This is a genomic window from Nocardioides cremeus (assembly GCF_030518195.1).
Lineage (GTDB): Bacteria > Actinomycetota > Actinomycetes > Propionibacteriales > Nocardioidaceae > Nocardioides > Nocardioides cremeus.
Genome location: NZ_JAULSC010000005.1, coordinates 1 through 56512, shown reverse-complemented (window position 1 = coordinate 56512; position 56512 = coordinate 1). Strand labels below are relative to the sequence as shown.

Genomic DNA, 56512 nt, shown 5'->3' with positions numbered 1-56512 from the left:
CCGCGGTGCTGCTGGTCGACGCCGCGCAGGGCATCGAGGCCCAGACGCTGGCCAACCTCTACCTGGCGATGGGCGCCGACCTGCACATCATCCCGGTGCTCAACAAGATCGACCTGCCCAGCGCGAACCCCGACAAGTACGCCGCCGAGCTCGCCGGCCTGGTGGGCTGCGAGCCCGAGGACGTGCTGCGCGTCAGCGCCAAGACCGGCTTCGGCGTCGAGGCGCTGCTCAACGAGATCGTCAAGCAGACCCCGCCGCCGGTCGGTGCGGCCGACAAGCCGGCCCGCGCGCTGATCTTCGACTCCGTCTACGACACCTACCGCGGTGTCATCACCTACGTGCGCGTCATCGACGGCTCGCTCAACCACCGCGACCGCATCAAGATGATGTCGACGGGCGCCACCCACGAGATGCTCGAGGTGGGCGTGATCAGCCCCGAGCAGGTCAAGGCCGGCGAGCTGGGTGTGGGCGAGGTCGGCTACCTGATCACCGGCGTGAAGGACGTGCGCCAGTCGCGTGTAGGTGACACCGTCACCACCCAGCACAACGGCGCCACCGAGATGCTCGGCGGCTACAAGCACCCCAACCCGATGGTCTACGCGGGGCTCTACCCGATCGACGGCGACCGCTTCGGCGACCTGCGTGAGGCGCTCGAGAAGCTGCAGCTCAACGATGCCGCGCTCACCTACGAGCCGGAGACCTCCGGGGCGCTCGGGTTCGGCTTCCGCATCGGCTTCCTGGGCCTGCTGCACATGGAGATCACCCGCGACCGGCTCGAGCGCGAGTTCGACCTCGACCTGATCTCCACCGCGCCCAACGTGGTCTACGACGTGCTCATGGAGGACGGCTCCGAGGTCGTCGTCACCAACCCGAGCGAGTTCCCCGAGGGCAAGATCGACGAGGTCCGGGAGCCGGTCGTCAAGGCGACGATCCTCAGCCCGAGCGACCACATCGGCGTCATCATGGAGCTGTGCCAGGCCAAGCGCGGCACGTTGGAGGGCATGGACTACCTCTCCGAGGACCGGGTCGAGATGCGCTACACCCTGCCGATGGGCGAGATCGTCTTCGACTTCTTCGACCAGCTGAAGTCGAAGACCAAGGGCTACGCCTCGCTGGACTACCAGCGCTCGGGCGAGCAGGCCGCCGACCTGGTCAAGGTCGACATCCTGCTGCAGGGCGAGCCGGTCGACGCGTTCTCGGCGATCGTGCACCGCGACGGCGCCTACTCCTACGGCGTGATGATGGCCGGCAAGCTCAAGGACCTGATCCCGCGCCAGCAGTTCGAGGTGCCGATCCAGGCCGCCATCGGCGCCCGGGTGATCGCCCGCGAGAACATCCGCGCGATCCGCAAGGACGTGCTGGCCAAGTGCTACGGCGGCGACATCAGCCGCAAGCGCAAGCTGCTGGAGAAGCAGAAGGAGGGCAAGAAGCGGATGAAGATGGTCGGCCGCGTCGAGGTCCCCCAGGAGGCCTTCGTGGCCGCGCTCTCCAACGCGCCCGCCCCGGAGAAGACCAAGAAGTAGGTCGTCGTGGCCGCGCTGCCCCGGCTGCCCGACCCCGTGCTGGCCTTCGCCGAGCGGGGGCCGGCGTGGGCGGCGTACGTCGACGCGCTGCCGGGCCGCCTCGGCGACCTGGTCGAGGAGTGGTCGCTGCGTGCGGGCACCGAGCTCTGGTGGGGCGAGACCGCGGTGGTGCTGCCGGTGCGCGACCCCGACGGGTCCGCGGCGGTGCTCAAGGTGGCCTTCCCCGACGAGGAGACCGGGCACGAGGCGCTGGCCCTGCAGCACTGGGCCGGGCACGGCGCGGTCCGGCTGCGTCGCGCCGACCCGCGGCGCCGTGCGCTGCTGCTCGACCGGCTCGAGCGCACCGACCTGGGCGGTGGCTGGGACGTGGCCGACTGCGAGCAGGTCGCGGCGCTCTACCCGCTGCTGCACGTCGCGGCGCCACCACGCCTGCGCCGGCTCAGCGAGTACGTCGGCCGCCAGGTCGAGCCGCTGCGGGCGCTGCCGCCCCAGGCGCCGCTGCCGCGCCGGATGGTGGAGCAGTGCCTCTCGCTCATCAGTGACCTGGCCGGTGACGAGCGCTGCGACGGGGTGCTGGTGCACGGCGACCTGCACTACGCGAACGTGCTGGCCACCGGCCCGGACCTGGCGCAGTGGGTGGCGATCGACCCCAAGCCGCTCAGCGGCGACCCGCACTGGGAGCCGGCTCCGCTGCTGTGGAACCGGTGGGACGACCTGGCCGGCGACGTGCGGGGCGGTGTCCGGCGCCGCTTCCACGCCGTCGTCGACGCCGCCGGGCTCGACGAGGACCGCGCGGTGGCCTGGACCGTCGTGCGCCAGGTCCTGGGCGTGCTGTGGGTGGTGCAGGACGCGGTGGCCAGCGGGTCGCGGCTGGGGCCCGCCGAGCGCGACCACGTGACCCGGCTGGTCAGCGTGGCCAAGGCCGTGCAGGAGTGAGGCGGGGGGCGTCGTCCCGCTTCGGGTGAACGGGTGTAACGGCGGATTCTGCGGGTAGGCTGACCGGGACCGTCGGGCCCGCCACCGGGCGGGCCCACAGCTAGGGGGGCCAGTGACGGACGACACCGACAGCGTGCGCGAAGGCGCGGAGGCCGGCGCCTCGAGCGCGGGGGAGCAGACCACACGGTTGCGTGCCGAGCTCGCTGCTCGCCGCGAGGCCTCCGAGATCGTGGCCGAGGCGAACCGGATCAGTGAGCAGGCGGCCGCCGAGGCCGAGTCGATGGTCGCCGAGGCCGAGACGCTCGCCTCGTCGCTCGTGCAGGAGGCCCGTCAGCGCGCCGAGGCGACGCTGGCCCAGGCTCGAGCCGAGGCGCTCGACCTGACCAACCAGGCCGCGGCCGAGGCCGGCGAGCTGCGCGCCCGCGTCGAGCGGCTGCTCGCCGACATCGGAGGCAGCCTGGGTGACCTGGGCTCGCTGCTCTCCGGCGCGCACTCCACCGTGCAGCGCGTGCAGAGGACCGCCGAGAGCCTGGCCGACGCCGGGGCCGACCTCGTGGACTCCGACCGGCCGGTCGCCGCGCCCGTCGCGGCGGCGGTCAGCGAGCCGGAGCCGGAGGCCGCGCCCGAGGCGGTGGAGGTCGTCGAGGCTGAGCCCGAGCAGGACCGCGAGCCGGTGCCGGCCCCCGACGAGGAGGTCGTGGTCGAGTCGCGCGAGTCGTTGTACGCCGTCACGGCGCTGCACGGCGCCGACGTCCGCCACACCGCCGGCGACGGAGGCGGCAGCGACGTACGGGCTCGGGGCGCGCAGGCTGCTGACGAGCCGGCCAAGGACGACCTCGAGGAGGCCCCGGCGGACCCGAGGCCCCTGGGCTGGCTCTTCCGCGGCCACTGAGCGGCAGGGCCGGGCCCCGGCTCAGGGGCAGGTCGGCTGCGGGGCGTTGTCGAGCCGGTCGACCGTGACGGTGTCGACGGCGGTGCCCACCGGCACCCGCTGGAAGAGCTCCATCCGGATGCGGCGCTCCTCGCCGGCCTCGAAGCAGCTCCAACGGCCGGTCACGACCGCGATCAGCTTGCCCGCGCGCCCGCGCAGCACCGCCTGGACCAGGGCGCGGGGCACGTCCTGGTCGCCGGTCTCGACACGGGCGGTGACCACGGTGCGGTCCGGGCCCAGCATCGTGTCCTGCGGCAGCGCGGCCGCCACCGGCTCGGCGGCCTCCGAGCCCGCCTTGGCCCACGAGATCTCGGTGAAGGACAGCTCGACGTCGTCGATCCGCTCGGCGTCGGGGCCCACGGCGAAGTAGAGGCCGAACTCCTCGCCGGGCTCGAGGTCGAGGACCGTGCAGCAGGCGCTCTCGCCGGCCATCGTGTCGGTGTCCCAGACCCCGACGAGCACCCCGTCGGCGTCGACGCCCTGCAGCGCGACCGTCGCGGTGCGCAGCACCCGCGAGTCGTCGTTGCGCACCATCACCGACACGAGGCCGTCGTTGACGGCCCACTCGGCGGTCTCGAGCACGGGCGCCATCTCGATCGACGCGCTGTCGGCGCGGGTGGACCCGTCGACCTGGGCGCGGATGGTGCTGCACCCGGAGGTGAGGAGGCCGGTCAGCACCAGGGCGCAGGCCCCCACGACGAGCTTGTGCACACGACCCCCTGGTGACACCACGTCGATGCCGCCGAGAGCGCGGCACCTGCCGAGAGTATGACCGTACAGGTGTGAACCGAAACCGTCTGGGTAACAATGAAGTCGTGCAGTGCCCGTCGGGGCCGCACGACGACCACCGGGGGGTGTCAGATGACGGCGTCGACGCGTGCGCGCACGAGCCCGCCGCCGGTGACCCCCCACGACCCCGCCGGCAGCACCGCGCGCGGCGCGCTGTGGCTGGCCACCAACGGCATCGTGGTCAAGGCGGCGCACACGGTGGTGCTGCTGACCCTGGCCGCCCTGCTCACTCCCTCGGCCCTGGGCCTGGTGGCGCTGGGCAGCCTGGTGGCCAACGTGGCGGCCATCCTCGGCACCCTCGGCACCGCCAACGCGCTGGTGCACCTCGATGGCAGCACGCAGCGCGTCGAGCGGGCAGCCCGCACCGCGCTGAGCCTGGGACTGGTGACCAGCAGCGCGCTCGCCGCACTGCTGTGGGTCACCGCTCCGCTCCTGGCCTCCAGCCTGCGCGCCGACGACGGGGGGGCAGCGGTGATCCGCGGACTGACCGTCGTGCTGCCGTGCCTGGCCGTCGCGGGTGTCACCACCGAGCTGCTGCGCCGGCGCCTGGCCTTCGCGCGTCGCATCGTCCCCGACACGGTCTCGGCGGTGGTCGGCGCCGCGGTGGCGATCGCCCTGGTGACCCAGGGCGTCGGCGTGATGGCGCTGGTCGCGGGCCAGGTCACCCAGGCGGTGCTGATGATGCTGCTGGCCTGGGTCGTGCACCGTCCGGTGCTGCCCGGCTGGGACGGCGCCGACGCGCGGGCGCTGGTCTCCTTCGGTGCCCCGTTCTCGGGCGCCCACCTGCTCGAGGTGGTCCAGCTCAACCTCGACTACCTGCTCGTGGCGCGGGTGCTGGGTGCGCTGGCGCTGGGCCACTACTCGCTGTCCTACCGCATCGCCAACATGCCCTACCTGATGGTGGCCGTGGTGGTCACCGGTGCCGCGTTCCCCTACCTGTGCCGCGCGCGCGGCGGGGACCGGGCGCGGGCCGCCGAGGTCGCCCTGGCGGTGACCTTCTCGCTGATGCTGCCCGCCTGCCTGCTGCTGGTGCTGCTGGCCGACGACCTGGTGCTGCTGGGCGCCGAGTGGGCGCCGGCGACGCCGGTGCTCGCCCTGCTCGCCGGCTATGCGCTGCTGCTCGCGCTGCTGCAGGTGTGCCTGACCGTGCTCAACGCCGCCGGCCGCCCCGGGGTGGCCATGGCGGTGCGGCTGGGTCACCTGGTGGTCCTCGGCGTGACCCTGCTGTTCGTGGTCGAGCGCGGCATCGTCGCGGTGGCGCTGGTCCAGGTCGCGGTCGTGGCCGCCGTGGCGGTGCCGGCGCTCGCGCTGGCCCGCCGGGCCGTGCCCGGCACCTCCGCGGCCCGGCTGCGCGCCGACGTCCGCCCCGCGCTGGTCGCCTCGGCCGCGATGGCGCTCGCCGTGCTCGGGCTGCGCGCGCTCGACCCGGTCGCCGGCGGGGGAGTGGCGGCGCTCGCGGCCACCACCCTGGTGGCCGTGCTCGTCTTCCTGGTCGTGATGCGCGCCGTCGGCGCCGACGCCTGGCGCGCCGTCCTCGGGCTCCTGCGCCGACGAGAGGTCCTGGCATGAGCGGCACCGACGCCGGGGTCACCACCGAGCCCGGGACGGCCGGGGAGCCCGAGCGCCCCCCGGCGGAGGCGACGGTGGGCGCGACGCGCCAGTGGCCCCTCGTGCTGGTGCCGGCGCTGCTCGCCGTGGTCGGTGGGGCCGCGGTCGGCCTGGCGCCCGAGCTCGTCGGCCCCCTCCTCGTGGCCGGCCTGGCGCTGGTGGTGATGCTGACCCGTCTCGAGGTCGCCCTGGGCCTCGTGGTGGCCGCCTCGCTCTTCGAGGACTACCTGGCCGTGCTCGATCCGCGTGCGACCAAGGTGCTCGCGGCGCTGGCGGTCGGGTCGTGGCTCGTGCGCCGCAGCCGCGGGCGGCTGCACAGCGGGCCGCGCACCAAGGCGCTGGCCGCGGCCGGAGTGCTCGCTGTGGCCCTGCTGGCGTCCACCGCCGTCAACGGGGTGCCCGACGGCGGGGCGGTGCTGGTGCGCTGGGCCGGGTTCCTGGCGCTGCTGGTGGTGCTGGTCGACACGATGCGCGCGGGCCGCCTGGCCCCGATGACGCTGGCCCGGGTCTACGTGGGCGCCTCCGCGCTCGCCGCGCTGGCCGGCATCGTCTCCTACACGCTGGGTCTCGACCGGTTCACCGACGGCCTCGACCGGCGCGTGGCTGGCCCGATCGGCGACCCCAACGACCTCGCCTTCTTCCTGCTCGCGGCGCTCCCGCTCTCGCTGGCGGTGCGGCGCCCCGGCTGGCGCCCGGGGGTCTACGACGTCGCCACGGTGCTGATCACCCTCGCCCTGCTGGGCACCTTCTCGCGCGGGGCCCTGGTCGGCCTCGTGGTGATGCTGGTGGTCGCCGTCGTCGCCCGCCAGGTCAGCCTCCAGCAGCTGATGGGCGTCCTGGGGTCGCTGCTGGTGCTCACCGCCCTGGTCGTGGGGCTCTTCCCCGACCTCGTCGGCGAGAGCCTGACCGCCAAGGACGCGGTGGCCGACCGCAACGTGGCCGAGAGGCTGCAGCTGTGGGAGGCCGCCGGTGCAATGGCCCTCGACGCCCCGCTGCTGGGCCAGGGACCCGGCTCCTTCGGGGCCGAGCACGAGCGCTGGCTCGATCAGCTGCCCGTCAGCGCCACCAACGACCTCGACGTGGCCCACCACACCTACCTCGAGGTCGCGGCCGAGCTGGGCCTGCTGGGCCTGGCCGGCTTCGTGGGGCTGCTGGTCGCCGGGCTGCGCGGGGCGTGGCGGGCCTGGCGCCGGGACGGCTCGGCCCTGGCCTCGGCCGTCCTCGCCGCCCTGGTCGGCACCATGACGGCGGCCTGCTTCCTCAGCGAGCAGTTCTTCCTGCCCCTGTGGCTCCTCGTGGCGCTGGGTGCCGTGCTGCTCGTCGACGAGCCGCCCGACCCGGAACCGGAGGACTGAGAGGTGGGTGCCCCGGGCGCGCCCCGCCGGGTCGTCCAGGTGCTCACCCAGCAGCACGGCGGCCCTGTCGACCACGCCGTCGACGTCGCCGTCGGGCTCGCGGGCCGTGGCGTCGACTCCCACGTCGTGGGCCCGACGGGGCCCGGCACCGCCCGCGCCGAGCGTGCGGGGGTGGTGTGGCACCCGGTGGCGGCCACCTCGAAGCGGGACCTGCCCGGCCTGGTTCGCCTGGCCGGGCAGCTGCGCCGGCTGCGCCCCGACGTGCTGCACCTGCAGGACCGGCGCGCCGGCTGGGTGGGTCGTGCCCTCGCCCCCGCGCTGCGGGGCACCCGCGTGGTCTACACGCTGCACGGGGTGCCCGACGCCCTGAGCGACCTGGTGGACGGCAACCGCCGTGCCGCGGACCGCCGCCGTCGCGACCGCTTGTACTACCTGCACGGCGAGCGCTGGATCACCCGGTGGAGCGGCGCCGAGGTCGTCTCGCCCAGCGCGGCGGTGGCGACGTACGCCGTCGAGCACGTGGGGCTGGCCCCCGCGCGGGTGCACGTGGTGCCCAACGGCGTCGACCACCTGCGCTTCCGCCCGGGCGACCGCGGCCCGGCCCGTCCCGGTGAGCTGGTGGTGGCGTGGATCGGGTCGCTCGAGCCCGTCAAGGGCCTCGACGTGCTGGTCGACGCACTGGCAGGCGTCGAGGGCGTCAGGGTGCTGCTGGCCGGCGACGGGCCGTCGCGCGACGTGCTGGTGGCGAGGCTGGACGCCGCCGGGCTGGCGGACCGGGTCGAGCTCCTCGGTCGTGTGGCGCGGCCCGAGGAGGTCCTCGGGCGCGCGGACGCCCTGCTGCTGACCTCGTTGGCCGAGAGCTGTCCGATGGTGCTCCTGCAGGCGATGGCGGCGGGCCTGCCCGCGCTGGCCACCGCGGTCGGCGGCGTGCCCGAGGTGCTGCGCGAAGGTCGTGAGGGCCTCCTGGTGCCCGCCGGCGACGCGGCGCGGGTGGCGGCGGCGCTGTGCGTCCTGCGCGACGACCCGGTGCGTCGGCGCGCGATGGGCGACGCGGCCAGGGAGCGCGTGCTCGCGGCGTACACGCTTGAGCACTGCCTCGACCGGCTGGGCGCGCTCTACGACCTGGAGGTGCCGTGCGCCTGCTGATGTCGATCGCCGAGATGGGCTCGGGCGGGGCGGAGACGCTGGTGGCCGACCTCGCGGCCGCCCTGGTCGTCGACGGCCACCGGGTGTGCGTGGCCAGCGACGAGGGCTGGCGGGCAGGCGGGCTGGCGGCGGCAGGCATCGAGCACCTGCGGGTGCCGATGCGGGTGCCGGGCACGCGACGCCTGGCCGCGGCCAGCGCCCGGGTGGCGCGCTGGAGCGTGCGGGGGCGGCCCGACCTGGTGCACGCCCACAACGTGCGGGCCACCCTCACCGGGCGCCTGGGCACCCTGGCCACCGGCCGGCCTCCGGTGCTGAGCACCGTGCACGGGCTGGCGCCCGGCGACTACGCCCCCGCGGTGCGGGTGCTGGAGCGCTGGTCCGACCTGGTGGTGGCCGTCTCCGACTCGGTGGCCGCCGACCTGGTGCTGCACGGCCTACCCCAGGAGCGGGTCCGGGTGGTGCCCAACGCGGTGCCGGTGCCGGTGCTGGCCTCGCGCGCCGCGGCACGGCTCTCCCTCGGCCTGGCCCGCGACGAGCAGGTAGCGCTGTGCGTGGCCCGCCTGGTGCCGCCCAAGCGGCAGGACCTCCTGGTCGGTGCCTGGGCCCGGCGGGCGAGCGGCACGCTGCTGGTCGTCGGCGACGGGCCCGAGCGCGAGCGCCTCGACCGCCTGATCGGCCGGCTCGGCCTGCGCGGCCGGGTGCGGCTGCTGGGCACGCGCAGCGACGTGCCGGCCCTGCTGGCCGCCAGCGACGTGGCCGTGGTGGCCAGCGACCGCGAGGGCCTGTCGATGGCGGCGCTCGAGAGCCTCGCCGCGGGCGTGCCCCTGGTGGCCAGCCGCGTCGGCGGACTGGTCGAGCTGGCCGGTGCGGCCGAGCTGGTCGAGCCCGGTGAGGTCGAGGCCCTGCACGACGGCCTGTCCGCGGTCCTCGACGACCCCCACCACGCCCAGCGGCTGGTCGCGCGGGGCCGCGAGCTGGTCGCGCAGCGCTACTCCGTGGATGCGATGCGCGCCGACTACCTCGGGCTGTACGCCGAGCTGGGCGTCGGGGATGAGATCGGCGGCGCAGCGCCTCGGTGCACGTTTGGACACTGGGTCGATGGGTAGGAGACACGAAGGACTGGGCCGGCTCCAGGACCCGGGTCGTCCACCTCACACCGGTCGGCGCGGGACCTCCGGGCATGCTGGTCGTTGAAGGTCCAACTGCAGTGCTTCTGGGGGGAAGAGAAAAAATGGAGATGCGTGAGCTCGGCGGTGCCCTGTGGAGGCAACGCCTGCTGGTCCTGCTGGTGACCGTCCTCGTCGGAGCGGCCGTGGCCGCCGGTGTGGCCGTGGCGCCCAAGACCTACACCGCTCGCGCCGAGGTGGCCGCGGCCGCCGCCGGAGGCAGCACCGTCGAGGACCTCGACGCCCTGCGCGGCACCCTGGCCGAGAACGCGAACTCCACCGACATCGTCACCGAGGTGCAGGCCCAGCTCGACGTGCAGCGCACGACCGACGAGCTGCGCCGCGCCATCGACGCGCGCTGGGTCGAGGGCACGGTGCTGATCGAGGTCGAGGCCGACGACCGTGACCCGCAGGTCGCCGCCGACATCGCCAACCTGGTCTCCGCCGCGCTGCCGCTCAACGACCCCAGCGAGGGCGCCTTCCGGTTCTCGCCCAGCGACCCGGCCCGGGCGCCGGTGACCTTCTCCAGCCCCAACCTGCTGCTGGCGATCGGCGTGGGCGCGCTGCTCGCCCTGGTGCTGGCCGTCTCGGCGGCGCTGGTGCGCGACCGCCGCACCTACACCGTCTCGAGCGCCGCCACCGTCGAGGAGATCATCGACCTGCCGGTGCTGGCCCACATCCAGCCTCCGCGCGAGCCGGGCCTGCTGGCGATGTACGCCGGCACGCCCGACGCCGACGTCTTCCGTCGCCTGCGCGTCTCGATGGAGGTCGAGGCCAGCGGCGACCCCGCCGGCATGGTCGTCGTCACCGGGGTCACCGACGGCGACCTCAACGCCTGGATCGCGGCCAACCTGGCGATCTCGCTGGCCGGCGTGGGGCGCACGACCCTGCTGGTCGACGCCCGGATGGGCGCCGGCGCCAACCGGCCCACCCAGCTCGAGCCCCAGACCGCCGGCCTCTACGAGGTGCTGCGCGGCGCACCGCTGTCCTCGGCCCTCAACGCCGGCCCGGTCGAGGGGCTGGAGGTGGTCTCGTCGGGGCGCTGGGGCGCCGAGTCGCACGGCCGGCTGCTGGAGACCAGCTTCGCCGGTGCGGCGCAGGAGATGCGCGAGCAGTTCGACGTGGTCGTGGTGATCGCCAACTCGATCACGATGAACGACGACGCGGCGATCATGGGCAGCCAGGGCGCCGTGCTGCTCGCCGTGACCGAGGGTGAGCTGCGCCCGCCCGAGCTGACCAAGGTGCACTACCGCCTGGTCGCCTCGGGATCCCGTCTGCTGGGAGCCGTCCTCGTCGGGCGGAGCAAGGACAAGTGGGCGGCCTGAGCCGCCGCCAGCGGGCCCCGCACCCGGGCCGGCCACGCGTCCTGCACACCTCGGTGCCCACCAGCGAGGGGACCGCGGGCGTGCTGCTGACCTACGTCCGCGACCAGGTGGAGCGTGGCTGGAGCGTCACCGTGGCCTGTCCCTCCGAGGGGTGGCTGGGCTACTCAGCGCGCGAGCTCGGGGCCGAGGTGCGCTGGTTCGACGCGGCGCGCGAGCCCGGGCCCTCGGTCGTCGAGGAGGTCGGTCGCTACGCCCGCCTGGTCGCCGACGTCGAGCCCGACCTGGTGCACCTGCACAGCTCGAAGGCGGGCCTGTTCGGCCGGATGGCGGTGCGCAGCCAGGTGCCGACGATCTTCCAGCCGCACGGCTGGTCCTTCCTGGCCGGCAGCGGCCCGAAGGCGGTGCTGGCCGCCCGCTGGGAGCGCTTCGCCGCCCGGTGGACCGACCACCTGATCTGCGTCAGCGACGGCGAGGCCGCTGTCGGGCGCGAGCGAGGCGTGCTGGCGCCGATCTCGGTGGTGCCCAACGGCGTCGACCTCGAGCGCTTCACCCTCACCGACGACGACGAGCGCCGCGACGCCCGCCGCGCGCTCGACCTCGTCGTCGACGCCCCGACCGTGGTCTGCATCGGCCGGCTCAGCGCCCAGAAGGGCCAGCAGGTGCTGCTGGAGGCCTGGTCGGCGGTGCGGCGCGCGTGTCCCGGTGCCCGGTTGGTGCTGGTGGGCAGCGGGCCAGACGAGCAGCTGCTGCGCGAGCAGGCCGCCGACCTCGAGGGCGTGCAGATGGTCGGGCCCCGCACCGACGTCCCGTCCTGGCTCAGCGCCGCCGACGTGGTGGTCTTCCCCTCGCAGTACGAGGGAGCCGCGCTGGCGCCGATGGAGGCGATGGCGGCCGGGCGCAGCGTGATCGCCTCGTGGATCGAGGGGATCGAGGAGAGCCTGCCCTACGAGTGCGGGGCGATGGTGCGCCCCGACCGGCCCGAGGACTTCGCCGAGGCGATCGTGCGCCGGCTCACCGAGCCCGGCCTGGCCGACGCCGAGGGGATGCGCGGCTGGCGGCACGTGCTGGCCACCCGCGACGCCGCCGAGGCCGCGCGGCGGGTCAGCCAGCTCGCGCTGAGTCTGGTGGAGTCCCGGCCTCCACGACGAGGTCCATGAGCTCCTCGTCGCGACGGGGCTCGCGGCGCGCGACCGTGCGCACCGTGCGCATCACGATCTTGACGTCGCCCCACAGCGACCAGTTGGTGATGTAGTAGTTGTCGGCGCGCGCCCGGTCGTCGATCGAGGTGTCGCCGCGCAGGTTGTTCACCTGCGCCCAGCCCGTCAGCCCGGTGCGCATCCGGTGCCGGTGGCGGTAGCCGGGGGTCTCCTCGGAGAACTGGGCCACGAAGTGCGGCCGCTCCGGGCGCGGGCCCACCAGGCTCATGTCGCCGCGCAGGATGTTCCACAGCTGGGGCAGCTCGTCGACGCCGGTGCGGCGGATGAAGCGGCCCACCGGGCCCAGGCGGTCGCTGGTGTCGATGTTCCAGGTGGTGTCGCCCTGGCGGGTGGAGGCGGCCATCGAGCGGAACTTCAGCAGCTCGAAGGTGCGCCCGTCGCGGCCCACGCGCGTCTGGCGGAAGATGATCGGCGAGCCGAGCTCGCGGCGCACGGCGACGGCGGTGCCGATGAGCACCGGCGCGAGCAGCACCAGGGCCAGCGCCGAGACCACGATGTCGAGGGAGCGCTTGACCAGCATCGACCCCGGCCGCACCGCCCAGCGGCGCAGGCGCACCAGGCTGACGTCGCTGACCACCTCGATGCGGCGCGCCCGGTCGAGACCCATCACCTCGTAGAAGCGCGGCACCACGAAGACCTGGTACTGCATCTGCTGGCAGTGCCGCACCAGGGCGATCGTCTGGTCGTCGGTGCGCGCGCCCCACGCGAAGACCACGTCGTTGACGTTGAGGTCGCGCATCACCCGGGGCAGGGCGCGCAGGTCGCCGAGCAGCGGCGCCGGCAGGTAGCGGGGGTCGGCGTCGTCGTCGACGAAGCCCACCGGCTGCAGGCCGGTCGCCGGGTCGGCGAGCAGGGCGCCCGCGAGCCGGGTGCCGATGTCGTCGGCACCGACGATGACCACCCGGTGCATCAGGAGGCCACGGCGCCGGCCGGTGCGCACCACGGCGTAGGCCACCACCCGGCCGGTGACCAGGATGGCGGCCAGGGCCGCGGTGAAGACGGCGGCGCGGGCCAGGGCGTCGCTGCGCGGGGCCGCCGGGTCGAGACCGAGGCCGAGGACCAGCAGGCCCGCGGTGAGCGTGGTGACCAGGAGCGCGGGCAGGTCCTCGAGGACCGACAGCACCAGGCGCGACTGGTAGAGACCCAGGCTCCGGGCGACCAGCGCGAGGCCCAGGGCGGCGGTGCCCAGGGCCACCGGCCACAGGCCGCGGTCGACGAGGAGCCCGGTGGCCAGCACGGCCACGAGGTCGGTGAGCACGAGCAGGGGTCCGATGCCGGACAGGCCGCTGCGCGCGTGGATCGACTGCTGCACTAGAACTACTACCCCCCAAGGCAGGCGACGCCGCCCCCCATGGAAGACGTCCCCGCTTCGGATTGTGCCCGAAAAGCAGAGGTCTACACGTGGTGCGTGAAATCGGTCCGCACCGCTGCGCACGAACGTCGGCGACCCGGCGGTCCGGACCAGTCCGTGGACTCCAGGTCGCGATCTGGTCACGACCTGCCCGGGGTCGCTACGCGCCAGTACGCAAAGTGATCTAGGTTACTGCCGTACTCGACCGCACCACCCGCCGCACAGCCAGGAGCGCCATGCCTGCCAACCACGACGCCAGCTTCGTCGACACGATGCCCGCGAACGTCGCCGTCCAGTTCTTCGACCGTGTCGCCAAGTCCTCGACCGCCGAGGCCTACCGCTTCCCGGTCGGCGAGACCTGGGAGTCCGTCACCTGGGCGGAGGCCGGCGACCGCGTCACCGCGCTCGCGGCCGGCCTGCTCTCCCTCGGCATCGAGACCGAGCAGCGCGTCGGGATCGTCTCGGGCACCCGCTACGAGTGGATCCTCGCCGACCTGGCCGTGATGTGCGCCGGAGCGGCGACCACGACGGTCTACCCGAGCACCAACGGCGAGGACACCTCCTACATCCTCAGCGACTCGGGCTCGCGGGTGGTCTTCGCCGAGGACGACGAGCAGCTGGAGAAGCTGCGTGCGCACCGCGACGAGCTGCCCGAGGTGATCAAGGTCGTCACCTTCGAGGGCACCACCGACGGCGACTGGGTCATCGACATGGACGCCCTGGCCGAGCTGGGCCGCGCCTACCTGGCCGAGCACCCGGGGATCGTCGAGGAGACCGCCCAGAAGATCCAGCCCGACCAGCTCGCCACGCTCATCTACACCTCCGGCACCACCGGCCGGCCCAAGGGCGTGCGCCTGGTGCACCGCTCGTGGGTCTTCGAGGGCGAGGCCATCCGCGTCCAGGACCTCCTGCACGAGGACGACCTGCAGTTCCTGTGGCTCCCGATGGCGCACTCCTTCGGCAAGGTGCTGCTCTCCTCGCAGCTGGCCTGCGGCTTCGCCACGGCCATCGACGGCCGGGTCGACAAGATCATCGAGAACCTCGCGGTCGTGAAGCCGACCTACATGGGCGCGGCCCCCCGCATCTTCGAGAAGGCCTACTCGCGCATCCACATGATGCAGGCGGCCGAGGGCGGGGCGAAGGAGAAGATCTTCACCAAGGCCTTCGAGGTCGGCGCCAAGGTCGACGAGCTCAAGCGCCAGGGCAAGTCGGTCCCGCTGCCGCTCAAGCTGCAGCACGGGCTCTTCGACAAGCTGGTCTTCAGCAAGGTCCGCGACCGCTTCGGCGGACGGGTGCGCTTCTTCATCTCCGGCTCCGCGGCGCTGAACTCCGAGATCGCACAGTGGTTCCACAGCGCCGGCATCCTCATCCTCGAGGGCTACGGCATGACCGAGAACGCCGCCGGCGCCACCGTGGGCCACCCCGACGAGTACCGGATGGGCACCGTCGGCAAGGCGCTGCCCGGCGCCGAGGTCCGCATCGGCGAGAACGACGAGGTGCAGCTGCGCGGCCCGCACGTCATGCAGGGCTACCACAACCTGCCGGAGGAGTCCGAGAAGACCTTCACCGAGGACGGCTGGCTGCGCACCGGCGACAAGGGCAGCCTCGACGCCGAGGGCTTCCTGACCATCACCGGCCGCATCAAGGACCTCTTCAAGACCTCCGGCGGCAAGTACATCGCCCCGTCGGCGATCGAGGCCAAGTTCAAGGCGCTGTGCCCCTACGTCAGCCAGTTCATGGTCTTCGGCAACGAGCGCAACTACGTCGTCGCGCTGGTCACCCTGGACCCCGACGCGATGGCGGGCTGGGCCGAGGAGAACGGCATGGCCGGCAAGGACTACACCGAGGTGGTGCGCTCCGAGCAGGTCCAGCAGATGATCGGCGGCTACGTCGAGCAGCTCAACGAGCGGCTCAACCGCTGGGAGACCATCAAGAAGTGGGACATCCTCGACCACGACCTGACCATCGAGTCGGGTGAGCTGACCCCCTCGATGAAGGTCAAGCGCAACGTGGTGGAGTCGAACAACAAGGAGAAGATCGCCAGCTTCTACAGCTGAGCGCGTCCCTCGACCAGGGCCCGCGCACCCCACACCCGGGGTGCGCGGGCCCTCGTCCGTCCGGGGCCTGGCACGCCGGGGCCGCACCGGGGTGGGGGAGGATGGGCCGATGCCCTCCACCCCGCTCGACGGCGAGCCCGTCCCCTCCGACGGATCCTTGCCCGAGGCCGCCCTCGCCGAGCTCGGCGAGCGGCCCTTCGGCCTCTACGTGCACGTGCCCTTCTGCACGGTGCGCTGCGGCTACTGCGACTTCAACACCTACACCGCCGAGGAGCTCGGCCCCGCCGGCGGCGCGCCCGGTGCCTCGCGGGCGACGTACGCCCAGGCGGCCGTGGCGGAGGTGCGCCGCGCCCGGCGGGTGCTCGGCGATCGCGACCTGCCGGTCTCGACCATCTTCTTCGGCGGCGGCACGCCCACGCTGCTCAGCCCCGAGGACCTCGGCTCGGTGGTCGCGGCCGCCGCGCAGGAGTTCGGCCTGGCCCCCGACGTCGAGGTCACCACCGAGTCGAACCCCGACTCGGTCGACGCCTCGTCGCTCGAGCGGCTGCGCGAGGTCGGCATCAACCGCGTCTCCTTCGGCATGCAGTCGCAGGTGCCGCACGTGCTCGAGGTCCTCGACCGCACCCACGACCCGCGCCGGGTGCCGGCGGTGGTCCAGTGGGCCCGCGCCGCCGGGATCGAGCAGGTCAGCCTCGACCTGATCTATGGCACGCCGGGGGAGTCCCGGGCCGACTGGGCCACCTCGGTCGAGGCTGCGGTGGCCTGCGAGCCCGACCACGTGTCGGCGTACTCCCTGATCGTCGAGGACGGCACCGCGCTGGCGCGACGGGTGCGCCGTGGCGAGCTGCCGATGCCCGACGAGGACGACCTGGCCGACAAGTACGCGCTGGCCGACGAGCGCCTCGTGGCCGCGGGGCTGGGCTGGTACGAGGTCTCGAACTGGTCCACCGACGCCGCGACGCGCTGCCGGCACAACCTGCTCTACTGGACCGGCGGCGACTGGTGGGGCGTGGGCCCAGGCGCGCACTCCCACGTGGGCGGCGTGCGGTGGTGGAACGTCAAGCACCCGGCGGCGTACGCCGACCGGATCGGTGCCGACCGCAGCCCCGCGCAGGCCCGCGAGGTGCTGGCCCCCGAGGACCGTCGCGTCGAGCGGGTGCTGCTCGAGCTGCGGCTGCGCGAGGGGCTCGACGTCGACGTGCTCGACGCCACCGGCCGGGCCGCGGTGCCCGGGCTGGTCGAGCGGGGGCTGCTGGCCGAGCGGGCCGGGCGGATCGCGCTCACGGAGCGGGCGCGGCTGCTCGCCGACGGCGTGGTCCGCGAGCTGGTCAGCTGACCATCCGGATCGTCAGCGGGTAGCCGTACTCGCCGCCGTCGGCCGAGCGCACCGAGCCGAGGATGGTGAAGACCAGCCAGAGCACGCCCACGACCGCGAGCAGCAGGAAGCCGACGAGCACCAGGACCAGCACGGCCGAGACCGTGGCGTAGATGAGCATGGAGAGCTGGAAGTTCAGCGACTCGACCGCCTGGCGGCGCACGTAGGGCGAGCTCGGCCCCTTGAGCAGCAGCACCAGCAGCGGGCCCAGGAAGGCCAGCGCCACGAACGCCGCCACCAGCGCCGACCAGTGCGCGGCCCCGCCCCAGGTGCGCTCGTCGGGGGTCAGGCCCGAGGGATGGGACGAGTACGGCGGCTGCGGCTGGCTCACGGGGTCTCCTCGGTCACGAAGTCGATCAGCTCCTCGACCCGGCCCAGCAGCGCGGGCTCGCAGTCGCCGAAGGAGTGCACCCGGCCCAGGATCTGCTTCCAGGCCCGGGCGATGTCGGCCTGGTCGCGGTGCGGCCAGCCCAGGTGCTGGCACACGCCCTTCTTCCACTCGATGCTGCGCGGGATCGTCGGCCACTCCTGCAGGCCCAGCCGGTCGGGCTTGACGGCCTGCCAGATGTCGACGAAGGGGTGCCCCACGATCAGCACGTGCTTGCCGACGGGCGAGCGCACGATCGCGTCGGCGATGCGGCTCTCCTTCGACCCACGCACCAGGTGGTCGACCAGCACCCCGACCCGGCGCCCGGGGCCGGGACGGAAGTCGCGCAGGTGGTCGGCCAGGTCGTCGACGCCGCCGAGGTACTCGACCGCGACGCCCTCGATGCGCAGGTCGTCGCCCCAGACCTTCTCCACCAGCTCGGCGTCGTGACGGCCCTCGACGAAGATCCGGCTGGCCCGCGCCACCCGGGCCTTGGCGTCGTGGACCGCGATCGAGCCCGACGCGGTGCGGGTCGGGCGGGCCGGCGCCGAGCGGACCACGGGGGCGGTGAGGATGACGGGGCGGCCCTCGAGCAGGAAGCCGGGGCCCAGCGGGAAGGTGCGTCGGCGGCGACGCCGGTCCTCGAGGGTCACGGTGTCGAGGTCGCGGTCGACCTGCACCACCTCGCCGCAGAAGTCGGTGGTGACCTCCTCGACCACCTCGCCCAGGGTCGCGGGCGCCTCGGTGGCCCGGCCGCGCTTCGGGGCGCGCCAGTCGCCGGACAGGACGTCGTGGCCGTATCGGTCGCTCACCTGCACGAGGCTAGGAGAGCGCACCGACCTCGCGCGGCGGGCGCGCCGGTGGCGACCCGCTCAGGGTGTCGGGCGCGTCACGCCCCGCTGTTGCCGTCGCCCTGGTTGTCGCCCTGGTCGCCGCCCTGGTCGTCGTCCTCGTCCTCGGGGTCGGGCATCTGCTCCGCGCGCTTGCCCTCCTCGCGCAGGTGCACGTCCTCACCCGTCTCCAGGCCCTCGGCCAGCGGGTTGTCCTCGGAGGCCACCAGGTCGGCGGGCAGCTGGTCGTCCCCGATCGAGCTGGGCCCCGCGTCGTGCTCGGTCCCGGGCTCGGGGGTCTTGTCGTTCTCGCTCATGAGGTGACGCTAGCCACCCCCGGCCGTCGCGGTCCTCACCCTCGCCCACCCGGCCCGGACTTCGCGCTGACCCGGCCCGAACCTCGCGCCGAGCCGGCCCGGACCGTCAGATCAGGGGGAGACGCTTCTGGCTGCGGGGCAGCTGCTCGTAGCCGCGGCGCACGGCCGTCTCGAGGTGGCGGGGATCCCAGGGCCACTCGCCGGTCGCGAGCGCCTCGTCGACGGGGACCCCGCGCCCGGCCAGGTCGCGGATGGTCTCGGCGACGATGCCGAGCTCGTTGCGTTGCACCTCGACGAAGTCGCGGTCCACCACCGCCCCGTGCCCGGGCACGACCGTGCTGGCGCCGGTGGTCAGGCCCAGCACGATGTCGAGCGAGAGCGGCCACTGCATCGGGAAGCTGTCGGCGCCCAGCGCGGGCGGGCCCGACTCCTCGACCAGGTCGCCGGCCAGCAGCACCTGGGCGTCGGGCACCAGCACCACCAGGTCGCCGGCGGTGTGCGCCGGGCCGGGGTGGACCAGCTCAAGGACCCGGTCGCCGAGGTCGAGCACGGTGGCCGAGGAGAAGGTGTGGTCGGGCAGCACCACCTCGGTGGCCAGCACCTCCTCGCGGCGCGGGTCGTCGGCGCCGCTCGCCCAGGTGGCGGCGGTGTCGGCGGGGCTCGTCGCGCTGAGCGATGCCACCGCGTCCTCGTGGGCGTGGATCGGCACCCCGGGATCGGCCTCGCGGAAGGCGATGTTGCCGAAGGCGTGGTCGAAGTGCGCGTGGGTGTTGACCACGGCCACGACCTCGCCGGCGCCCAGGCGGCGTACGTCGTCGAGCACGCGCCGCCCCGCGGCTGCGGAGCCGTGCGTGTCGACCACGACCAGCCCCCGGTCGCCGGCGACGACGCTGACGTTGACGTCGTACCACTCGTGCCGGGCCACCCACACCCGGTCGGCGACCTCGGAGAAGACCATGGTCTCACCCTAGGGGCGCGGCGATGCCCTCCCGCAGGAGCCTGCCCAGCTCGGCGGTGCTGGCCGCGCGGCGGGGGAAGCGCAGCCGCACCTGGTGGGCCCCGCCGGGGTCGACCCACTCGAGGCCGACCCCGCGCGCGTCGAGGTCGCGCAGCCGCACCGCGACCACGTCGTCGAGCGGGGTGCCGGTGGAGGCGGCCACGCTGCGGCGCAGGTCGAGGTGGTGGTGCTCCTCGAGGTGCTCCAGGCTGCGCTGCAGGTGGCCCCGGTTGAGCTGGTGGGCAGGGGAGAGGTAGTCGCCGAGCGGCAGCTGGTGGCGGTGGCCGGCCAGGGTGACCAGCGCCGCGGCCGGGTCGAGGGTCACCACGAGGTGCTCGTCGGCGCACGAGCCGCAGGTGGTCGTCTCGAGCGGGCCCAGCCTGCCAGCGAGCACCAGGGCGTCGCCCGCACCGCCGCGCACCGCGCTGCCCACCCGCAGCCGGGCCACCGAGCGCGCGGCGGCGGCCCGGGCCAGCGGCGACCCGACCTCGCAGGTCAGGGTCGGGCGACCGCCCGCCTCGCCGAGCACCGCGTCGTCGATCGCCAGCGGGAGCCGGTCGACCTCGAGGTCGGCAGCGGCAGGACAGGCCAGGATGCTGCGGGCCGCGGCGGCGACGGCGTACGACGCGGGGCCGGGGAGCGAGGAGAGGTCCATGCAGGTAAGGCAAGCCTAACCTTGCTCCGAGGTCAAGAGGTGAGCGGTCCGCGCGGGCCTTGTAGGATTGGCACTCCGTGGCGACGAGTGCCAACCTCGTCGTGCGCGAAGACGCCAGCCTGACCCGGGCTGGCCAGGCTGACGAGGTGGAGGAGGCGACGTGCAGGAGGACCGCAGGCTCGCCGTGCTCCGCGCCATCGTGGAGGACTACGTGCACACCGAGGAGCCCGTGGGCTCCAAGGCGCTCGTGGAGCGGCACGGGCTCGGCGTCTCGCCGGCCACGGTGCGCAACGACATGGCCGTGCTCGAGGACGAGGGCTACATCACCCAGCCGCACACCAGCGCCGGGCGGGTGCCCACCGACAAGGGCTACCGGATGTTCGTGGACCGGCTCACCACGGTGAAGCCGCTCAGCTCGGCCGAGAAGCGCGCGATCTCGAGCTTCCTCGACGGCGCCGTCGACCTCGACGACGTCGTGCAGCGCTCGGTGCGCCTGCTCTCGCAGCTGACCCGCCAGGTCGCGGTGGTGCAGTACCCCACGCTGTCGCGCTCCACGGTGCGCCACGTCGAGATCGTCGCCCTCGCCCCGCGCCGGCTGCTCGTGGTGCTGATCCTCAGCACCGGGCGGGTCGAGCAGCGGCTCGTCGAGCTGGCCACCGACCTCACCGACGACGCCCTGGCCGACCTGCGCCAGCAGGTGCTGCGCGCAGTGACCGGCCAGACCATCGCCGAGGCGATGACGGCGCTGCGGGCGCTGCCGCCGGCTGCCGCCGACCCGGCCCGCCCCGACGCGGCCACCGCCAGCGCCCCGGTGGTCGAGGTGCTGCTCGACGCCCTGAGCGACGACCGCTCCGACCACCGCATCGCGGTCGGCGGCGCCGCCAACCTCGCCCGCTACGGCGACTCCTTCGACTCGGCGGTGCGGCCCCTCCTCGAGGCCCTCGAGGAGCACGTCGTGCTGCTCAAGCTGCTCGGCGAGGCCGGCACCGGCGGGCTGGTGACCGTGCGGATCGGCGCCGAGGGGCCCTACGAGGAGCTCGCCTCGACCAGCGTCGTCTCCACCGGCTACGGCCCGCCCGACGAGTCGTTGGCCACGCTGGGCATCGTCGGTCCGACCCGCATGGACTACCCCGGCACGATGGCTGCGGTGCGAGCCGTGGCCCGCTACGTCTCCCGCATCCTCGACGAGGCCTGAGCGTCCTCGCCGCCCCCGCAGCACCAGCACCGCACCCACCCAGCACGCACCAGCACCCAGTCAAGACCTGTTAGGAACATGGTGAGCCAGGACCTCTACGACACCCTCGGCGTCTCGCAGGACGCCGACGCCGACGCCATCAAGAAGGCGTACCGCAAGCTCGCGCGCCAGTACCACCCCGACGTCAACCCCGACCCTGCCTCCAAGGAGAAGTTCGGGGAGGTCTCGCGGGCCTACGAGGTGCTCTCCGACCCGCAGAAGCGGGCGGCCTACGACCGCGGCGGCGACCCGTTCGGCGGTGCCGGGGCCGGTGGTTTCGGCCAGGGTGCCGGGTTTTCCTTCACCGACATCATGGATGCCTTCTTCGGAGGCAGCGGTCAGGGCGGTGGCCAGGGCCGTGGTCCGCGTCCGCGCGTACGCCGCGGCCAGGATGCGCTGATCCGCCTCGAGATCGACCTCGCCGAGGCCGCCTTCGGCGTCGCCCGCGAGATCAAGGTCGACACCGCGGTCAGCTGCACCACCTGCGGCGGCGACGGCGCCGCCCCGGGCAGCCACCCGGTGCCCTGCGAGACCTGTCGCGGGCAGGGCGAGGTCGCCCACGTGCAGCGCTCCTTCCTCGGCGAGATCCGCACGCTGCGCCCCTGCGCGGCCTGCCGCGGCTTCGGCACGGTCATCCCCGAGCCCTGCCGCGAGTGCTCCGGCGACGGGCGGGTGCGCTCGCGCCGCGCGCTGACGGTCAAGATCCCCGCGGGCGTCGACACCGGCACCCGCGTGCAGCTGGCCGAGGAGGGCGAGGTCGGTCCGGGCGGCGGGCCTGCCGGCGACCTCTACGTCGAGATCCACGTCGCACCCCACGACGTCTTCACCCGCCAGGGCAACGACCTGCACTGCACGGTCACCGTGCCGATGACCGCCGCCGCCCTGGGCACCACGCTGACGATCCCGACCCTCGAGGCCGACGTGGCCTCCGAGGACAGCGACCCCGAGCTCGAGACGTCCTTCGAGCTCGAGGTGCGCCCGGGGACCCAGTCGGGCATGGAGCAGGTGCTGCGCGGGCGCGGTGTCCCCGGCCTGCGGGGCGGTCGCGGCGACCTCGTCGTGACCGTGGCCGTCGAGACGCCCGGGCGCCTCGACGCCCGCCAGGAGGAGCTGCTACGCGAGCTCGCCGCCCTGCGCGGCGAGGAGGCCCCCGACGGGCAGGTCCGCCCGGGCGGCGCGAAGTCGGTCTTCGGCCGCCTGCGCGACGCCTTCAACGCGCACTGAGCCGTCGATGACGCTCCCCGTCCACCTCGTGCCGAGCCTGGAGTCGGCCACGGCCGGCTCCGCGGTCACCGTCGAGGGCGACGAGGCCCACCACGCCGTCGCCGTACGCCGCCTGCGCGTGGGCGAGCAGGTCGTGCTCACCGACGGCCGCGGCCGCTCGGTGGTGGGCGAGGTGACCTCGACCGGCAAGCGGGTCTTCGACGTCGAGGTCGTCAGCGCCGACCGGGTGCCTGAGCCGGCCCCGGCGCTGACGGTGGTGCAGGCGCTGCCCAAGGGCGACCGGGGCGAGCTGGCCGTCGAGGTGCTGACCGAGGTCGGGGTGGCCCGGGTCGTGCCGTGGGCGGCTTCGCGCTCGGTGGCGGTCTGGAAGGGCGAGCGGGCCGCCAAGTCGCTGGCCCGCTGGCGCTCCACGGCGCGCGAGGCGGCCAAGCAGGCCCGTCGGTCGTGGCACCCCGAGGTCGACGCGCTGGCCGGCACCGCTGAGGTGGCCGAGCTGCTGCGCGGCGCCGACCTGGCGGTGGTGCTGCACGAGGACGCGACCGAGCCGCTGTCGGGCGTCGACGTGCCGCCCAGCGGCCACGTCGTGGTCGTGGTGGGCCCCGAGGGCGGCGTCTCGCCCGACGAGCTGGCCGCGTTCACCCAGGCCGGTGCGCGCGTCGTACGCCTGGGCGAGGAGGTGCTGCGCACCTCGACCGCCGGGGTGGTGGCCTGCGCCGCGCTGCTGGCGCGCACCTCGCGCTGGTCCTGACGACCCGGTTCTCGGCCGGGGGCGGGCGGTCCTAGGGTGTGGGTGTCGTCGGTCACGTCGTGACGGGCGAGGCACCTGTCACCACGTCCTGGGAGGTCTGATGAGCGCGTCCACCGCCGTCGAGGAGGAGAAGCGCCGCGGCGCGTTCTCGTCGCGCCGGGTCTTCATCCTGGCCGCCATCGGCTCGGCCGTCGGACTGGGCAACATCTGGCGCTTCCCCTACGTCGCCTACGAGAACGGCGGCGGGGCCTTCGTCATCCCCTACCTGGTCGCGCTGCTGACCGCCGGCATCCCGTTCCTGCTGCTCGACTACGGCATCGGCCACAAGTTCCGCGGCTCGCCGCCGCTGTCGTTCGCGCGGATGCGCCGCGGCGCCGAGGGACTGGGGTGGTGGCAGGTCGGCATCTGCGCGGTCATCGCCATCTACTACGCCGCGGTGCTCGCGTGGGCGGTGCGCTACGCGTTCTTCTCCTTCACCAAGGCGTGGGGTGCCGATCCGGCCGGCTTCTTCATCGGTGAGTTCCTGCAGGTCAGCGATCCCGGTGTGACCGCCGAGCCGGTCGCCGGCGTGATGGTGCCGCTCGTGGTGATGTGGGCGCTGGTCATCGCGATGCTGGCCCTGGGCGTGCAGAAGGGCGTCGGTGCCACCGCGATGGTCTTCATCCCGGTGCTGGTGCTGAGCTTCGGCGCGCTGGTGGTCGTCTCGCTCTTCCTGCCCGGGGCCGGCAGCGGCCTCGACGCGCTGTTCACCCCCAGCTGGAGCGCGCTGGCAGAGCCCACGGTGTGGGCCGCGGCGTTCGGGCAGATCTTCTTCTCGCTGTCGATCGGCTTCGGCATCATGATCACCTACGCCTCCTACGTGCACCGCCACACCGACATGCCCGGCTCCGGGCTGGTCGTCGGCTTCTCCAACTCCGGCTTCGAGCTGCTGGCCGGCATCGGCGTCTTCGCCGCCCTCGGGTTCATGGCCCAGGACACCGGGCAACCGGTCGGCGAGGTCGCCGGCGGAGGAGGCGTCGGTCTCGCGTTCATCGCCTTCCCGGCGATCATCAACGAGGCCCCGGCCGGCGCGCTGATCGGTGTGCTCTTCTTCGTCTCGCTGGTGCTGGCCGGCATCACCTCGCTGATCTCCATCACCGAGGTGGTCATCTCCGCGGTGCGCGACAAGTTCGAGATCGGCCGGGTCGCAGCCACCCTGGTGGTGGCGCTGCCGATGGCCACCGTGAGCGTGCTCTTCCTGGGCACCACCAGCGGCCTGCACGTGCTCGACATCGTCGACCACTTCATCAACCAGTTCGGCATCCTGCTGGTCGCGGTGGTCTCGATGGTCGTCGTCGTGTGGGGCCTGCGGGCGCTGCCCCAGCTGGCCGCCCACCTCAACGACCACAGCTCGGTGCACGTCGGGCTGTGGTGGCGCGCGCTGATCGGGGTGGTGACACCGATCGCGCTGGGCTACGTGCTCGTCGACGCGTTCGTCACCGACGTGCAGACGCCGTACGGCGACCCCGAGGCGCCGTACCCGACCTGGATGCTGGCCGTCTTCGGCTGGGGGTCGGCGGGGGCCGTGGTCGTCATCGGCTTCGTGCTGGCGCGGCTGCGCTGGCGCTCGGCGACGGCGCTGGACGGCGCGACCTACGACACCGACGCGAGCAAGGAGGTGCAGCGATGAGCACGACGGCGATCGTGATGATGGTCGTGGCGATGCTGGTGATCTGGGGCGGGCTCGCCCTGGCGATCCTCAACCTCACCAGGTCGGCCGAGACCCCGACGTCCCGCGAGGTCCACCGCGACCTGTAGTCGCGGCGGCCCCGCGGCGGCGTACGGGCCCCGGCTCAGCCGACGCTGATGACCTTGGTGTCCTCGAACGGCCCGGGGCCCTCGCCGCCGGACGGGTCGTCGGTCATGGCGGCGAAGGTGTACTCGCCGGGGGCGAGGCCGGAGACGTCGACCTCGCTCTGCCACGGGTAGAGGCGGTCCATCCAGCCCTCGGCGGTGCTGAAGCCGTCGAGCACGACGGTGCCTGAGGAGTCGCGGACCTCCCACGGCACGGTGGCCTCGAAGGAGGACGCCACCCCGCTGGCGGTGAAGGTGCCCGAGACCTCGGCGCCGGACTCGGGGCTGGTGACGCTGACCAGCGCGAGCACGTCGAGCTGGTCGACGTTGGCCACGCCGCCGTCGGTGTCGATGCCGAACATCGGCACCGCCGGCCCGCCGGGCTCGCCGACGACCTGCACCGGCGCCCGGCTCTGCAGGGCGCCCTGCACGGTGTAGACCAGCGCCTGCACCGCCAGCTCGGCCTGCTTGCGCGACATGTCGGCGGGGCGGTCGGCCCAGCGGTCGTCGGGCACCTGGGCGATGATCAGCCCGGCCTGCTCGTCGAGGCGGACCGAGGAGAAGCTGCCGTCGACCGGGAACGCGGCCCGGTAGTCGGGGTCGGCGGGCACCCCGGCCGCGACCATGTCGGCGGCGCCGAGCGCCGGGTCGCCGCTGACCCTGCGGAACTCGCGGTAGAGGCGCGGGCCCATCGGGCTGTCGCCGACGTAGTAGACCGGCACGGTGCTGGTCTCGCCCGGGTCGGGCTCGGTGGTCACGCTCGGGCTCTCGGCGGGCTCGTCGCTGGTGGTGGGCTCGCTGGGCCCGGTGCTGCCGGGGCTGCTGGTGCTGCCGGCGGGGGCCGGGTCGTCGGCGCGGTCGCTGCCGTCGTCGCCGCACCCCGCGAGCACGCCCAGCGCCAGGGCGGTGACGGCCGCCCCGGCCAGGGTGCGGTGCAGCGGGCCGCGGCGGCTGCGGCTGGTCTGCTGGCTGGTCTGCTGGCTGGTCTGCTGGCTGGTCATGGTGCTCTCCCTCGTGCTCACGGGACCACGATGGTCCGTGTGTCGGTCATCGGCCCGCCCGACTCGCCGTCGGAGGGGTCACTGGTCATGGCCACGAACGTGTAACGGCCCGGCTCGAGGCCCGAGACGTCGACCTCGGCCTCCCACGGGTAGAGACGCCCCATCCAGCCCTCGGCGGTGCTGAAGCCGTCGAGCACCACCGCGCCGGTGGCGTCGCGGACCTCCCACGGCACGGTCGCCTCGAACGACGAGGCGCGACCCCGTGCGGTGAAGGTGCCCTCGACCTGCTCGCCCTCGGCCGGGTCGCTGATGCTGACCAGGGCCAGCACGTCGAGGTCCTCGCCCTGGGCCAGCGGCTCCGCGACGGGTACGCCGAGGAGCTGGTCGGTGCGCTGGCCGTCGAGCAGCAGCTGCACCGGGGCCGCCGAGCCGACGGCGGCCTGCGCGGTGCGCACCACCTGCTCCACGGCCAGCGCGGCCTCGGCCGGGTCGAGGCCGCCCGGCCGCAGTCGCAGGTCGCCCGCGAGGTCGACCGTGACGAGCTCGGCGTCTCCGGTGGCTCCGACCAGGGTGGCGCCGGTGCCGGCCCAGGGGGAGCGGTAGTCGGGGTCGTCGGAGTCGCCCTCCACCGCGGCCCTGACCGCGGGGGCCAGCGGCACGGAGCCGTCGCCGGGCAGGGCCCGGAACTCCCGGTAGAGCCGGGGGCCGCGCGGGGTGTCGCCCACGTAGTAGACGGCGGCGGTGACGGTCTCGGCCACCGGCGGCGCCGGGGTGGTCGGCGTCGTCGGCGACGGGTCGGTGGTCGGCGAGGTGCTCGCTGTGGGGGTCGCGGAGGGCTGCTCGGCCGGGTCGGGCGCCGACGTCGGGGTGGTGCCGGGGCCGAGCACCGCGACGGCGGTCACGGCCGCGGCCGCGGCCAGCGCCGCGCCGCCGGCGTACCACCAGCGGCGCTGCGCGGCCGGGCTGCTCGTGCGGGACCGGATCTCGTCGAGCCGGTCGGCGGGCTCGACGTCGTCGACCGCCTCGCCCAGCAGGCGCGCCAGGTCGGTGTCGCGGTCGGTGTCGCGGTCGTGGGTGCTCATGAGGGCTCCTCGAGGTACGACGCGAGCAGCTCGCGCAGGCGGGCGGAGCCGCGGGAGGCGTGGCTCTTCACGGCGCCGCGGCTGATGCCCAGCGCGTCGGCGATCTCGGCCTCGGACAGGTCCAGGTAGTGCCGCAGGGCCAGCACCTCGCGCTGCCGCTCGGGCAGCGCCCGCATCGCGTCGAGGACGGCCGCGCGGCGGTCGGCGACCAGGCTGCGCTCGTCGGCGGGGGCCGCGGTGGTCGGCGGCGGCTGGCTGGCGAGGTGGCGCTGGACGACGGCGCGGTGGCGCAGGGCCGAGCGGGAGCGGTTGACCACGCTCTGGCGCAGGTAGGCCAGTGCCTTGGCCGGGTCGCGGATGCGGTCCCAGCGCCCGTGGACGGCCACGAAGGCGTCCTGCACGACCTCCTCGGCGGCGCCGACGTCGCGCAGCAGGAGGACCGAGAGCCGCACCAGCTCGCGCCAGTGCGCGGCGTACAGCTGCTCGAGCGCCTCGTCGGCGCTCCAGCGCGCGGGCTCGTCGCTCACGGCGCCGGGGCGTCGTGGGGGAGCGCTCGCATGGGTGGTCACGCTAGTGCGACGCCCGAGGGGCCCTGGGGGTTTACCGCGGCGCGGCAACGGATTTGTGGGACGATGCGTGGCGGGAGGCAACAAGTGAGCGACTGTCTGTTCTGCAAGATCGTCGCGGGGGAGGTCCCCGGCGACGTCGTGCACGTCACCGAGGGCACCGTCGCGTTCCGCGACGTCGCGCCGCAGGCGCCGACGCACGTGCTGGTGGTGCCGCGCACGCACTACGCGAACGCCGCCGAGCTGGCTGCCGGCGACCCCGCGGTGATGAGCGAGCTCGTCACCGCGGCCGCGGCCGTGGCGGCCGCGGAGGGCCACGACGACTACCGGCTGGTGCTCAACACCGGTGAGGGTGCGGGCCAGTCGGTCTTCCACACCCACCTGCACGTGCTGGCGGGCCGGCCGATGACGTGGCCGCCCGGATGAGCGGTCCGACCGCCGGCCGGGTCGGCGTACGCCGCCTGGTCGTGCTCGCCCTGACCGGCCTGCTCGCCGTGGCCGGGGTCGTGGCCGGCGTGGCCGTGCTCGGCACCGACGACCGTCGCGACGGCGACCCGGCCAGCGTGCTCTCGCCGGTCGACCCGCCCGAGGTCGTCGCCGAGCAGCTCTCGTCGCTGCCGCCCGGCAAGGAGCTGCCGCTGCGCCGCGGGGAGCGGCGGATGAGCCTGGAGATGACCGAGGAGTACACGCCCTCGGCCCCCGGCGGTGCCGGCACCGACGACTACCGCTGCTTCCTGCTCGACCCCGGCCTCGACGAGGACGTGTGGCTGACCGGCAGCCAGGTGGTGCCCGGCAACCCCGAGGTCGTGCACCACGTGATCCTCTTCCGCGTCGAGCCCGACCAGGTCGAGGCAGCGCGGGCCCTCGACCACAAGACCGTCGACCCCGGCTGGACCTGCTTCGGCGGCAGCGGCGTCGAGGGGGCTGCGGCCGACATCTCCGACGCCAGCTGGCTGGCGGCGTGGGCGCCCGGCGGCGACGAGACCCAGCTGCGCGACGGCCACGGCATCCGCCTCGAGGCCGGCACCCAGGTGGTCATGCAGGTGCACTACAACCTGCTGCGCGGGCAGTCGGCCGACCGGTCGTCGACCCGGCTGCGCTGGATGCCCGGCAGCCGCGACCTGACCCCGCTGCACACCTACCTGATGCCGGCCCCGGTCGAGCTGCCCTGCCGGGCCGCGCGCTCCGACGGCCCGCTCTGCGAGCGCGACGCGGCGATGGTCGACCTGCGCCAGCGCTTCGGGGCGGCCGCCTCGACCGCCGACGTGCTGCACCTGCTGTGCGGCGAGGGCCAGGGACCCTCCGAGACCACCACCTGCACCCGCCGGGTCAGCCAACCGATGACGGTGCTGGGCGCGGCCGGTCACATGCACCTGCTGGGCCGCGAGATCTCGGTCGTGGCCAACGCCGGCACGCCCGAGGAGCGCACGCTGCTCGACATCGACCAGTGGGACTTCGACGACCAGGGCTCCAAGCCGGTCGAGCCGCTGCGCCTCGAGGCGGGGGAGACCCTGACCGTGACCTGCACCCACCGGCAGTGGCTGCGCGACAAGCTGCCCGCCTTCGCCGGCCAGGAGGAGCGCTACGTGCTCTGGGGCGAGGGCTCCACCGACGAGATGTGCCTGGGCACCCTCCAGGTCGCCTACGACGGCGAGCCCACCGGCTCGCTGTGACCCGGGCGACGGCTCAGAAGAGGTAGGCGAGCCGCATCACGGCGAAGACCACCGGCAGCCCGAAGACGACCAGCAGCGCCCACGCGGTCCAGTAGTGCACGCGCTTGGCGGGGTCGAGCCGGCCCCCGAAGTCGAGCAGCGCGCCCTCGACGGTGTGGTGGGTCAGCCCCATCGCCCGCGCGTGCTGCGGCATCGTCTCGCCGGGGAACCAGTAGGGCGCCGAGTCGTCGTCGTGCGCGTCGGGGTCCTCGTCGTCCCACTCGCGCAGGTCGTGCTCGCCCCCGGCCATGGTTCCAGCCTACGTCGGGACCGTCTTTACTGAGTGGGTGCTGCTCGGGGCCACGCCGTAGCATGGGAGGCGCTCGACCCACCGTCCCCGCGACAGAGAGGCGCCCTCCGGGCATCCATGTCCCACTCCGATGACCGCAGCACCCCCGCCGAGAGCCCCGCCAGCGGAGCACGCAGCCACCACACGGTCGTGGTGCCCAACAGCATCGACATGGTCAGCCTGCTGGGGCCCGGCGACGAGCACCTCGCCATGATCGAGAAGGCCTTCGACGCCGCCGTGCACGTGCGCGGCAACCGGATCACCCTCGAGGGCGACCCCGGTGAGATCGCGCTGGCCCAGCGGCTGCTCGACGAGCTCGTCACCATCATCCGCACCGGTCAGGGCATCAGCACCGAGACCGTCGAGCGGGTGCTGACGATGCTGCGCACCGAGACCACCGAGCGCCCCGCCGACGTGCTGAGCCTCAACATCCTCTCCAACCGGGGCCGCTCGATCCGCCCCAAGACGCTGAACCAGAAGAAGTACGTCGAGTCGATCGACAAGCACACCATCACCTTCGGCATCGGCCCGGCGGGCACCGGCAAGACCTACCTCGGCATGGCCAAGGCGGTGCAGGCGCTGCAGTCGAAGCAGGTCAACCGGATCATCCTGACCCGCCCGGCGGTCGAGGCCGGCGAGCGCCTGGGCTTCCTGCCCGGCACCCTCAGCGAGAAGATCGACCCCTACCTGCGCCCGCTCTACGACGCGCTGCACGACATGATCGACCCCGAGACGATCCCCAAGCTGCTGGCCGCCGGCACCATCGAGGTGGCCCCGCTGGCCTACATGCGCGGGCGCTCGCTCAACGACTCCTTCATCATCCTCGACGAGGCGCAGAACACCACGCCCGAGCAGATGAAGATGTTCCTGACCCGCCTGGGCTTCGGCTCCAAGATCGTCGTCACCGGCGACATCACCCAGACCGACCTGCCCGGCGGCACCCGCTCGGGCCTGCGGGTGGTGGAGGAGATCCTCGACGGCGTCGAGGACATCGGCTTCAACCGCCTGACCAGCAGCGACGTCGTGCGGCACCGGCTCGTGGGCCGCATCGTCGCGGCGTACGACGACTTCGACGCGCGCGCCGAGCGCGCCCGGCCCGTGCAGGGGAACCGACCATGAGCATCGAGGTCCTCGACGAGTCCGGCCAGCAGGTCGACGTACGTCGCCTCTCCACCCTGAGCCGGTTCGTGATGGACCGGATGCACGTGCACCCGCAGGCCGAGCTGTGCATCAAGGCCGTCGACGAGGCCACGATCGCCGAGCTCAACGAGCAGTGGATGGACAAGGAGGGCCCCACCGACGTGCTGGCCTTCCCGATGGACGAGCTGCGGCCCGGCCTGGTCGACGAGGAGCCCGAGGAGGGCGTGCTCGGCGACCTGGTGCTGTGCCCCGAGATCGCGCGGCGCCAGGGCGAGAGCGCCGGGCACGGCACCGTGGCCGAGATCGAGCTGCTCACCGTGCACGGCATCCTGCACCTGCTCGGCTACGACCACGCCGAGCCGGAGGAGCACCGCGAGATGTTCGGCCTGCAGGACGAGCTCCTGGCCGCGTGGCGCGCCACTGACGACGCATGAGCGGCGGTGACGTCGGGCTGCTGGTGACGGCGGCCGCGCTGGTCGTGCTCGCCGGGATCTTCTCGGCCGCCGACGCCGCGCTGGCCTCGTTCTCCCACGCCCGGGCCGGCGAGCTGCTCGCCGAGGGACGCGCCGGCGCCAAGCGGCTGATCGGGCTCCTCGACGACCTGCCCCGCTACCTCAACACCGCGCTGCTGCTGCGGATGGCCGCCGAGGTCTCCGCGATCGTGCTGGTCGCCCTGCAGGTCGACGAGCTGATGCAGGGCGCGTGGTGGGCCAGCGTGCTGACCGCCATCGCGGTGATGCTGCTGGTCTCCTTCGTCGTCGTCGGGGTCGCCCCGCGCACGATGGGCCGCCAGCACGCCGAGACCGTCGCCCTGCTCTCGGCCGGGCCGCTGAGCCTGGTCACGCGGGTCCTCGGCCCGATCCCGCAGGTGCTGATCAGGCTGGGCAACGCGCTGACGCCCGGCAAGGGCTTCCGGGAGGGCCCGTTCTCGACCGAGTCCGAGCTGCGCGAGCTCGTCGACCTGGCCGAGGCCTCCTCGCTCATCGAGAGCGAGGAGCGCCGGATGATCCACTCGGTCTTCGAGCTCGGCGACACCACCGCCCGCGAGGTGATGGTGCCCCGCAACGACGTCGTCTACGTCGAGAAGCACAAGAACCTGCGCCAGAGCCTCTCGCTGTTCCTGCGCAGCGGCTACTCGCGGCTGCCGGTGGTCGACGAGAACCTCGACGACATCGTCGGGATGGCCTACCTCAAGGACATCGTGCGCCGCGACTTCGAGGCGCCCGACGCCGAGTTCACCGAGCGCATCGAGTCGGTGATGCGCCCCGTGCACTGGGTGCCGGAGTCGAAGGCGGTCGACGGGCTGCTCAAGGAGATGCAGGCCCGGCGCCAGCACATCGCGGTCGTCGTCGACGAGTACGGCGGCACCGCCGGCCTGGTCACCATCGAGGACATCCTCGAGGAGATCGTCGGCGAGATCACCGACGAGTACGACGAGGACGAGATCGAGGTCGAGCACCTCGCCGAGGGCGTCGTGCGGGTCTCCTCGCGCTTCCCCGTCGACGACCTCGAGGAGATCTTCGGCGACGACGTCGAGGAGGAGGACGTCGACTCCGTCGGCGGGCTGATGGCCAAGCACCTCGGCCTGGTGCCGATCCCCGGCTCCTCGGTCGAGGCCCACGGGCTGCGCTTCGTGGCCGAGGACAGCGCCGGACGCCGCAACAAGATCGTCACCGTGCTCATCTCGCGCCTCGAGCCGGTGCACGACAGCGACGACGAAGAGGACCGCCCCGACAACCGTCGCGACGACAGCCGCGACCACCGAGAGGACGACGAGGACCAGTGAGCACCCCCGCCGAGGACCCCGCCGAGGGCCCCGCCCCCGACGCGCTGGCCGCCGAGGACAAGAAGCTGGTCACCCTCGCCCGCTCCACCCGGGCCCGCACCCGCGCCGCCGAGGGGGCCGCGGTGCGCGACGCCGACGGGCGCACCTACGCCGCTGCCACCGTCGACCTGCCCTCCCTGCAGGTCTCCGCGCTCGGGGTCTGCGTCGCCATGGCGGTCGCCTCGGGCGCCACGGGGCTCGAGGCCGCCGTCGTGCTCACCGACGCCGCGGCGGTGACGCCGCGCGACCTCGACGCGCTGCGCGACCTCGGCGGCAGCGGCGTACCGGTGCACCGCGGGGACGCCAAGGGCGCCCTCGCCGGCACCACCCGCACCTGACCCGGCCCGAATCTCCCGCCGACCCGGCCTGAACTTCCCGCCGACCCGGCCTGAACTTCCCGCCGACCCGGCCTGAACTTCCTGCGCCGCGGTGCGCCGCCGGGTCGCTGTGCTCCGACGGTCGATCTGCGCCGGGTCGAGGCGAAGTTTGGGCCGGGTCGAGGCGAAGTAGGGGCCGGGTCAGCTCGGGCGGGCGGCGGGTGGGAGCTCGTCGAGGGGGCGGCCCGGGGCGCTGAGCGGGTCCTCCGGCAGCGCCTCGACCTGCAGGCGGCACCACGGGCTGACGTCGCGGGTGCCGTCGAGGACGCCGCTGCGGAAGTCTGCCCAGGACTCCCAGACCACCTCCTCGACCTCGGCCGGGTCGAGGCGCGGCTCGGTGGAGGTGGTCGCGACGAGCACCGGGCACAGCTCGTGCTCGACGACACCGTCCATCTCGGCGCGGTAGCCGAAGCCGGGCAGCAGCACCCGCAGGTCGTCGAGCTCGAGGCCTAGCTCCTCGTGCACCCGGCGACGTACGCCGTCGAGGAACGCCTCGCCGGGGGCCGGGTGGCCGCAGGCGGAGTTGGTCCACAGCCCGGGGAAGGTGCGCTTGCTCAGCGCCCGCCTGCTCAGCAGGATCCGGCCGTCGTGGTCGAAGACGTAGCAGGAGAACGCCAGGTGCAAGGGAGTGTCGGCGTGGTGCACGCCGGCCTTGTCGGCGACCCCGACCGCGTGCCCGGCCTCGTCGAGCAGCACCACCTGCTCCCGGGCCGGCTCCGCCACCGACCCGCTCATGCCGGCCTCGCCAGCTGGTTGACGGCCGCGCCGAAGACCCAGGGCACCCGGTCGGCCGCGGCGACCAGGCGCCGGCGCACCGCCTGGTGCCGGGTGGCGGTGACCAGGCCGAGGGTGAGCAGCTCGTGGCGGCGCCGCAGGCGGCGCGAGGTGGCGTCGTAGCCCTCGGGAGCGTCGGCGACCACGGCCGCGACCGCGGCAGCGGCCTCGGCCAGCCCGAGCGCGATGCCCTCGCCGGTGAGCGCGTCGACGTAGCCCGCGGCGTCGCCGACGAGCAGCACCCGTCCGGCGACCCGGTGCCGCGCCTGCTGGCGCAGCGGCCCGGCGCCCATCACGCGGGTCCGTTCGACGTCCGCCACCCGCTCGCGCAGCCCGGTGAAGCCCTCGAGCAGCGCGGCGTAGGGCTCGCGGCGCCCGCTCAGCACCGCCAGGCCGACGAGGTCGGGGGCCACCGGGGTCACGTAGGCCTCGGCGTGCGGCGCCCAGTGCACCTCGACGAAGTCGCTCCACGGCGCGACCCGCAGGTGGCAGCGCTGGCCGTAGCGCCGAGCGCCGCGCACCGGTGCGTCGAGGCCGAGCAGCCGGCGCACGGGGGAGTGCAGCCCGTCCGCGGCGAGCAGGTAGCGGGTCGCCCGGCCGTCGACGAGCAGGTGCGAGCCGTGGTCGACCACCGAGCGCACGGCCTCGTGGCGCACCTCGACACCCGACTCGGCAAGGCGGCGCGACAACCCCGCGTGCAACGTCGTACGCCGCACGCCGCGGCCCGGCCCGGCCCGGAAGCGCGCGTCGGCGCTGCGCTGCCCGTCGCGGTAGCGGATGCCGGCCAGGTCGATGCCCTCGACCTCGACGCCGAGGTCGGCCAGGCGCGCGAGCGCCCCCGGCATCAGCCCCTCGCCGCAGGCCTTGTCGACGACCCCGGCCCGGGGCTCGACGACCACGACGTCGAGCCCGGCGCGGCGCGCGTGCAGCGCGGCGGCCAGCCCCACCGGCCCACCGCCGGCGACCACCAGGTCATGCACGTCGCGCCTCGGGATCGAACGGCCCGGGCTCGAGCGGTCCGGGCTCGGGCGGTCCTGCGGGTGCCGGCGGCAGCGTGGCCAGCGCGGCGTCCTCGACCCGCAACCGCACGGTCAGCAGCGCCGCGTTGGCGACGGTGAAGACCAGCGCGGTGATCCACGACAGGTGCAGCAGCGGCAGCGCGGCACCCTCGACGACGACGGCGACGTAGTTGGGGTGGGAGAAGAAGCGGTAGGGCCCACCGGTGACCGGGGGCAGCCCCGGCACGATGATGACCCGGGTGTTCCAGCGCGGCCCGAGGGTGGCGATGCACCACCAGCGCAGCGCCTGGGAGGCCACGACCAGCACCAGCATCGAGGCGGCCAGCGCCAGCGGCACGTCGGGGCGCACGACGTAGGCCTCGACGAGCATCGCGACCAGCAGCCCCGAGTGCAGCACGACCATCACGGGGTAGTGGCCCTGCCCGGTCTCGACACCGCCGCGGGCGAAGGACCAGGCGGCGTTGCGCTTGGACACCACGAGCTCGGCCAGCCGCTCGAGCGCGACCAGGGCGACGACGACGGTGAAGAAGGTCAGCGAGGCCACGCGACCCCACCCTCCGCGCGCAGCAGCACGAGCTCGGAGCAGAAGCCCGGGCCCATCGCCATCATCAGCCCGTAGGAGCCGGGCCGGGGCGGCTTGTCGCGCAGGGTGTCCTCGAGCACGTGCAGCACCGAGGCCGACGACAGGTTGCCCACCCGGTCGAGCGACTCCCAGGTCAGCCGCACGTCCTCGTGCTCGAGCTCGAGCGCCTCCTGCAGCGCCTCGATCACCTTGGGCCCGCCGGGGTGGCAGACCCACCACTCGACGTCGGCGCGGGTCAGGTCGTGGGAGGCCAGGAACCCGTCGACGTCCTCGCGGATGTAGCGCCCGACGATCTGGGGCACCGCGGCGTCGAGCACGATCCGCAGCCCGCCGCTGGTGACGTCGAAGCCCATCGTGCGCTCGGAGTCGGGGTAGAGCCGGCTGCGGGTGTCGAGCACCCGGGCGGCGCCCGGCTCGCCGGCCTCGCCGCGGGCCACCACGGCCGCGGCGCCATCGCCGAACAGCCCGCTGGCCACCAGGTTGGGCACCGACACGTCGTCGCGCTGCACGGTCAGCGAGCACAGCTCGACCGCGACCAGCACCGCCACCTGGTCGGGGTGGCCCACCAGGTAGTCGTGCAGCCGCGCCACGCCGGCCGCGCCGGCCACGCAGCCCAGACCCACGATCGGCACCCGCTTCACGTCGGGGCGCATGCCGGTGGCGCTGGCGATCCGCGCGTCCAGGGAGGGGATCGCCAGCCCGGTCACGGTCGCCGAGACGACCAGGTCGACGTCGCTGGGCGTCAGGTCGGCCGCCTTGAGCGCCTCCTCGACGGCGCGCGAGCCGAGCGCGACCGCCTCGCTGATGAAGTGGTCGTTGGCCTCGGTGAAGCCGCGGAGCTCGCCGTACGCCTCCAGCGGCAGCGCGAGGTGGCGCTGGCTGACCCCGGCGTTGCGGTGGAAGCGGCGCAGCACCCGCTCGTCGAGCCGGCCCTGCGCGATCACGTCGGCGAAGGCCGCGGTGATCTCGTCCTGGGTGTGGGTGTGCTCGGGTAGCGTGCCGCGGACAGCGAGGATCTGCATGGTGGGGTCCCCAGTCAGGTGGTGGTCAGGTGGTGGTCAGGTGGTGGTCAGGTGGTGGTCAGGTGGTGGTCAGGTGGTGGTCGGACGGCGGAGTCGTGGGTGGAGCCGGGCGGGACGGTCCGGTGAGCAGGCCGCCCAGCAGACCCAGGCCCAGGCGCGGACCGATCCGGCCGCCGCCCAGGCCGATCTCGACGAGGTCGTCGAAGACGCGCTGGTCGCGGGCCGCGGCGCCGATGCCGGCGTCGACGACCCGCGGGTGCCGCGAGAGCCGGGCCGCGGCCCAGGTGTGGCGCAGGTGGCGTCCGAGCAGCGCCCGCACCTCCCGCCCGTACGCCGCCCCCGCGGCCGCCGGCTCGTCCGCGGCCAGGGCGCGCGCCGCGGCCCGGCCGGCCAGCGCGCCGGTGGCGACCGCGTAGTAGATGCCCTCGCCGGTCATCGGGTTGACCAGCCCGGCCGCGTCGCCGGCGAGCAGCACCGGGCCGTCGGGGTGGCGCCAGCCCAGCCCCGAGAGCGGCAGGTGGTGCCCGCGCCAGGCGGTCCCGCCGTCGGTGGCGCCGGGCAGCAGCTCCTCGAGCTGCTCGAGCAGCAGCGCCCGGCTCGGCGGATCGGCGCCGCCGACCAGCTCGCCGTACCCGACGTTGGCCAGGCCGTCGCCCCGGTCGAAGGACCAGGCGTAGGAGGGCTGGCGGCGCTCGCCGTAGCGGATCACCTGCAGGCCGCGGCGACCCGGCGGTGTCGGTGCGTAGCCGCGCAGCGCCAGGGCCCGGGGCGCGGTCGGGTCGAGACCGGTGCCGGCGCGCACCGCCGAGTGCACCCCGTCGGCGCCGACGACCACGCGGGCCCGCAGGTGGTCGAGGTCCACCCCGTCGCCGGTGGCGTGCACCTCGCGCACCCGGTGGCTCACGAGGTCGGCCCCGCGCTCGACGGCGCGCTCGGCGAGGCGGGCGTCGAGGACCTCGCGGGGGATGACGTGCACCTCGCGGCGCATCCGGCCCGCGACCTCGCGCGAGCCGCGGGAGAGGGTCAGGTGGCGCAACGGGCGCCAGCCCTCGACCACGTCGGCGGCCCCCAGCGGGCGCAGCACGTCGAGCACGTGGGGCGCGATGCCGTCGCCGCAGCACTTGTCACGGGGCAGGTCGGCGCGGTCGACGAGCAGCACCCGCAGGTGGGGGGAGTGCGCCAGGGCCGCGAGCGCGGCGGCCGAGCCCGCGGGCCCGGCGCCGACGACGACCAGGTCGTGGGAGTCGCTCATCCGGCCACCACCAGCAGCGCCACGTCGACCAGGGCGATGCCCACCGCAGCGCGGAACGAGTCCCGTCCGCCGCGCACCAGCGCCAGCCCCGCCAGCGCCGCCACCAGCAGCGCCCCGGCGCCCAGCGCCCAGCGCGGCAGGCCCGGAGCGCCGAGGGCGATCACCACGCTGGCGGCCACCAGCACCGCGACCGCCGCGACCGGCAGCAGCCGCGGACCCAGACGGTGCGGCAGCCCGCGCACGCCGGTGGCCGCGTCGTCGCCGAGGTCGGGCAGCACGTTCGTCAGGTGCGCGCCCACGCCCAGCAGCGCGCCGGCCGCGACCCCCCACAGCGGGGGAGCATCGGGCCCGGCGAGCCACACGAAGGCCGGCAGCCCGCCGAAGGCCACCGCGTAGGGCAGCCACGACAGCGCCGTGGCCTTGAGACCGAGGTTGTAGGCCCAGCCGGAGGCGACCAGCAGCAGGTGCGCCAGGCCCGCGGGCAGGCCCGCGGCCAGCGAGAGCACCACCGTGGCCACCAGCGCCGCGCCACAGCACCAGCGCACCAGCCGCTCCGAGAGCTCCCCGGTGGCCAGGGGCTTGTCGGTGCGACCGACCGCGCGGTCGCGGCGTACGTCGACGAGGTCGTTGCTCCAGCCGATGGAGAGCTGGCCGGTCAGCACCGCCGCCACCACGAGCACGGCGCGCCCGCCCCCGACGCCCGCCGGCACGGTGAGCAGGGCCGCGAGCGCGGTCACGGCCAGGGTCGGGCCCAGGTGGGCCGACCCGAGCAGGGCGCGCATGCCTCGCCACGTCACGGGCCCTGTCTACCGTGCCCCGGGTCGCACTGCCCCACCCGGACGGCCGAAGTGCCCGGCGCCGGGGGCCCGGGAGGAGTAACTTGGAGGAGGTGGGCAGCATCGGCTGGGACGAGCACGAGCGGGCGGTGGCGCGGCTGCGGGCGTCGTACGACGCGATCCCGGCGGGCGCGCCGGTGCGGCTGGCCAAGCGCACCTCGAACCTCTTCCGCCCCAGGGCGGAGCCCACGGGCCCCGGGCTCGACGTCACCGGCCTGACCGGCGTGATCGAGGTCGACCCCGCCACGGGCACCGCCGAGGTGCAGGGCATGTGCACCTACGAGGACCTCGTGAGCGCCACGCTGGCCCACTCGCTGGTGCCGCTGGTGGTGCCGCAGCTGCGCACGATCACCCTCGGCGGCGCCGTGACCGGCCTGGGCGTGGAGTCGACGAGCTTCCGCAGCGGCCTGCCGCACGAGTCGGTGCTCGAGATGGACGTGCTGACCGGCGCCGGCGAGGTCGTCACCACCCGCCCCGGCGACGCGCTCTTCGACGCCTTCCCCAACTCCTACGGCTCGCTGGGCTACGCCACCCGGCTGCGCATCGGGCTCGAGCCGGTCCCCGGCCACGTGCGGCTGCGCCACGTGCGGTTCGACGACCCGGCCCGGCTGGTGGCGGCCATCGACGAGATCACCGCGACGCGGGAGTGGGAGGGCACCCGGGTCGACGGCCTCGACGGCGTCTCCTTCGAGCCCGGCGAGCACGTCCTGACCCTGGCCACCTGGACCGAGCCCACCGACGCGCCGACCTCCGACTACACCGGGCAGCAGGTCTACTACCGCTCGGTCCGCGAGCGCGGCGAGGACCTGCTCACCATGGAGGACTACCTCTGGCGCTGGGACACCGACTGGTTCTGGTGCTCGGCTGCGTTCGGGGCCCAGCACCCGCTGGTGCGCCGGCTGTGGCCGCGCCGCTGGCGCCGCTCCGACGTCTACCACCGCCTCGTCGGCCTCGACGCCCGCCTCGGGCTCGTCGACCGGCTCGACCGGCGCGCGGGCCGCCCGCAGCGCGAGCGGGTCGTCCAGGACGTCGAGGTGCCGCTGGCCCGGCTGCCCGAGTTCCTCGCGTGGTTCGACGAGCACGTGGGGATGCGACCGGTGTGGCTGTGCCCGCTGGTCGCCCACCGCGACTGGCCGACCTACCCGCTGGCGCCGCACCGGGTCTACGTCAACGTCGGCTTCTGGGGCACCGTGCACGTCGGCCCCGACGCGCCCGAGGGCCCGACCAACCGCGCCATCGAGGAGCAGGTGCACGCGCTGGGCGGGCACAAGTCGCTCTACTCCGAGGCGTTCTACGACCGCGCGACCTTCGACCGGCTCTACGACGGCGAGCGGCTGGGCGCCGTCAAGAGCCTCCACGACCCCGACGACCGGCTCACCTCGCTCTACGACAAGGCGGTGCGACGACAGTGACCTCCACCATCCCCATCGGCGACGCGGTGGCCTCCCTGATGCGCGACGGGATGCCCGTGCGCTTCGAGGCGTACGACGGGTCCGCGGCCGGCCCCACCGAGGCCGCGATCACCCTGCGGCTGCTCGACCAGCGCGGGCTGGCCTACCTGCTCACCGCGCCCGGCGACCTGGGCATGGCCCGGGCCTACGTCAGCGGCGACCTGGAGATCGACGGGGTGCACCCCGGCGACCCGTACGAGGCGATGACGCTGCTGCAGAACCACCTGCGCTTCCGCACCCCCTCGATCGGCGAGGCCGTGACCCTGCTGCGCGGCCTCGGGCTGGCCAACCTCAAGCCGCCGCCGCCCCCGCCGCAGGAGCACCTGCCGCGCTGGCGCCGCGTGGTCGAGGGCGTGCGGCACTCGCTCGACCGCGACGCCGGGGTCATCTCGCACCACTACGACGTCTCCAACACCTTCTACCGCCACGTGCTGGGGCCCTCGATGGCCTACACCTGCGCGGTCTACCCCGACGCCGACGCCGGCCTCGAGGAGGCCCAGGCCGAGAAGTTCGACCTGGTCTGCCGCAAGCTCGGGCTGCGACCCGGGATGCGCCTGCTCGACCTCGGCTGCGGCTGGGGCGGGATGGTGCGGCACGCGACGCAGCACTACGGCGTGCAGGCGCTGGGCGTGACCCTGAGCCGCGAGCAGGCGGCGTACGCACGCGAGGCGTTCGAGGCCGACGGGCTCGCCCACCTGGCCGAGGTGCGCCACAGCGACTACCGCGCGGTGCGCGAGACCGGCTTCGACGCGATCAGCTCGATCGGGCTGATGGAGCACGTCGGGGTGAAGAACTACCCGGCGTACTTCGGGTTCGTGCGCGACCACCTGCGCGAGGGCGGGCGGCTGCTCAACCACTGCATCACCCGCCCCGACAACACCCCGCGCGAGACCGGCGCCTTCATCGACCGCTACGTCTTCCCCGACGGGGAGCTCATCGGCTCGGGCACGATCATCACCCACGCCCAGGACGCCGGGCTCGAGGTCGTGCACGAGGAGAACCTGCGCCGCCACTACGCGATGACCCTGCGCGACTGGTGCGCCAACCTGGTGGAGCACTGGGACGAGTGCGTCGCCGAGGTCGGCGACGGCACCGCGCGGGTGTGGGGCCTCTACATGGCCGGCTCGCGGCTGGGCTTCGAGCGCAACGAGATCCAGCTGCACCAGGTCCTGGCCGTGCACACCGGCCCCGACGGCGACGACGGATTCCCGCTGCGTCCCTCGTGGTGAGTAGCCTCGGCGGGTGAGCACGCGAGCGATGACCTTCGAGGCCGAGGTGCTGGGCCGCGAACGGATCACCGACCACCTGCTGCGGCTGCGGCTCGGCGGCGAGGGCCTGGGCGGCTTCGCCAGCACCGGGGTGCCCGACGAGTGGGTCGGCCTCGTGGTGCCCGGGCAGTTCCAGAGCCGCTACTACACGGTGCGCTCCTTCACCGGCGGCGAGCTGGTGCTCGACGTGGTCGTCCACGACGTCGGCCTGGTCACCGAGTGGGCCCAGCTGCCCGACGTGGTGGGCCAGCGGGTCGTGGTCACCGAGCCGAAGGGCTCCTTCACCCTGCCCGAGGGCGCGCGCTGGCTGATGCTGGTCGGCGACCTGACCGCGATGCCCGCCATGGCGCGCATCAGCGAGGAGGTCGACCTGCCGACCCGGGTGTGGGCCGAGGTCCCCGAGCGGGTGCCCGGCTACCTGCCCGACGGCAGCGACGTGACCTGGCTGGCCCAGCCCGGCGACGGCGAGTCGTCGCTGGCCGAGGTGGTCGGCGACCTGGTCTGGCCCGAGGGTGAGGGCTACTTCTGGATGGCGGGGGAGTCGGCTCAGATGCGGGCCATCCGCAAGCACCTGATGCGCGAGCGCCGGCTGCCCAGCACGGCGTACGACGTCATGGGCTACTGGCGCGGTGGCGCCCAGCGCCAGCCCAGGGCGGTCGACCCGGGGCCCATCTGGCGCGCCGGCAAGGCCGCCGGCAAGTCCGACGAGGAGATCTGGGCCGACTACGACGCAGCGAGGGAACGATGAGCAGCACACCGGAGCACAGGAGCGGGTTCGCCTCGTTCGTCGGACGGCCCAACGCGGGGAAGTCGACGCTGACCAACGCGCTGGTCGGCTCGAAGGTGGTCATCACCTCCTCGAAGCCGCAGACGACCCGCACGGTGGTGCGCGGCATCGTGCACCGCCCCGACGCCCAGCTGATCCTGGTCGACACCCCCGGCCTGCACCGGCCCCGCACGCTGCTAGGCGAGCGGCTCAACGACCTGGTCAAGACCACGCTGGCCGAGGTCGACGTGGTCGCGGTCTGCTTCCCAGCCAACGAGAAGGTCGGGCCGGGTGACCGGTTCATCGTCTCGGAGATGGCCAAGATCAAGCGCACCACCAAGGTCGCCATCGCCACCAAGACCGACCTGGCCACCCCCGAGCAGATCGGCCAGCACCTGCTCGACATCCAGGCCCTCGGCGCCGACCTCGGCATCGAGTGGGCCGAGATCGTGCCGGTCTCGGCGCAGGCGGGCGACCAGGTCTCGCTGCTCGAGGACCTGCTGGTGGGGCTGCTGCCCGAGGGCCCGCAGCTCTACCCCGACGGCGAACTCAGCGACGCCCCCGAGGAGGCGATCGTCGCCGAGCTGGTGCGCGAGGCCGCCCTCGAGGGCGTGCGCGACGAGCTGCCGCACTCCATCGCCGTTGTCGTCGACGAGATGGGCCTGCGCGAGGGGCGTGACGAGGACAAGCCGCTGCTCGACATCTACGCCGTCGTCTACGTCGAGCGCGACTCCCAGAAGGGGATCATGATCGGCCGGAAGGGCGCGCGGCTGCGCAAGGTCGGCACCGACGCCCGGGTCCAGATCGAGGCGCTGCTGGGCACCCCGGTCTACCTCGACCTGCGCGTCAAGATCGCCAAGGACTGGCAGCGCGACCCCCGCCAGCTGCGCAAGCTCGGCTTCTAGCCGACCCGGCCCCAACTTCCCGCCGACCCGGCCTGAACTTCCCGCCGACCCGGCCTGAACTTCCCGCCGACCCGGCCTGAATCTCCCATGGTCGGTTTGGGCCGACTGGGTGCGAAGTTCGGGCCGGGTCAGGGAGAGATTCGGGCCGGGTCAGGGTGAAGTTTGGGACGGGTCGGCTCAGTCGGGGACCCAGCAGAGGCCGTGGCGCTGGCCGGCGGCCCACTGGTCCGCGTCGGGCCACTCGTATCCCCAGCTGAAGTCGAGCGGGTCCTCGGCGGCCTGGCGACCGGCCGCCTCGCAGGGCTCCTGGCCGCGGGCGCGGGCGGCGTCCTCGCCGGGGTACGCCGCGTCGCCCTGGCCGGCGCCGAGGTCGACGACCTGCACCGCCCGCCAGGTGTGCTCGGCCGAGCACAGCACCCGGCTGAAGTCGGGGGTGCCCGGCTCGGCGGTGCCGCACATGCCGTACCGCTCTCGCCCGGCCTCGGTGCCCAGCACCCCCCGCATCGGCGGGGTGAGGTCGGCCAGCTGCTCGGCGCCGGCGAGGGCCACCACGTCGCAGCGGTACCACGACGCACCCTGGTCGGCCTCCTCGAGGCTCGGGGTGAACCACACGCTGCGCAGCATGCTCAGCCGCAGGGCGTCGGGCCCACCACCGACGAAGTCGCCGAGGGCGGCCGGGCAGCGCTCGGCCACCTCGGCCTGCACCCGCTCGGAGTCCACGGCCAGCAGGTGCCCGTCGACCACGGTGTCGAGCGGCCCGGCGTCGAAGGTCACCGCCGTGTGCGGGCTCGCGCAGCGCACCGCCGGCGCCGTCGAGGTCGGCGCGACGGCGTCGTCGTACGACAGGCGGTAGCAGGTGGCGGTAGGCGGTGGCTCGACCGGCTCGGGCGGCTCGGACGGTTCCGGCGGCTCGACGGGTGCAGACGAGGCCGGCGGCGCCGATGACGCGGACACCGGTCCGGCGTCGGCCGGGTCCGGCTCGTCGGCGGAGCAGGCCACCAGCGCGGGCCCCAGCACCACCGCCACGGCGAGCGTGGCGGCGCCGGTGCGCGGCAGCCGGGTCACGACGAGGTGCGCGCCCAGCACACCGAGCGGCGGTTGCCGACCTGCCACTCGGCCTCCTTGAACCAGGTGAAGCCGAAGTCGTACTCCAGCGGGTAGCCCAGCCAGGCGGCCACCGAGTCGGAGCAGAAGTCGCGGCTGGTGACCTCGACGACCCGGTCGCCCGGGTAGTCGTCGCCGGGCTCGCCGACCTTGATGGTGGTGACCGCTCGCCAGGTGTGCTCCTCGGAGCAGGGCACCTTGGGCGAGCCTGCCACGGCCGGCCCGTCGGCGCAGACCATCCACTCGTCGGGCGGCAGCCCCATCAGCAGGCCCTCGGCGGTCTTGGGCAGCGGCCGGTAGTCGACGCCCTCGCCGCCGCCACCGATCACGTCGCAGCGGTACCACCGCGCGCCCTCGTCCCAGGCGGCCTCGGACGGGCGGAACCACGACCACGTCACGATGGTGCGCATCACCGACGACTCGTCGGCGCCGAGGAAGGCCATCAGCCCCTTCGAGCAGGTCTTGTAGGCCCAGGCCCCCAGCTCGTCGGAGTCGTACGCCGCGTCGTGCAGCTTGTCGGGCAGGGTGCCCACCGCGTAGGTCTGGGCGGTGTGCTCCTCGGTGCAGTCGACGGCGGCGGTGGCGTTGGCCGGCAGCGCGACGTCCTCGGGGCGCAGGTTGCGGCACTGGCCCAGCTCGGGCACCGAGGTCGAGTCGACCAGGGCCGGGTCGGGGTTGCGGCCCTGCGTGGCTCCGGCACCGCGCGCGTCGCCGGAACCGGCCGAGCCGGTGCAGGCCGAGAGCGCCAGGGCCAGGACGGTCGCGGCGCCGGCGAGCGCCGTGGCACGGCTCGGGTGGCGCACGTGGTCTCCAGTGGCGGGTCGGAAGGGGCTGCGTGGGGCTGCCTGGCAGTCGTCGGGAATCAGCCGGCGGGCGCGGTGATCCTAGCCGCCCGGTGGTCGGTGCGCTCAGTCGTCGCAGAGCAGCGCGGCCAGGGTGCCGCCCAGCTCGTAGGCCTGCTCGAGCTGCGGCTCGCCGACGTCGCCGAGCACCTCCAGCACCTCGGCGCTCTGGGTCCATCCCAGTGCCTGCACGATGCTGCGCACCGAGCGCACCGCGCCGGTGGTGTCGTAGCGTCCGTGCACCCACAGCCCGTAGGGCCGCCGGCTGCCGCCCGCCGCTCCCTGCCCGGCGGAGCCGTCCTGGCCCAGGTCGCCGCCGGACTGCAGGAAGATGGTGTCGAAGAAGTGCTTGAGCGCCCCCGACATGTAGCCGAAGTTGGCGGGGGTGCCGAGCAGGAAGCCGTCGGCGGCGCGCACGTCGTCGGCGTCGGCCTCGAGGGCCTCGCGCACCACGACCTCGACGCCGCTCAGCGCCTCGTCGCGGGTGCCGGCCACGACGGCCTCGCTCAGCGAGCGCAGCGTGGGGGTGGGGGAGTGGTGGACCACCAGGAGCCTGGCCATGGCGCCACGGTAGCCGGAAGCAGCCGGCCGGGGGCTCAGCCCAGCCAGCCGTGCCGGTGCGCCCAGGCCACGGCCTGGGTGCGCCGGGTGACCCCGGTCTTGCCGTAGACCTGGCGGATGTAGGTCTTGACCGAGTTGACGCTGACGAAGAGCCGGTCGGCGACCTCCTGGTTGCTCAGCCCCTCACAGATCAGCGCCAGCACCTCCGACTCGCGGGTGCTCAGCCCCGGGAAGTCGACGCCGGCGCTGCGTGGGCGCAGGTCGGGGGTGGGGCGCTCGCCGCGCACCACCGCCTCCAGGGCGGCGAGCAGCTCGGGCCCGCTGGCGGTCTTGGCGAGGTAGCCGTGGGCACCGGCGTCGAGCGCCTGGCGCACCCCCACCGGGTGCGTGTGCCAGCTGAAGACCAGCACCCGGGCCGGGGCGTGGCCGGCGATCCGGCCGAGGCCGTCGTGGCTGCCACGGGCCGCCGGCGGCACCGGGAAGGGGTCGCAGAGCACCACGTCGAAGACGGGGTCCCCGTTGTGGCTGCCGTCGTCGTCGGCCAGCCGCGCGCGGTCGGCGTACGGGCGCAGCATCGCCTCGACGCCCCGGGCGACCAGCTCGGGCTCGTCGACGACCCCGACGCGGAGCGGACGGCCCGAGCGCCGGGCCGGCAGTCCCCTCGGCTCGTTCACGAGAAGGGAAGGTAGTCAACGAGGGCGGTGCCGGACGGTCGTCGAGGCTCACCTCTACGGGTGATTCTCGGCGCGACGGTGGTGGCCGGCGGTGGCCGGAGCGGCGCGGACCGGCCGTGGACGCCCGGGCGCGGGCCTCGCGGGGTGCGCTAGTCTGGGCTCATCATGATGCGACAGCACCTCCTCCTTCGCTGCCGCAGCGAGGTCTGAGCCAGAGCCGGACCCCCTCGCTGCGGAGTGTTCGTCCTGCGCGCCGGCCGCCGAGCCAGACCCCCGGACCACCAGCGAGGACCATCACCGTGAGCACCTTCTCCACCATCGGATCAGCGCAGAAGCCCAGCGGCATGCCCGTCGAGCGCTACCGCTCCTTCCCGCCGATCGACCTGCCCGACCGCACCTGGCCCTCCCGCACGATCGAGCAGGCGCCCCGGTGGCTCTCGACCGACCTGCGCGACGGCAACCAGGCCCTGATCGACCCGATGACGCCGGCGCGCAAGATGCGCATGTTCGACCTGCTGGTGAAGATGGGCTACAAGGAGATCGAGGTCGGCTTCCCCTCGGCCAGCGAGACCGACTTCGCCTTCGTGCGCCAGCTCATCGAGGGCGACCGGATCCCCGACGACGTCACCATCTCGGTGCTCACCCAGGCCCGCGAGGACCTCATCGAGCGCAGCGTGCAGTCGCTGGTCGGGGTGCCGCGCGCCAACATCCACCTCTACAACGCGCTCGCGCCGATGTTCCGCCGGGTGGTCTTCGGGGCCAGCCGTGACGAGGTCAAGGACATCGCGGTGCGCGGCACCGAGCTGGTGATGAAGCACGGCGAGCAGGTGCTCGACATGACCGTGATCGGCTACGAGTACAGCCCCGAGATCTTCACCTCCACCGAGCTGCCGTTCTCCCTCGAGGTCTGCGAGGCCGTCAGCGACGTGTGGCAGCCCGAGGACGGCCGCGAGATCATCCTCAACCTGCCGGCGACGATCGAGGTCTCCACCCCCAACGTGTACGCCGACCAGATCGAGTGGTTCTCGCGCCAGCTGACCCGCCGCGAGAACACCGTGATCTCGCTGCACCCGCACAACGACCGCGGCACCGCGGTGGCCGCCACCGAGCTGGCGATGATGGCCGGTGCCGACCGGGTCGAGGGCTGCCTCTTCGGCCACGGCGAGCGCACCGGCAACGTCTGCCTGGTGACGCTGGGCATGAACCTCTTCAGCCAGGGCGTCGACCCGATGATCGACTTCGCGGTCGAGGGCGGCATCGACGAGATCCGCCGCACCGTCGAGTACTGCACCCAGCTGCCGGTGCACCCGCGCCACCCCTACGCCGGCGACCTCGTCTACACCGCCTTCTCCGGCTCCCACCAGGACGCCATCAAGAAGGGTCTCGAGGACCTCGACCGCCAGGCCGCCGAGCAGGGCGTGCCGGTCGGCTCGCTGCCCTGGGAGGCGCCGTACCTGCCGATCGACCCCAAGGACGTCGGGCGCACCTACGAGGCGGTCATCCGGGTCAACAGCCAGTCCGGCAAGGGCGGGGTCGCCTACGTGCTCAAGGCCGAGCACAAGCTCGACCTCCCGCGCCGCGCGCAGATCGAGTTCAGCCGCGTCGTCCAGCAGCGCACCGACGCCGACGGCGGCGAGATGACGCCCGAGGCGATCTGGGAGGTCTTCCGCTCCGAGTACCTCGACCGCGAGAGCCCGTTGAGCCTCGACTCGGTGCACACCAGCTCGGCGGCCGGCGAGAAGGACGCGCTCACCGTCAACGTCGCGGTCGAGGGCGAGATGCGCACCCTCGAGGGCACCGGCAACGGCCCGATCGCCGCGTTCGTCGGGGCGCTCAACGAGCTGCCGCAGGAGTGGGACGTGCGGGTGCTCGACTACCACGAGCACGCGCTGTCCTCGGGCGGCGACGCCCTCGCGGCGGCGTACGTCGAGTGCTCGGTGCGCGACCGGATCTTCTGGGGCGTGGGGGTCGACGCCAACATCGTCACCGCCTCGCTGAAGGCGGTCATCAGCGCGGTCAACCGCGCCTGAGGGCCGGCCCCGGCGCTAGGACTTCAGCGGCAGCCGGACGGTGAAGGTGCTGCCCTCGAGGTGGGCGGAGCGCACGGCGATCGACCCGCCGTGCGCCTGCACCACCGAGGACACGATGGACAGGCCCAGCCCGGTGCCCTGGATGGCCTGCTCCTGGGCGGTGGAGGAGCGGAAGAAGCGCTCGAAGAGGCCGTCCTGCTCCTCGACGGGGATGCCGATGCCGGTGTCGCTGACGACCAGGACGGCCTCGCCGGGGGCTGACTCGAGCCGGACCCGCACCACCCCGCCGTCCTCGGTGAACTTCAGGGCGTTGCCGACCAGGTTGAGCAGCACCCGCTCGAGCTGGGAGCCGTCACCGAGGGCCACCACGGGGTGCGCGGGCCGCTCCCAGGCCACGTCGAGGTCGCGGCCCACGAGCAGTGCGGCGGTGGCCTCGCGCACCGCCTCGAGCAGGGCGGCCAGGTCGACCTCCTCGGCCTTCCAGCTGACGTCGCCCGAGTCGAGCCCCGAGAGCAGCAGCAGGTCGTTGCACAGCACGATCAGGCGCTGGCCGTTGCGGGCGATGCTGTCGAGCAGCGGCAGCTGGTCGTCGGCGGGCGCGACCAGGGTGCCGTCCTGGAGCAGCTCGGTGTAGCCGACGATGCTGGTCACCGGGGTGCGCAGCTCGTGCGAGACGGTCGAGACGAACTCGTTCTTGGCCTCGTCGATGGCCTGCAGCCGCTCGACGGCGGTGCGCTCCTTCTCGAGGGCGGCGACCACGAGGTCCTGGGCGCGGCGCTGCTCGGTGACGTCGCGGCCCACGCACAGGAAGCCGACCTGGGCGCCGGTGTCGCTGCCGGTCGCCGACAGCGACATCGACACCACACGCCGCTCGCCCTCGCCGTCGACCCACCACCAGTCGCGGTTGGGCTGCTCCTCCTCGCCGAGCGAGGCGGTCAGGGCGGCGAAGACGGCGTCGTGGTCGGTGCAGCCGAGCCGCGCCTGGAGCTGCTCGGGGTCGAGCAGCATCGTGAACGGCAGCCCGACCAGGTCGACGGACTCGCGGTGCAGCAGGTGCTCGGCGCCGGAGTTGACGACGCTGATGCGACCGCGGGCGTCGAGCCCGACGATGGCGGTCGAGACAGCCGCCTGCATCAGGTGGGTGACCAGCCCGGCGCTGGCCCGCTCGGTGGTCACGTCGATCCCGGTCAGCACGGCGTACGCCGGCATGCCGTCCTCGTCGCGGACCAGGTTGTTGCTCCACACGATCCGGCGTCGCTCGCCGCCGAGCGTCACCGCGTCGTGCTCACGCACCACCGGGGCCCCGGAGCGGTTGGGCCACAGGAAGAGCGACTCGAGGTCGTGCGCGCTGTCGGGGGCCAGCGTCGTCTCCCACAGGCGCTTGCCGACCAGGTCGGTCTCGGTGTAGCCGGTCATCTCGGCGGTGGCGGCGTTGACCCGCACGATCCGGGCGTCGAGGTCGGTCACCAGGATGATGGCGGCGGTGGTGTCGAGGGTGGCGCTGGTGAGCTTCTCGGCGTCGGAGAGCCGGCGGTGCGCGAGCTGCTCGGCGGTGACGTCGAGCAGCTGGACGGACCACACGGGCGCGCCGGCGCCGGCGGAGATCCGGCTGACCGAGATGCTGACCCGGGCATCGGCCCGGCCGGCGACACCGCCCCGGCCCCGCCAGCCGGCCGCCGGGCCGGCGCCCCCGCCGGCTCCCGGGCGGACGAGGCGCGCGGCGAGCCCGCCGTCCTCGACCACGACGACCTCGTCGACCTCGCACCCGACCAGGTCGTCGGGGGAGCGGCCCAGGAGGTCCGCGGCGGTCTGGTTGGCCTCGTCGACGCGCAGCCCGTCGGGGCCCTCGCGCAGCAGGAGCTGGCCGACCAGGGAGTCGGTGAAGTTGGCGCGGAAGAGCCGGCGCTCGGAGCGCACCTCGTCGAAGAGCCGGTTGCGCTCCTCGAGCAGCAGGGCGAGGGGCAGGGTCAGCAGCACCGCGCAGGCGAGGTAGGCCTGGGCGATGCCGGCCCCGGCCACCGGGCCGAGCTCGCCACCGGCGAAGGGACCCTCGCCGCGCTGGGTCAGCACCGTGACCGCCGCGGCGAAGACGACGAGCTCGAGCGCGGTCAGGCGTGGGCCCAGCCGCAGCGCCGCCCAGGTCAGCGGCACCAGGGGGACGAAGGTCAGGGGCAGCGCGTCCTGCGGCACGAAGACGGCGGCGGTGGCCAGGGTGGTCACCACCACCTGCGCCGGCAGCTCGAGGCCCGCGGCCCCGCGGGGCGCCGGCTGCTCGTCGGGACCGGAGGGGTCGCGTGGGCGGCGGGGCACCAGGACGGCGGGCACGACCAGCAGCACCGCCGCTGCGTGGGAGGTGAAGACGGTGCGCGACACCTCGAGCGGCACCCCCAGGCCCAACGGGCCGGCGGCGGCGAGGAGCAGCAGCCCGATCGTGGCGGCGCCGAGGACGGTGGCGACCACCAGGCGCAGCAGGTCGCGCAGGTCGCCGATCCGCGGTGCCCCGACCGCGGTGCTGGCCCGCAGCACCAGCCCCGCCACCAGCGCCTCGGCGGTGTTGGCGACGCCGAAGAACAACGAGACCTGCCACGACCGGCCGCCGGTGAGGTTGGACAGGCCGGTGGCGACCACGAGCGCGAGCGCCACCAGGGCCAGCTCGCGGCGGCCGGGACGGGTCAGCGCGACCAGGGCCACCGAGAGGCCGGCCGCCGGCCACCACACCGCGACCGGGTTGTCGGCGGGGCGCAGCACCACCGAGCCCAGCCCGACGGCGTACACCGCGACCAGGACCAGGGCGGTCCAGGGCGCGCTGAGGTGCGCGCGACGCGAGGTCGGCATGGCGACATCATCACCTGTATGGGCGATGTGGTCCGGCGAACGCACGGCGTGGCGCCGGACGAGCGGCCTCAGCGGCGAGTCTTTGCCCTAGATTGGGGGGCATGCTGGTCTCCGAGCGCATCGGTCAGTTCTTCCTCGGCTCCGAGGGGTCCCGCGACCGCCTCGAGTACACCGAGTACGGCGGTGGCGACTCGTGGGTCGTGCTGCTGCACGGCCAGCTGATGCCGCGGCGGATGCACCAGCCCCTGGCCCGCCGCCTGGCGGCCGACGGGCTCCACGTGGTGACCCTCGACCTGCTCGGGCACGGGCGCTCCGACCGGCCGGCCGACCCGCAGGCCTACTCGGTCAGCGCGTTCGCTGCCCAGGTGGTCGCGCTGCTCGACCACCTGGGCGCTGCGCAGGCCGTGGTCGGTGGCACCTCCCTGGGCGCGAACGTCTCCCTCGAGGTGGCGGCCACGGAGCCCGAGCGGGTGCGCGGGCTGCTGCTGGAGATGCCGGTGCTCGACAACGCGCTGGAGGCCGCGATCGTGGCGTTCGGGCCGCTGCTGATGACGGCCCGCTTCGCGCCGTTCACGGTGAACACGCTGCGCCGCCTGACCCGGCCGGTGCCGCGGGGGCTGGTGCCGTTCTGGGCCGGCATCGGCCTCGACACCCTCGACCAGCGCGCCGACGCCGTGGCCGCGGTGGTGCACGGGCTCTTCTTCGGCCGGGTCGCGCCGTCGGCCGCCGAGCGGCGCGCCATCACGGTGCCGACCCTGGTGGTGGGCCACCCCCGCGACCCCGTGCACCCGGCCGCCGACGCCGCGCTGCTGGCCGAGGAGATGCCGGCAGCCGAGTTCGTCAGGGCGCGCTCGATCCTGGAGTGGCGCCGCTCGCCGGAGCGGCTCGACCAGGTCGCGGTCGACTTCTGCGCAGGCGCCTGGCGCTCGAGCACGCGGCGCTCCCGCCGCGCCTGACCGGTCGGTGCCCGACCCCCGGGCACAATGGGGGAGTGCCTCTCTACCGCGACGAGGCGGTCGTGCTGCGCACCCACAAGCTGGGCGAGGCGGACCGCATCATCACCCTGCTGACCCGCCAGCACGGGCGGGTGCGTGCCGTCGCGCGCGGCGTACGACGCACGACGTCGCGGTTCGGCTCCCGGCTGGAGCCCTTCACCCACGTCGACCTGCAGCTCGCCGACGGACGCAACCTCGACACGATCACGCAGGCCGAGACGCTGACGCCGTTCGCGAGCGGGCTGGGCGCCGACTACGAGCGCTACACCGCGGGCACGGTGATGCTCGAGACCGCCGAGCGGCTGGTGACCGAGGAGAAGGAGCCGGCGACCCAGCACTTCCTGCTGCTGGTGGGCGGGCTGCGAGCCATGGTCGCCGGCGACAAGGGCCCCAGCCAGGTGCTCGACTCCTACCTGCTGCGCTCGCTGTCGGTGGCCGGCTACGCGCCGTCCTTCGACCACTGCGCGCGCTGCGGCGTCGAGGGCCCGCACCGGTGGTTCAACCCCTCGATGGGCGGGATGCTCTGCAGCACCTGCCGGCTGCCGGGCTCGGCAGGGCCGGCCGCGGCGACCGTCGAGCTGCTCGGCGCCCTGCTGGCCGGTGACTGGCCGGTCGTGGCGCAGGCCGACCAGCGCACCCGCAAGGAGGCCAGCGGCCTGGTGGCGGCCTACCTGGCCTGGCACGTCGAGCGCGGGCTGCGGTCCCTGGCCTACGTCGAGCGCTGAGCGCCGTACCGCTGCGGCTCGGAGCGACACGGCGCGACGAGAGCGTGGTGGAGGAGGGCCGAGGGGCCCGCGGTCTGCCAAGGTAAAGCCTCACCCGAGGAGGCGCCGTGCAGGACGACCCGCGACTGCTGCAGGGCGGCTTCGCGCTGCTCGTGCTGCTTGAGGTCGCGCTGCGCGTGCCGACCGGCTCGCCCACCTGGCTCTCGTGGCCGGCCGCCGGGCTGGTGCTGCTGGTCGTCGTGACGCTGGCGACCGTGCTCGCGCCCCGGCCGGGCACGCGCGGTCCCTACGTGGCGGTGGCGCTCGCCGACCTGACGCGGCTGACCCCCGAGGGCAGCGCCGCCGCGATCCTCTCGGTGCTGCCGGTGCTCTGGCTGGCCCGGCACCTCGGCCGGGGCGGTGCCTGGGCGGGAGGCGCGGCCGCGCTGCTGCTCGTCTCCGGCCCGGGTCTCGCGTACGCCGGCGCCGGCGGGCCGGACCTGGCCCGGGCGGTGCTGCCGCCCGTGGTGGCGGTGACCGCCGGCCTGCTGGTCGCCTCCGGGGTGCGCCGTGCCGAGCGCGAGCGGGCCGAGGCCACCAGGCGGGGCCACGACCTGGCCGCTGCGCTCGACACGATCGCGCACCAGCGGCGCACGGCCGAGGCCATCCTCGACACCGTCGACGTCGGGCTGCTGCTGCTCGACGAGCAGGGACGCTACGTGGGCCGCAACAAGCGGCACGAGGACTTCATGGCGCTGGCCTTCCCCGACGGCCACCACGGCGTCGCGGGCCAGCTGGGCCAGGTGCGCCACGCCGACGCGAGCACCGTGATGGAGCGCGGGGAGATGCCCACCCACCGGGCGCGGCTCGGCGAGGAGTTCGACGACATCCGGATCTGGGTCGGGCAGGGGGTGGAGCGGCGGGCGCTGTCGGTCTCGGCGCGCTCGATCCGTGACGACTCCGGGCGCCAGACGGGCTCGGGCCTGGCCTACAAGGACGTCACGGACTTCATGGAGGCGATGGAGGTCAAGGACGCCTTCGTGGCGGCGGTCTCGCACGAGCTGCGCACCCCGCTCACCTCGATCGTCGGCTACCTCGCGGTGCTGCTCGAGCGCGAGGACCTGCCCGAGCAGGCAGTGCGCCACCTCCAGGTCGCCGACCGCAACGCCCACCGCCTCGAGCGGCTGGTGGCCGACCTGCTCTCCACCGCGGTGGCCGACGCGAGCCCGACGGCGGTGCAGCGCACGACGGTCGACCTGGCCGCCCTGGTGCGCGAGCAGGTCGAGGCCGCCCGGCCCGTGGCCGCCGCACGACACGTCGAGCTGCAGGTGTGCGCCGACGGCGAGCAGGCGGCGTACGTCGACGGCCAGCGGGTGCGCCAGGTGGTCGACAACCTGCTCTCCAACGCGCTGAAGCACACCCCGGCCGGCGGGCGGGTGCGCGTCGAGCTCGTGCCCGGCGACGACGAGGTCGAGGTCTGCGTCAGCGACACCTGCCCCGGCATCGATCCCGTCGAGCGCGAGCAGGTCTTCGGGCGCTTCTTCCGCACCCGCGCCGCCCGCGACCAGGTGCTGCCCGGGGTCGGCCTGGGCCTGGCGATCACCCGCGACATCGTCGCCGCCCACGCCGGGCGCATCGAGCTCGACGACGCGCCGGGCGGTGGTCTGCGGGCGCGGGTGCTGCTGCCGCGCGGCGGTGGCGCCGTAGGCTCCGGGGCGTGAGACGCGCCGTACGAACGCCCACCCCGCACCCCTCGGGCGCCACCCCGCCCGTGCTGCCGCGCGAGCTCGTGCCCGAGCACGTGGCCATCGTGATGGACGGCAACGGCCGGTGGGCCAAGCAGCGCGGGCTGGCCCGCACCCGCGGGCACGAGATGGGCGAGAGCTCGCTCTTCGACGTGGTCGAGGGCGCCATCGAGATCGGGGTCAAGGCCGTGTCGGCCTATGCGTTCTCCACGGAGAACTGGTCGCGCTCGCCCGACGAGGTGCGCTTCCTGATGGGCTTCAACCGCGACGTCATCCGACGCCGCCGCGACGAGATGCACGAGCTGGGGGTGCGGGTGCGCTGGGCCGGGCGCACGCCGCGGCTGTGGCGCTCGGTGGTCAAGGAGCTGCGCGCGGCCGAGGAGATGACCCGCGACAACGACGTGCTGACGCTGACGATGTGCGTCAACTACGGCGGGCGCGCCGAGCTGGCCGACGCCGCCCGCGCCATCGGCCGCGAGGTCGCGGCGGGCCGGCTGGATCCCGAGAAGATCACCGAGAAGACGCTGGCGCGCCACCTCTACCTGCCCGACCTCGCCGACGCCGACATGGTCTGGCGCACCTCCGGCGAGCAGCGGCTGTCCAACTTCATGCTCTGGCAGGCCGCCTACGCCGAGATGGTCTTCACCGACGTGCTCTGGCCCGACGTCGACCGCCGCGCGCTGTGGTCGGCCATCGAGACCTACGCCTCCCGCGACCGCCGGTACGGCGGCGCGCTGCCGAACGCCTGACGCCCCGCGCTGCGTGGCCGAGAGAGCGGAGCCCCGACGTGGACGATGCGGACCTGCCTACGACCGGTACGTCGCGGGTGTACGTCGACATGGTCGGTGACCTCTTCCACGCCGGGCACGTCGCCTTCCTCCGTGAGGCCCGCCGCCACGGGGACCGGCTGGTCGTCGGCGTGCTGTCCGACGCGACGGCGGCGTCGTACAAGCGGCGCCCGGTGATGACCCTCGCGGAGCGGGTCGCCGTCATCGCGGCGTGCCGCTACGTCGACGAGGTGGTCGAGGACGCCCCCTTCGCGGTGACCGCGGACTTCCTGCGTGCCCACGCGATCACCACCGTGGTGCACGGCGACGACCTGTCGATGGAGCAGGCGGAGGCGATCTACGGTCCGGCCGTGGCGAGCGGACGTCTCGTCCTCGTCCGGCGCAGAGGAGACCTCTCGACCACGGAGCTGATCCGGCGGGTGCGCGAGTCGATCGACGGCACCACCGGACTCTGACCGGGCTGTCCGGGCGTGCCGGTGCCCCCGTCGCGGTGGTGCTGCGTCGGGGTGCGCCGAGTCGGCTGGTTCAGACGAGCCGGGTCGGTGGTCTGGTGGGTGGTGGTCGGCCGAGGTCGGTGGTGCCTCGGGGTTCGACGAGGTACTGGTAGCGGTGCGGGCTGGTCCAGATGAACCCGGTGGGGGTGGGGTGGTGGGTCCAGGCGGTGTGGGTCTTGGCGCGGTGGTGGCGCCGGCACAGGGTGGCGAGGTTCGAGGTCGTCGTTTGGCCGGGTGGGCCGTGGGGGTCGTGGGTGGTGATGTGGTCGAGGTCGGCGTGGGTCTCGTCGGGTCGGCGGCGGCGTGCGCGGCGGGTGCAGTGGGGGAAGACGCAGCGGGGGTGGCGTTGGCGGGTCTGTTCGGCGAGCCGGTCGCTGGGGGTGTAGCCGGGGGTGGTGATCTCCTGGCTCAGGTCGAGGGGTCGGCGGTGGTGGGGTCGTAGGTCGGGTGCGCTGGCGAAGCGGCGGATGTCCTCGGCGGTGACCTCACCGGTGGGCTTGGTGTTGCGGTGCTGGGTGGCGCGGAAGGGGTGTTCGAACGCCTCGGCGTCCGCGATGCCAGGTGCATCGGTGATGGTGCGGTAGGCCACGTGGGTGCCGGGGACGCGGAGCCACTCGGCGAGCTGGTCGGTGCCGATGAAGCTGCGGGTCTCCTCGATGCGGGCCAGGTGGAGCCCGGCGGAGGGAGCGAACGGGTCTGCGCTCATCCGGCAGGTGGTGGGGTCGATGCCGCGAAGGGCGGTGTCGGTGAGGTGGACGTTGAGCACGACCTGAAGCGCCCCAGGTTTGATGCCGCTCCTGTTTGAGTCCAGGAGGATGAGCACCATGCCGAAGAAGATCGATCAGGAGCTGAAGGCCAGGGCTGTACGTCTGGTCAACGACCACCAGG

Annotated in this window: 55 protein-coding genes (1 of these 55 cut by a window edge); 32 read left to right on the top strand and 23 right to left on the bottom strand. The window is 74.1% G+C overall.

Going from position 1 to position 56512, the window contains the following annotated elements:
- The 3 genes from lepA to QWJ41_RS07285 form a co-directional block, all read left to right on the top strand.
- A protein-coding gene (gene lepA / locus QWJ41_RS07295; protein ID WP_302706882.1) for a translation elongation factor 4 crosses the window boundary here: on the top strand, positions 1-1523 show its 3' portion. It extends 358 nt beyond the left edge of the window; the window shows 1523 of its 1881 coding nt (coding positions 359-1881); its start codon lies off the left edge, out of view; its stop codon occupies positions 1521-1523.
- A gap of 6 nt (positions 1524-1529) precedes the next feature.
- On the top strand, positions 1530-2459 hold the full coding sequence (locus QWJ41_RS07290; protein WP_302706880.1) for an aminoglycoside phosphotransferase family protein: 930 nt from the start codon (positions 1530-1532) through the stop codon (positions 2457-2459).
- 112 nt (positions 2460-2571) lie between these two features.
- Positions 2572-3351 (top strand): SPFH domain-containing protein, encoded by a 780-nt coding sequence (locus tag QWJ41_RS07285; RefSeq protein WP_302706878.1) that lies wholly within the window; start codon positions 2572-2574, stop codon positions 3349-3351.
- A 21-nt stretch (positions 3352-3372) separates the two neighbouring features.
- Here QWJ41_RS07285 and QWJ41_RS07280 read toward each other — a convergent pair whose 3' ends face one another.
- Positions 3373-4101, bottom strand: coding sequence for a hypothetical protein (locus QWJ41_RS07280; RefSeq protein WP_302706876.1), 729 nt, complete (start codon positions 4099-4101; stop codon positions 3373-3375).
- Positions 4102-4290: 189 nt separating this feature from the next.
- Here QWJ41_RS07280 and QWJ41_RS07275 point away from each other — a divergent pair, with 189 nt between their 5' ends.
- The 6 genes from QWJ41_RS07275 to QWJ41_RS07250 all read left to right on the top strand — a co-directional run bounded on the left by QWJ41_RS07275 (position 4291) and on the right by QWJ41_RS07250 (position 11936).
- Positions 4291-5748, top strand: coding sequence for an oligosaccharide flippase family protein (locus tag QWJ41_RS07275; RefSeq protein WP_302706875.1), 1458 nt, complete (start codon positions 4291-4293; stop codon positions 5746-5748).
- On the top strand, positions 5745-7142 hold the full coding sequence (locus tag QWJ41_RS07270; protein ID WP_302706873.1) for an O-antigen ligase family protein: 1398 nt from the start codon (positions 5745-5747) through the stop codon (positions 7140-7142). Before QWJ41_RS07275 ends, QWJ41_RS07270 begins: the two co-directional genes overlap by 4 nt.
- Positions 7143-7145: 3 nt before the next feature.
- Positions 7146-8288 (top strand): glycosyltransferase family 4 protein, encoded by a 1143-nt coding sequence (locus QWJ41_RS07265; RefSeq protein ID WP_302706871.1) that lies wholly within the window; start codon positions 7146-7148, stop codon positions 8286-8288.
- The gene (locus QWJ41_RS07260) at positions 8276-9394 is read left to right on the top strand and encodes a glycosyltransferase (protein ID WP_302706869.1); all 1119 of its coding nucleotides are present in this window, start codon (positions 8276-8278) and stop codon (positions 9392-9394) included. Before QWJ41_RS07265 ends, QWJ41_RS07260 begins: the two co-directional genes overlap by 13 nt.
- A gap of 131 nt (positions 9395-9525) precedes the next feature.
- Positions 9526-10779 (top strand): Wzz/FepE/Etk N-terminal domain-containing protein, encoded by a 1254-nt coding sequence (locus tag QWJ41_RS07255; protein WP_302706867.1) that lies wholly within the window; start codon positions 9526-9528, stop codon positions 10777-10779.
- Complete coding sequence (locus tag QWJ41_RS07250; protein WP_302706865.1) at positions 10767-11936, top strand: glycosyltransferase; 1170 nt, start codon at positions 10767-10769, stop codon at positions 11934-11936. Before QWJ41_RS07255 ends, QWJ41_RS07250 begins: the two co-directional genes overlap by 13 nt.
- Here the strand turns inward: QWJ41_RS07250 and QWJ41_RS07245 are convergent.
- On the bottom strand, positions 11881-13308 hold the full coding sequence (locus tag QWJ41_RS07245; RefSeq protein WP_302706864.1) for a sugar transferase: 1428 nt from the start codon (positions 13306-13308) through the stop codon (positions 11881-11883). The genes QWJ41_RS07250 and QWJ41_RS07245 overlap by 56 nt on opposite strands.
- 275 nt (positions 13309-13583) lie before the next feature.
- Here QWJ41_RS07245 and QWJ41_RS07240 point away from each other — a divergent pair, with 275 nt between their 5' ends.
- Both QWJ41_RS07240 and hemW read left to right on the top strand, forming a co-directional pair.
- Positions 13584-15404 (top strand): AMP-dependent synthetase/ligase, encoded by a 1821-nt coding sequence (locus tag QWJ41_RS07240; protein ID WP_302706862.1) that lies wholly within the window; start codon positions 13584-13586, stop codon positions 15402-15404.
- A gap of 109 nt (positions 15405-15513) precedes the next feature.
- Positions 15514-16740, top strand: coding sequence for a radical SAM family heme chaperone HemW (gene hemW, locus QWJ41_RS07235; protein ID WP_302706860.1), 1227 nt, complete (start codon positions 15514-15516; stop codon positions 16738-16740).
- Here hemW and QWJ41_RS07230 read toward each other — a convergent pair.
- From QWJ41_RS07230 to QWJ41_RS07210, 5 genes are all read right to left on the bottom strand, one after another.
- The gene (locus tag QWJ41_RS07230) at positions 16733-17110 is read right to left on the bottom strand and encodes a DUF4870 domain-containing protein (RefSeq protein ID WP_302706858.1); all 378 of its coding nucleotides are present in this window, start codon (positions 17108-17110) and stop codon (positions 16733-16735) included. The two genes, hemW and QWJ41_RS07230, sit on opposite strands and share 8 nt — an antisense overlap.
- The gene (locus tag QWJ41_RS07225) at positions 17107-17958 is read right to left on the bottom strand and encodes a DUF3097 domain-containing protein (RefSeq protein WP_302706856.1); all 852 of its coding nucleotides are present in this window, start codon (positions 17956-17958) and stop codon (positions 17107-17109) included. Before QWJ41_RS07225 ends, QWJ41_RS07230 begins: the two co-directional genes overlap by 4 nt.
- Before the next feature lie 77 nt (positions 17959-18035).
- Positions 18036-18293, bottom strand: a complete 258-nt coding sequence (locus QWJ41_RS07220) for a hypothetical protein (RefSeq protein ID WP_302706855.1) — start codon at positions 18291-18293, stop codon at positions 18036-18038.
- A gap of 106 nt (positions 18294-18399) precedes the next feature.
- Positions 18400-19251 carry an MBL fold metallo-hydrolase gene (locus QWJ41_RS07215; protein WP_302706853.1) on the bottom strand — a complete coding sequence of 284 codons (852 nt, stop codon included), beginning with the start codon at positions 19249-19251 and terminating at the stop codon, positions 18400-18402.
- 4 nt (positions 19252-19255) lie between these two features.
- Positions 19256-19945 (bottom strand): hypothetical protein, encoded by a 690-nt coding sequence (locus QWJ41_RS07210; protein ID WP_302706852.1) that lies wholly within the window; start codon positions 19943-19945, stop codon positions 19256-19258.
- Between the two features lie 160 nt (positions 19946-20105).
- Here QWJ41_RS07210 and hrcA point away from each other — a divergent pair, with 160 nt between their 5' ends.
- From hrcA to QWJ41_RS07185, 5 genes are all read left to right on the top strand, one after another.
- Positions 20106-21140, top strand: coding sequence for a heat-inducible transcriptional repressor HrcA (gene hrcA / locus QWJ41_RS07205; protein WP_302706850.1), 1035 nt, complete (start codon positions 20106-20108; stop codon positions 21138-21140).
- An 81-nt stretch (positions 21141-21221) separates the two neighbouring features.
- Positions 21222-22403, top strand: a complete 1182-nt coding sequence (gene dnaJ, locus QWJ41_RS07200) for a molecular chaperone DnaJ (protein ID WP_302706848.1) — start codon at positions 21222-21224, stop codon at positions 22401-22403.
- 7 nt (positions 22404-22410) lie between these two features.
- A complete protein-coding gene (locus tag QWJ41_RS07195; protein WP_302706847.1) occupies positions 22411-23151 on the top strand; it encodes a 16S rRNA (uracil(1498)-N(3))-methyltransferase in 741 nt (246 codons plus the stop codon).
- A 100-nt stretch (positions 23152-23251) separates the two neighbouring features.
- The gene (locus QWJ41_RS07190; protein ID WP_302706845.1) at positions 23252-24820 is read left to right on the top strand and encodes a sodium-dependent transporter; all 1569 of its coding nucleotides are present in this window, start codon (positions 23252-23254) and stop codon (positions 24818-24820) included.
- Positions 24817-24948: a methionine/alanine import family NSS transporter small subunit gene (locus tag QWJ41_RS07185; RefSeq protein ID WP_302706843.1), complete on the top strand. Its 132-nt coding sequence runs from the start codon at positions 24817-24819 to the stop codon at positions 24946-24948. The genes QWJ41_RS07190 and QWJ41_RS07185 overlap by 4 nt, the downstream gene beginning before the upstream one ends.
- Before the next feature lie 35 nt (positions 24949-24983).
- Here QWJ41_RS07185 and QWJ41_RS07180 read toward each other — a convergent pair whose 3' ends face one another.
- The 3 genes from QWJ41_RS07180 to QWJ41_RS07170 are packed head-to-tail and all read right to left on the bottom strand — an operon-like array spanning position 24984 to position 27594.
- Positions 24984-26006, bottom strand: a complete 1023-nt coding sequence (locus QWJ41_RS07180; RefSeq protein ID WP_302706841.1) for a Gmad2 immunoglobulin-like domain-containing protein — start codon at positions 26004-26006, stop codon at positions 24984-24986.
- Positions 26003-27067, bottom strand: coding sequence for a Gmad2 immunoglobulin-like domain-containing protein (locus tag QWJ41_RS07175; RefSeq protein WP_302706840.1), 1065 nt, complete (start codon positions 27065-27067; stop codon positions 26003-26005). The genes QWJ41_RS07180 and QWJ41_RS07175 overlap by 4 nt, the downstream gene beginning before the upstream one ends.
- Positions 27064-27594 (bottom strand): SigE family RNA polymerase sigma factor, encoded by a 531-nt coding sequence (locus QWJ41_RS07170; RefSeq protein WP_302706838.1) that lies wholly within the window; start codon positions 27592-27594, stop codon positions 27064-27066. The genes QWJ41_RS07175 and QWJ41_RS07170 overlap by 4 nt, the downstream gene beginning before the upstream one ends.
- 126 nt (positions 27595-27720) lie before the next feature.
- On the opposite strand from QWJ41_RS07170, the gene QWJ41_RS07165 reads away from it, so the two are divergent.
- Together QWJ41_RS07165 and QWJ41_RS07160 are read left to right on the top strand one after the other, a co-directional pair.
- Positions 27721-28059, top strand: coding sequence for a histidine triad nucleotide-binding protein (locus QWJ41_RS07165; RefSeq protein ID WP_302706836.1), 339 nt, complete (start codon positions 27721-27723; stop codon positions 28057-28059).
- On the top strand, positions 28056-29306 hold the full coding sequence (locus tag QWJ41_RS07160; protein ID WP_302706834.1) for a hypothetical protein: 1251 nt from the start codon (positions 28056-28058) through the stop codon (positions 29304-29306). The genes QWJ41_RS07165 and QWJ41_RS07160 overlap by 4 nt, the downstream gene beginning before the upstream one ends.
- A gap of 13 nt (positions 29307-29319) precedes the next feature.
- Here the strand turns inward: QWJ41_RS07160 and QWJ41_RS07155 are convergent, their stop codons facing one another.
- Positions 29320-29595, bottom strand: a complete 276-nt coding sequence (locus QWJ41_RS07155) for a hypothetical protein (RefSeq protein WP_302706832.1) — start codon at positions 29593-29595, stop codon at positions 29320-29322.
- Positions 29596-29712: 117 nt separating this feature from the next.
- On the opposite strand from QWJ41_RS07155, the gene QWJ41_RS07150 reads away from it, so the two are divergent.
- From QWJ41_RS07150 to QWJ41_RS07135, 4 genes are read left to right on the top strand one after another with little or no spacing between them, the layout of a single operon-like run.
- The gene (locus tag QWJ41_RS07150) at positions 29713-30753 is read left to right on the top strand and encodes a PhoH family protein (RefSeq protein WP_439117310.1); all 1041 of its coding nucleotides are present in this window, start codon (positions 29713-29715) and stop codon (positions 30751-30753) included.
- On the top strand, positions 30750-31208 hold the full coding sequence (gene ybeY / locus QWJ41_RS07145; protein ID WP_193667387.1) for an rRNA maturation RNase YbeY: 459 nt from the start codon (positions 30750-30752) through the stop codon (positions 31206-31208). Before QWJ41_RS07150 ends, ybeY begins: the two co-directional genes overlap by 4 nt.
- Positions 31205-32560: a hemolysin family protein gene (locus tag QWJ41_RS07140; protein ID WP_302706829.1), complete on the top strand. Its 1356-nt coding sequence runs from the start codon at positions 31205-31207 to the stop codon at positions 32558-32560. The genes ybeY and QWJ41_RS07140 overlap by 4 nt, the downstream gene beginning before the upstream one ends.
- Complete coding sequence (locus QWJ41_RS07135; protein ID WP_302706828.1) at positions 32557-32937, top strand: cytidine deaminase-like protein; 381 nt, start codon at positions 32557-32559, stop codon at positions 32935-32937. The genes QWJ41_RS07140 and QWJ41_RS07135 overlap by 4 nt, the downstream gene beginning before the upstream one ends.
- Before the next feature lie 180 nt (positions 32938-33117).
- Here the strand turns inward: QWJ41_RS07135 and idi are convergent, their stop codons facing one another.
- From idi to QWJ41_RS07105, 6 genes are read right to left on the bottom strand one after another with little or no spacing between them, the layout of a single operon-like run.
- The gene (gene idi, locus QWJ41_RS07130; protein WP_302706826.1) at positions 33118-33711 is read right to left on the bottom strand and encodes an isopentenyl-diphosphate Delta-isomerase; all 594 of its coding nucleotides are present in this window, start codon (positions 33709-33711) and stop codon (positions 33118-33120) included.
- On the bottom strand, positions 33708-34730 hold the full coding sequence (locus tag QWJ41_RS07125) for an FAD-dependent monooxygenase (RefSeq protein WP_302706824.1): 1023 nt from the start codon (positions 34728-34730) through the stop codon (positions 33708-33710). The genes idi and QWJ41_RS07125 overlap by 4 nt, the downstream gene beginning before the upstream one ends.
- Positions 34723-35313, bottom strand: a complete 591-nt coding sequence (locus tag QWJ41_RS07120) for an isoprenylcysteine carboxyl methyltransferase family protein (protein ID WP_302706823.1) — start codon at positions 35311-35313, stop codon at positions 34723-34725. Before QWJ41_RS07120 ends, QWJ41_RS07125 begins: the two co-directional genes overlap by 8 nt.
- Positions 35301-36374 carry a type III polyketide synthase gene (locus tag QWJ41_RS07115; RefSeq protein ID WP_302706822.1) on the bottom strand — a complete coding sequence of 358 codons (1074 nt, stop codon included), beginning with the start codon at positions 36372-36374 and terminating at the stop codon, positions 35301-35303. The genes QWJ41_RS07120 and QWJ41_RS07115 overlap by 13 nt, the downstream gene beginning before the upstream one ends.
- A gap of 58 nt (positions 36375-36432) precedes the next feature.
- The gene (locus QWJ41_RS07110) at positions 36433-37626 is read right to left on the bottom strand and encodes an NAD(P)/FAD-dependent oxidoreductase (RefSeq protein ID WP_302706821.1); all 1194 of its coding nucleotides are present in this window, start codon (positions 37624-37626) and stop codon (positions 36433-36435) included.
- The gene (locus QWJ41_RS07105) at positions 37623-38423 is read right to left on the bottom strand and encodes a UbiA family prenyltransferase (RefSeq protein ID WP_302706820.1); all 801 of its coding nucleotides are present in this window, start codon (positions 38421-38423) and stop codon (positions 37623-37625) included. The genes QWJ41_RS07110 and QWJ41_RS07105 overlap by 4 nt, the downstream gene beginning before the upstream one ends.
- Positions 38424-38515: 92 nt before the next feature.
- On the opposite strand from QWJ41_RS07105, the gene QWJ41_RS07100 reads away from it, so the two are divergent.
- Genes QWJ41_RS07100 through era form a run of 4 tightly spaced genes read left to right on the top strand, consistent with a single transcriptional unit; the run spans position 38516 to position 42852 of the window.
- Complete coding sequence (locus QWJ41_RS07100) at positions 38516-39874, top strand: FAD-binding oxidoreductase (RefSeq protein WP_302706818.1); 1359 nt, start codon at positions 38516-38518, stop codon at positions 39872-39874.
- Positions 39871-41142, top strand: coding sequence for a class I SAM-dependent methyltransferase (locus QWJ41_RS07095; protein ID WP_336623280.1), 1272 nt, complete (start codon positions 39871-39873; stop codon positions 41140-41142). The genes QWJ41_RS07100 and QWJ41_RS07095 overlap by 4 nt, the downstream gene beginning before the upstream one ends.
- Before the next feature lie 13 nt (positions 41143-41155).
- Positions 41156-41929: a siderophore-interacting protein gene (locus QWJ41_RS07090; protein WP_302706816.1), complete on the top strand. Its 774-nt coding sequence runs from the start codon at positions 41156-41158 to the stop codon at positions 41927-41929.
- Entirely contained in the window at positions 41926-42852 is a 927-nt protein-coding gene (gene era / locus QWJ41_RS07085; protein WP_302706814.1) for a GTPase Era, read from the top strand. Before QWJ41_RS07090 ends, era begins: the two co-directional genes overlap by 4 nt.
- A 177-nt stretch (positions 42853-43029) precedes the next feature.
- On the opposite strand, the gene QWJ41_RS07080 is transcribed toward era, so the two are convergent.
- From QWJ41_RS07080 to QWJ41_RS07065, 4 genes are all read right to left on the bottom strand, one after another.
- Entirely contained in the window at positions 43030-43965 is a 936-nt protein-coding gene (locus QWJ41_RS07080) for a septum formation family protein (protein WP_302706812.1), read from the bottom strand.
- A complete protein-coding gene (locus tag QWJ41_RS07075; RefSeq protein ID WP_302706810.1) occupies positions 43914-44759 on the bottom strand; it encodes a septum formation family protein in 846 nt (281 codons plus the stop codon). The genes QWJ41_RS07080 and QWJ41_RS07075 overlap by 52 nt, the downstream gene beginning before the upstream one ends.
- Positions 44760-44864: 105 nt before the next feature.
- The gene (locus QWJ41_RS07070) at positions 44865-45359 is read right to left on the bottom strand and encodes an NAD(P)H-dependent oxidoreductase (RefSeq protein ID WP_302706809.1); all 495 of its coding nucleotides are present in this window, start codon (positions 45357-45359) and stop codon (positions 44865-44867) included.
- Between the two features lie 35 nt (positions 45360-45394).
- Positions 45395-46033 (bottom strand): response regulator transcription factor, encoded by a 639-nt coding sequence (locus QWJ41_RS07065; protein ID WP_302706808.1) that lies wholly within the window; start codon positions 46031-46033, stop codon positions 45395-45397.
- Positions 46034-46377: 344 nt separating this feature from the next.
- Between QWJ41_RS07065 and leuA the strand changes: the two genes are divergently transcribed.
- A complete protein-coding gene (gene leuA, locus QWJ41_RS07060; protein ID WP_302707134.1) occupies positions 46378-48063 on the top strand; it encodes a 2-isopropylmalate synthase in 1686 nt (561 codons plus the stop codon).
- Between the two features lie 15 nt (positions 48064-48078).
- Here the strand turns inward: leuA and QWJ41_RS07055 are convergent, their stop codons facing one another.
- On the bottom strand, positions 48079-50898 hold the full coding sequence (locus tag QWJ41_RS07055; protein WP_302706807.1) for an ATP-binding protein: 2820 nt from the start codon (positions 50896-50898) through the stop codon (positions 48079-48081).
- Between the two features lie 101 nt (positions 50899-50999).
- Here QWJ41_RS07055 and QWJ41_RS07050 point away from each other — a divergent pair, with 101 nt between their 5' ends.
- The 5 genes from QWJ41_RS07050 to QWJ41_RS07030 all read left to right on the top strand — a co-directional run bounded on the left by QWJ41_RS07050 (position 51000) and on the right by QWJ41_RS07030 (position 55585).
- The gene (locus QWJ41_RS07050; RefSeq protein WP_302706805.1) at positions 51000-51854 is read left to right on the top strand and encodes an alpha/beta fold hydrolase; all 855 of its coding nucleotides are present in this window, start codon (positions 51000-51002) and stop codon (positions 51852-51854) included.
- A gap of 35 nt (positions 51855-51889) precedes the next feature.
- Positions 51890-52618 carry a DNA repair protein RecO gene (recO, locus tag QWJ41_RS07045; RefSeq protein ID WP_302706803.1) on the top strand — a complete coding sequence of 243 codons (729 nt, stop codon included), beginning with the start codon at positions 51890-51892 and terminating at the stop codon, positions 52616-52618.
- A 107-nt stretch (positions 52619-52725) separates the two neighbouring features.
- On the top strand, positions 52726-54318 hold the full coding sequence (locus QWJ41_RS07040; protein WP_302706801.1) for a sensor histidine kinase: 1593 nt from the start codon (positions 52726-52728) through the stop codon (positions 54316-54318).
- A complete protein-coding gene (locus QWJ41_RS07035; protein WP_302706799.1) occupies positions 54315-55091 on the top strand; it encodes an isoprenyl transferase in 777 nt (258 codons plus the stop codon). The genes QWJ41_RS07040 and QWJ41_RS07035 overlap by 4 nt, the downstream gene beginning before the upstream one ends.
- Positions 55092-55129: 38 nt before the next feature.
- Complete coding sequence (locus tag QWJ41_RS07030; RefSeq protein WP_302706798.1) at positions 55130-55585, top strand: adenylyltransferase/cytidyltransferase family protein; 456 nt, start codon at positions 55130-55132, stop codon at positions 55583-55585.
- Positions 55586-55655: 70 nt separating this feature from the next.
- Here QWJ41_RS07030 and QWJ41_RS07025 read toward each other — a convergent pair whose 3' ends face one another.
- The gene (locus QWJ41_RS07025) at positions 55656-56390 is read right to left on the bottom strand and encodes an HNH endonuclease signature motif containing protein (RefSeq protein ID WP_302706796.1); all 735 of its coding nucleotides are present in this window, start codon (positions 56388-56390) and stop codon (positions 55656-55658) included.
- Positions 56391-56512: the final 122 nt, after the last annotated feature.

Excerpts from the sequence above, each read along its gene's own strand:
- QWJ41_RS07185 (WP_302706843.1), top strand. The coding sequence starts at position 24,817 with ATGAGCACGACGGCGATCGTGATGATGGTCGTGGCGATGCTGGTGATC.
- QWJ41_RS07210 (WP_302706852.1), bottom strand. The coding sequence starts at position 19,945 with ATGGACCTCTCCTCGCTCCCCGGCCCCGCGTCGTACGCCGTCGCCGCC.
- QWJ41_RS07215 (WP_302706853.1), bottom strand. The coding sequence starts at position 19,251 with ATGGTCTTCTCCGAGGTCGCCGACCGGGTGTGGGTGGCCCGGCACGAG.
- QWJ41_RS07115 (WP_302706822.1), bottom strand. The coding sequence starts at position 36,374 with ATGCAGATCCTCGCTGTCCGCGGCACGCTACCCGAGCACACCCACACC.
- hemW (WP_302706860.1), top strand. The coding sequence starts at position 15,514 with ATGCCCTCCACCCCGCTCGACGGCGAGCCCGTCCCCTCCGACGGATCC.
- idi (WP_302706826.1), bottom strand. The coding sequence starts at position 33,711 with ATGAGCGGGTCGGTGGCGGAGCCGGCCCGGGAGCAGGTGGTGCTGCTC.
- QWJ41_RS07270 (WP_302706873.1), top strand. The coding sequence starts at position 5,745 with ATGAGCGGCACCGACGCCGGGGTCACCACCGAGCCCGGGACGGCCGGG.
- QWJ41_RS07175 (WP_302706840.1), bottom strand. The coding sequence starts at position 27,067 with ATGAGCACCCACGACCGCGACACCGACCGCGACACCGACCTGGCGCGC.
- QWJ41_RS07160 (WP_302706834.1), top strand. The coding sequence starts at position 28,056 with ATGAGCGGTCCGACCGCCGGCCGGGTCGGCGTACGCCGCCTGGTCGTG.
- QWJ41_RS07240 (WP_302706862.1), top strand. The coding sequence starts at position 13,584 with ATGCCTGCCAACCACGACGCCAGCTTCGTCGACACGATGCCCGCGAAC.
- QWJ41_RS07140 (WP_302706829.1), top strand. The coding sequence starts at position 31,205 with ATGAGCGGCGGTGACGTCGGGCTGCTGGTGACGGCGGCCGCGCTGGTC.
- QWJ41_RS07050 (WP_302706805.1), top strand. The coding sequence starts at position 51,000 with ATGCTGGTCTCCGAGCGCATCGGTCAGTTCTTCCTCGGCTCCGAGGGG.
- leuA (WP_302707134.1), top strand. The coding sequence starts at position 46,378 with ATGCCCGTCGAGCGCTACCGCTCCTTCCCGCCGATCGACCTGCCCGAC.
- QWJ41_RS07220 (WP_302706855.1), bottom strand. The coding sequence starts at position 18,293 with ATGAGCGAGAACGACAAGACCCCCGAGCCCGGGACCGAGCACGACGCG.
- ybeY (WP_193667387.1), top strand. The coding sequence starts at position 30,750 with ATGAGCATCGAGGTCCTCGACGAGTCCGGCCAGCAGGTCGACGTACGT.
- QWJ41_RS07070 (WP_302706809.1), bottom strand. The coding sequence starts at position 45,359 with ATGGCCAGGCTCCTGGTGGTCCACCACTCCCCCACCCCCACGCTGCGC.
- QWJ41_RS07055 (WP_302706807.1), bottom strand. The coding sequence starts at position 50,898 with ATGCCGACCTCGCGTCGCGCGCACCTCAGCGCGCCCTGGACCGCCCTG.
- QWJ41_RS07195 (WP_302706847.1), top strand. The coding sequence starts at position 22,411 with ATGACGCTCCCCGTCCACCTCGTGCCGAGCCTGGAGTCGGCCACGGCC.
- QWJ41_RS07110 (WP_302706821.1), bottom strand. The coding sequence starts at position 37,626 with ATGAGCGACTCCCACGACCTGGTCGTCGTCGGCGCCGGGCCCGCGGGC.
- QWJ41_RS07150 (WP_439117310.1), top strand. The coding sequence starts at position 29,713 with ATGTCCCACTCCGATGACCGCAGCACCCCCGCCGAGAGCCCCGCCAGC.
- QWJ41_RS07155 (WP_302706832.1), bottom strand. The coding sequence starts at position 29,595 with ATGGCCGGGGGCGAGCACGACCTGCGCGAGTGGGACGACGAGGACCCC.
- QWJ41_RS07255 (WP_302706867.1), top strand. The coding sequence starts at position 9,526 with ATGCGTGAGCTCGGCGGTGCCCTGTGGAGGCAACGCCTGCTGGTCCTG.
- era (WP_302706814.1), top strand. The coding sequence starts at position 41,926 with ATGAGCAGCACACCGGAGCACAGGAGCGGGTTCGCCTCGTTCGTCGGA.
- QWJ41_RS07190 (WP_302706845.1), top strand. The coding sequence starts at position 23,252 with ATGAGCGCGTCCACCGCCGTCGAGGAGGAGAAGCGCCGCGGCGCGTTC.